At 65.6% G+C, this 56,313-nt stretch carries 56 protein-coding genes and 1 pseudogene (1 of these 57 only partly in view); 29 read left to right on the plus strand and 28 right to left on the minus strand.

Going from position 1 to position 56,313, the window contains the following annotated elements:
- The first annotated feature begins 68 nt into the window (after positions 1-68).
- The 4 genes from ACWDTF_RS21305 (at position 69) to ACWDTF_RS21320 (ending at position 3,222) form a co-directional block, all read left to right on the plus strand.
- The gene (locus ACWDTF_RS21305) at positions 69-215 is read left to right on the plus strand and encodes an MspA family porin (RefSeq protein WP_449755031.1); all 147 of its coding nucleotides are present in this window, start codon (positions 69-71) and stop codon (positions 213-215) included.
- On the plus strand, positions 212-1,807 hold the full coding sequence (locus ACWDTF_RS21310) for a hypothetical protein (protein ID WP_433256103.1): 1,596 nt from the start codon (positions 212-214) through the stop codon (positions 1,805-1,807). The genes ACWDTF_RS21305 and ACWDTF_RS21310 overlap by 4 nt, the downstream gene beginning before the upstream one ends.
- 4 nt (positions 1,808-1,811) lie before the next feature.
- Entirely contained in the window at positions 1,812-2,408 is a 597-nt protein-coding gene (locus ACWDTF_RS21315) for an SMI1/KNR4 family protein (RefSeq protein ID WP_355277793.1), read from the plus strand.
- Positions 2,409-2,562: 154 nt separating this feature from the next.
- Complete coding sequence (locus tag ACWDTF_RS21320; protein ID WP_449755032.1) at positions 2,563-3,222, plus strand: hypothetical protein; 660 nt, start codon at positions 2,563-2,565, stop codon at positions 3,220-3,222.
- Positions 3,223-3,940: 718 nt separating this feature from the next.
- Here ACWDTF_RS21320 and ACWDTF_RS21325 read toward each other — a convergent pair.
- The 8 genes from ACWDTF_RS21325 to ACWDTF_RS21360 all read right to left on the minus strand — a co-directional run bounded on the left by ACWDTF_RS21325 (position 3,941) and on the right by ACWDTF_RS21360 (position 14,520).
- Positions 3,941-6,439 carry an Ig-like domain-containing protein gene (locus ACWDTF_RS21325; RefSeq protein WP_449755033.1) on the minus strand — a complete coding sequence of 833 codons (2,499 nt, stop codon included), beginning with the start codon at positions 6,437-6,439 and terminating at the stop codon, positions 3,941-3,943.
- Between the two features lie 218 nt (positions 6,440-6,657).
- On the minus strand, positions 6,658-7,233 hold the full coding sequence (locus ACWDTF_RS21330) for a DUF4262 domain-containing protein (protein WP_240860238.1): 576 nt from the start codon (positions 7,231-7,233) through the stop codon (positions 6,658-6,660).
- Between the two features lie 57 nt (positions 7,234-7,290).
- Positions 7,291-8,349 (minus strand): PQQ-dependent sugar dehydrogenase, encoded by a 1,059-nt coding sequence (locus tag ACWDTF_RS21335; protein ID WP_449755034.1) that lies wholly within the window; start codon positions 8,347-8,349, stop codon positions 7,291-7,293.
- 28 nt (positions 8,350-8,377) lie between these two features.
- Complete coding sequence (locus ACWDTF_RS21340) at positions 8,378-11,512, minus strand: helicase HerA domain-containing protein (RefSeq protein ID WP_449755035.1); 3,135 nt, start codon at positions 11,510-11,512, stop codon at positions 8,378-8,380.
- A complete protein-coding gene (locus ACWDTF_RS21345) occupies positions 11,512-12,150 on the minus strand; it encodes a MarR family transcriptional regulator (protein ID WP_355277779.1) in 639 nt (212 codons plus the stop codon). Before ACWDTF_RS21345 ends, ACWDTF_RS21340 begins: the two co-directional genes overlap by 1 nt.
- Entirely contained in the window at positions 12,132-13,205 is a 1,074-nt protein-coding gene (locus ACWDTF_RS21350) for an endonuclease domain-containing protein (protein WP_240860230.1), read from the minus strand. Before ACWDTF_RS21350 ends, ACWDTF_RS21345 begins: the two co-directional genes overlap by 19 nt.
- 177 nt (positions 13,206-13,382) lie before the next feature.
- Positions 13,383-13,715: a cupin domain-containing protein gene (locus ACWDTF_RS21355; RefSeq protein WP_240860227.1), complete on the minus strand. Its 333-nt coding sequence runs from the start codon at positions 13,713-13,715 to the stop codon at positions 13,383-13,385.
- A gap of 43 nt (positions 13,716-13,758) precedes the next feature.
- A complete protein-coding gene (locus ACWDTF_RS21360) occupies positions 13,759-14,520 on the minus strand; it encodes a DUF2127 domain-containing protein (RefSeq protein ID WP_240860226.1) in 762 nt (253 codons plus the stop codon).
- Between the two features lie 127 nt (positions 14,521-14,647).
- On the opposite strand from ACWDTF_RS21360, the gene ACWDTF_RS21365 reads away from it, so the two are divergent.
- From ACWDTF_RS21365 to ACWDTF_RS21415, 11 genes and pseudogenes are all read left to right on the plus strand, one after another.
- Positions 14,648-15,289 (plus strand): hypothetical protein, encoded by a 642-nt coding sequence (locus ACWDTF_RS21365; RefSeq protein ID WP_449755054.1) that lies wholly within the window; start codon positions 14,648-14,650, stop codon positions 15,287-15,289.
- Positions 15,290-15,881: 592 nt separating this feature from the next.
- Positions 15,882-16,280 carry a 30S ribosomal protein S8 gene (gene rpsH, locus ACWDTF_RS21370; RefSeq protein ID WP_010842213.1) on the plus strand — a complete coding sequence of 133 codons (399 nt, stop codon included), beginning with the start codon at positions 15,882-15,884 and terminating at the stop codon, positions 16,278-16,280.
- A 17-nt stretch (positions 16,281-16,297) separates the two neighbouring features.
- Positions 16,298-16,834, plus strand: a complete 537-nt coding sequence (gene rplF / locus ACWDTF_RS21375; RefSeq protein WP_240860223.1) for a 50S ribosomal protein L6 — start codon at positions 16,298-16,300, stop codon at positions 16,832-16,834.
- Between the two features lie 3 nt (positions 16,835-16,837).
- A complete protein-coding gene (gene rplR, locus ACWDTF_RS21380; RefSeq protein WP_240860221.1) occupies positions 16,838-17,242 on the plus strand; it encodes a 50S ribosomal protein L18 in 405 nt (134 codons plus the stop codon).
- Between the two features lie 46 nt (positions 17,243-17,288).
- Positions 17,289-17,936, plus strand: a complete 648-nt coding sequence (gene rpsE / locus ACWDTF_RS21385; protein ID WP_240860218.1) for a 30S ribosomal protein S5 — start codon at positions 17,289-17,291, stop codon at positions 17,934-17,936.
- Between the two features lie 5 nt (positions 17,937-17,941).
- On the plus strand, positions 17,942-18,124 hold the full coding sequence (gene rpmD, locus ACWDTF_RS21390) for a 50S ribosomal protein L30 (protein ID WP_012835380.1): 183 nt from the start codon (positions 17,942-17,944) through the stop codon (positions 18,122-18,124).
- 2 nt (positions 18,125-18,126) lie between these two features.
- Positions 18,127-18,567 carry a 50S ribosomal protein L15 gene (rplO, locus tag ACWDTF_RS21395; RefSeq protein ID WP_240860216.1) on the plus strand — a complete coding sequence of 147 codons (441 nt, stop codon included), beginning with the start codon at positions 18,127-18,129 and terminating at the stop codon, positions 18,565-18,567.
- Between the two features lie 183 nt (positions 18,568-18,750).
- Positions 18,751-20,076, plus strand: coding sequence for a preprotein translocase subunit SecY (gene secY / locus ACWDTF_RS21400; protein WP_240860214.1), 1,326 nt, complete (start codon positions 18,751-18,753; stop codon positions 20,074-20,076).
- Positions 20,073-20,627 carry an adenylate kinase gene (locus tag ACWDTF_RS21405; protein WP_240860212.1) on the plus strand — a complete coding sequence of 185 codons (555 nt, stop codon included), beginning with the start codon at positions 20,073-20,075 and terminating at the stop codon, positions 20,625-20,627. The genes secY and ACWDTF_RS21405 overlap by 4 nt, the downstream gene beginning before the upstream one ends.
- A 22-nt stretch (positions 20,628-20,649) precedes the next feature.
- Positions 20,650-21,444, plus strand: coding sequence for a type I methionyl aminopeptidase (map, locus tag ACWDTF_RS21410; RefSeq protein ID WP_355277766.1), 795 nt, complete (start codon positions 20,650-20,652; stop codon positions 21,442-21,444).
- Positions 21,445-21,542: 98 nt separating this feature from the next.
- Positions 21,543-23,659: pseudogene (locus ACWDTF_RS21415) on the plus strand (bifunctional lysylphosphatidylglycerol flippase/synthetase MprF).
- Here the strand turns inward: ACWDTF_RS21415 and fdhD are convergent.
- Both fdhD and dtd read right to left on the minus strand, forming a co-directional pair.
- Positions 23,610-24,497: a formate dehydrogenase accessory sulfurtransferase FdhD gene (gene fdhD, locus ACWDTF_RS21420; RefSeq protein ID WP_449755036.1), complete on the minus strand. Its 888-nt coding sequence runs from the start codon at positions 24,495-24,497 to the stop codon at positions 23,610-23,612. The pseudogene ACWDTF_RS21415 and the gene fdhD overlap by 50 nt on opposite strands.
- Before the next feature lie 57 nt (positions 24,498-24,554).
- Positions 24,555-25,007, minus strand: a complete 453-nt coding sequence (gene dtd, locus ACWDTF_RS21425) for a D-aminoacyl-tRNA deacylase (protein ID WP_240860207.1) — start codon at positions 25,005-25,007, stop codon at positions 24,555-24,557.
- A 44-nt stretch (positions 25,008-25,051) separates the two neighbouring features.
- Here dtd and ACWDTF_RS21430 point away from each other — a divergent pair, with 44 nt between their 5' ends.
- The 3 genes from ACWDTF_RS21430 (at position 25,052) to ACWDTF_RS21440 (ending at position 27,732) form a co-directional block, all read left to right on the plus strand.
- The gene (locus tag ACWDTF_RS21430; protein WP_449755037.1) at positions 25,052-26,209 is read left to right on the plus strand and encodes a hypothetical protein; all 1,158 of its coding nucleotides are present in this window, start codon (positions 25,052-25,054) and stop codon (positions 26,207-26,209) included.
- 151 nt (positions 26,210-26,360) lie between these two features.
- A complete protein-coding gene (locus tag ACWDTF_RS21435) occupies positions 26,361-26,849 on the plus strand; it encodes a DUF6398 domain-containing protein (protein ID WP_449755038.1) in 489 nt (162 codons plus the stop codon).
- 28 nt (positions 26,850-26,877) lie between these two features.
- Complete coding sequence (locus ACWDTF_RS21440) at positions 26,878-27,732, plus strand: LLM class F420-dependent oxidoreductase (protein ID WP_449755039.1); 855 nt, start codon at positions 26,878-26,880, stop codon at positions 27,730-27,732.
- Here ACWDTF_RS21440 and ACWDTF_RS21445 read toward each other — a convergent pair.
- The 5 genes from ACWDTF_RS21445 to ACWDTF_RS21465 all read right to left on the minus strand — a co-directional run bounded on the left by ACWDTF_RS21445 (position 27,717) and on the right by ACWDTF_RS21465 (position 31,185).
- Complete coding sequence (locus ACWDTF_RS21445) at positions 27,717-28,427, minus strand: SIMPL domain-containing protein (RefSeq protein ID WP_355277752.1); 711 nt, start codon at positions 28,425-28,427, stop codon at positions 27,717-27,719. The genes ACWDTF_RS21440 and ACWDTF_RS21445 overlap by 16 nt on opposite strands.
- Positions 28,424-28,813, minus strand: a complete 390-nt coding sequence (locus tag ACWDTF_RS21450; RefSeq protein ID WP_355277749.1) for a phage holin family protein — start codon at positions 28,811-28,813, stop codon at positions 28,424-28,426. Before ACWDTF_RS21450 ends, ACWDTF_RS21445 begins: the two co-directional genes overlap by 4 nt.
- A gap of 42 nt (positions 28,814-28,855) precedes the next feature.
- A complete protein-coding gene (locus tag ACWDTF_RS21455) occupies positions 28,856-29,545 on the minus strand; it encodes a variant leucine-rich repeat-containing protein (RefSeq protein WP_449755040.1) in 690 nt (229 codons plus the stop codon).
- 817 nt (positions 29,546-30,362) lie between these two features.
- A complete protein-coding gene (locus ACWDTF_RS21460; protein ID WP_449755041.1) occupies positions 30,363-30,710 on the minus strand; it encodes an iron chaperone in 348 nt (115 codons plus the stop codon).
- A 4-nt stretch (positions 30,711-30,714) separates the two neighbouring features.
- On the minus strand, positions 30,715-31,185 hold the full coding sequence (locus ACWDTF_RS21465) for a variant leucine-rich repeat-containing protein (RefSeq protein WP_449755042.1): 471 nt from the start codon (positions 31,183-31,185) through the stop codon (positions 30,715-30,717).
- 282 nt (positions 31,186-31,467) lie between these two features.
- On the opposite strand from ACWDTF_RS21465, the gene infA reads away from it, so the two are divergent.
- The 8 genes from infA to truA all read left to right on the plus strand — a co-directional run bounded on the left by infA (position 31,468) and on the right by truA (position 36,276).
- Positions 31,468-31,689: a translation initiation factor IF-1 gene (gene infA, locus ACWDTF_RS21470; protein ID WP_005170487.1), complete on the plus strand. Its 222-nt coding sequence runs from the start codon at positions 31,468-31,470 to the stop codon at positions 31,687-31,689.
- 78 nt (positions 31,690-31,767) lie between these two features.
- Complete coding sequence (rpmJ, locus tag ACWDTF_RS21475; protein ID WP_005207978.1) at positions 31,768-31,881, plus strand: 50S ribosomal protein L36; 114 nt, start codon at positions 31,768-31,770, stop codon at positions 31,879-31,881.
- Positions 31,882-32,078: 197 nt separating this feature from the next.
- Positions 32,079-32,447, plus strand: coding sequence for a 30S ribosomal protein S13 (rpsM, locus tag ACWDTF_RS21480; protein WP_006338093.1), 369 nt, complete (start codon positions 32,079-32,081; stop codon positions 32,445-32,447).
- The gene (gene rpsK / locus ACWDTF_RS21485) at positions 32,447-32,854 is read left to right on the plus strand and encodes a 30S ribosomal protein S11 (protein ID WP_124710627.1); all 408 of its coding nucleotides are present in this window, start codon (positions 32,447-32,449) and stop codon (positions 32,852-32,854) included. Before rpsM ends, rpsK begins: the two co-directional genes overlap by 1 nt.
- 22 nt (positions 32,855-32,876) lie before the next feature.
- Positions 32,877-33,482 carry a 30S ribosomal protein S4 gene (gene rpsD / locus ACWDTF_RS21490; protein WP_240860201.1) on the plus strand — a complete coding sequence of 202 codons (606 nt, stop codon included), beginning with the start codon at positions 32,877-32,879 and terminating at the stop codon, positions 33,480-33,482.
- A gap of 93 nt (positions 33,483-33,575) precedes the next feature.
- Positions 33,576-34,628: a DNA-directed RNA polymerase subunit alpha gene (locus ACWDTF_RS21495; protein WP_240860199.1), complete on the plus strand. Its 1,053-nt coding sequence runs from the start codon at positions 33,576-33,578 to the stop codon at positions 34,626-34,628.
- Positions 34,629-34,688: 60 nt separating this feature from the next.
- Positions 34,689-35,345, plus strand: a complete 657-nt coding sequence (rplQ, locus tag ACWDTF_RS21500) for a 50S ribosomal protein L17 (protein WP_355278708.1) — start codon at positions 34,689-34,691, stop codon at positions 35,343-35,345.
- 22 nt (positions 35,346-35,367) lie between these two features.
- The gene (gene truA, locus ACWDTF_RS21505) at positions 35,368-36,276 is read left to right on the plus strand and encodes a tRNA pseudouridine(38-40) synthase TruA (RefSeq protein ID WP_374247444.1); all 909 of its coding nucleotides are present in this window, start codon (positions 35,368-35,370) and stop codon (positions 36,274-36,276) included.
- 182 nt (positions 36,277-36,458) lie between these two features.
- Here truA and ACWDTF_RS21510 read toward each other — a convergent pair whose 3' ends face one another.
- Positions 36,459-37,511: an alpha/beta fold hydrolase gene (locus ACWDTF_RS21510; protein ID WP_240860195.1), complete on the minus strand. Its 1,053-nt coding sequence runs from the start codon at positions 37,509-37,511 to the stop codon at positions 36,459-36,461.
- Between the two features lie 233 nt (positions 37,512-37,744).
- On the opposite strand from ACWDTF_RS21510, the gene ACWDTF_RS21515 reads away from it, so the two are divergent.
- The gene (locus tag ACWDTF_RS21515) at positions 37,745-38,383 is read left to right on the plus strand and encodes a DedA family protein (RefSeq protein WP_355278712.1); all 639 of its coding nucleotides are present in this window, start codon (positions 37,745-37,747) and stop codon (positions 38,381-38,383) included.
- Between the two features lie 31 nt (positions 38,384-38,414).
- Here ACWDTF_RS21515 and ACWDTF_RS21520 read toward each other — a convergent pair whose 3' ends face one another.
- The 11 genes from ACWDTF_RS21520 to ACWDTF_RS21570 all read right to left on the minus strand — a co-directional run bounded on the left by ACWDTF_RS21520 (position 38,415) and on the right by ACWDTF_RS21570 (position 52,264).
- Positions 38,415-39,410: an ABC transporter substrate-binding protein gene (locus tag ACWDTF_RS21520; protein WP_355278714.1), complete on the minus strand. Its 996-nt coding sequence runs from the start codon at positions 39,408-39,410 to the stop codon at positions 38,415-38,417.
- Positions 39,407-40,288 (minus strand): ATP-binding cassette domain-containing protein, encoded by an 882-nt coding sequence (locus ACWDTF_RS21525; RefSeq protein WP_433256066.1) that lies wholly within the window; start codon positions 40,286-40,288, stop codon positions 39,407-39,409. Before ACWDTF_RS21525 ends, ACWDTF_RS21520 begins: the two co-directional genes overlap by 4 nt.
- Positions 40,285-41,382, minus strand: coding sequence for an iron chelate uptake ABC transporter family permease subunit (locus ACWDTF_RS21530; RefSeq protein WP_433256064.1), 1,098 nt, complete (start codon positions 41,380-41,382; stop codon positions 40,285-40,287). The genes ACWDTF_RS21525 and ACWDTF_RS21530 overlap by 4 nt, the downstream gene beginning before the upstream one ends.
- The gene (locus ACWDTF_RS21535; RefSeq protein ID WP_449755043.1) at positions 41,379-42,365 is read right to left on the minus strand and encodes a FecCD family ABC transporter permease; all 987 of its coding nucleotides are present in this window, start codon (positions 42,363-42,365) and stop codon (positions 41,379-41,381) included. Before ACWDTF_RS21535 ends, ACWDTF_RS21530 begins: the two co-directional genes overlap by 4 nt.
- 200 nt (positions 42,366-42,565) lie before the next feature.
- Positions 42,566-43,939, minus strand: a complete 1,374-nt coding sequence (locus ACWDTF_RS21540) for an LLM class flavin-dependent oxidoreductase (protein ID WP_449755044.1) — start codon at positions 43,937-43,939, stop codon at positions 42,566-42,568.
- A 20-nt stretch (positions 43,940-43,959) separates the two neighbouring features.
- Positions 43,960-44,982, minus strand: a complete 1,023-nt coding sequence (locus ACWDTF_RS21545) for an ABC transporter permease (RefSeq protein WP_355278725.1) — start codon at positions 44,980-44,982, stop codon at positions 43,960-43,962.
- Positions 44,983-44,985: 3 nt separating this feature from the next.
- Entirely contained in the window at positions 44,986-46,581 is a 1,596-nt protein-coding gene (locus ACWDTF_RS21550) for a sugar ABC transporter ATP-binding protein (RefSeq protein ID WP_449755045.1), read from the minus strand.
- Entirely contained in the window at positions 46,578-47,939 is a 1,362-nt protein-coding gene (locus ACWDTF_RS21555) for a sugar ABC transporter substrate-binding protein (RefSeq protein ID WP_449755046.1), read from the minus strand. Before ACWDTF_RS21555 ends, ACWDTF_RS21550 begins: the two co-directional genes overlap by 4 nt.
- A 262-nt stretch (positions 47,940-48,201) precedes the next feature.
- Entirely contained in the window at positions 48,202-49,404 is a 1,203-nt protein-coding gene (locus tag ACWDTF_RS21560; protein ID WP_355278733.1) for an acyl-CoA dehydrogenase family protein, read from the minus strand.
- Between the two features lie 211 nt (positions 49,405-49,615).
- Positions 49,616-50,806: a MinD/ParA family ATP-binding protein gene (locus ACWDTF_RS21565; protein ID WP_449755047.1), complete on the minus strand. Its 1,191-nt coding sequence runs from the start codon at positions 50,804-50,806 to the stop codon at positions 49,616-49,618.
- Positions 50,807-50,818: 12 nt separating this feature from the next.
- Positions 50,819-52,264, minus strand: coding sequence for an AAA family ATPase (locus tag ACWDTF_RS21570; RefSeq protein WP_449755048.1), 1,446 nt, complete (start codon positions 52,262-52,264; stop codon positions 50,819-50,821).
- Between the two features lie 75 nt (positions 52,265-52,339).
- Between ACWDTF_RS21570 and ACWDTF_RS21575 the strand changes: the two genes are divergently transcribed.
- The gene (locus ACWDTF_RS21575) at positions 52,340-52,561 is read left to right on the plus strand and encodes a hypothetical protein (RefSeq protein WP_355278741.1); all 222 of its coding nucleotides are present in this window, start codon (positions 52,340-52,342) and stop codon (positions 52,559-52,561) included.
- A 242-nt stretch (positions 52,562-52,803) separates the two neighbouring features.
- Here ACWDTF_RS21575 and ACWDTF_RS21580 read toward each other — a convergent pair whose 3' ends face one another.
- A complete protein-coding gene (locus tag ACWDTF_RS21580; RefSeq protein ID WP_449755049.1) occupies positions 52,804-54,120 on the minus strand; it encodes an EsaB/YukD family protein in 1,317 nt (438 codons plus the stop codon).
- An 86-nt stretch (positions 54,121-54,206) separates the two neighbouring features.
- Between ACWDTF_RS21580 and eccCa the strand changes: the two genes are divergently transcribed.
- On the plus strand, positions 54,207-56,313 hold the 5' portion of the coding sequence (eccCa, locus tag ACWDTF_RS21585) for a type VII secretion protein EccCa (RefSeq protein ID WP_449755050.1). It continues 1,985 nt past the right edge of the window; the window shows 2,107 of its 4,092 coding nt (coding positions 1-2,107); its start codon is at positions 54,207-54,209; its stop codon lies off the right edge, out of view.

Genomic DNA, 56,313 nt, shown 5'->3' on the forward strand with positions numbered 1-56,313 from the left:
ACGGGCACTTTCGTGACCGCACATGGGCAGTCCTTATTGGCCGTCAGCGGGCACTTTCGTGACCGCCCATGGGCAGTTTTTCATGTCCGCTGACACACATTTCTGTCGATGGTTGCGCCGGGCCGACCACGGTGCGCACGGTGGTGCGGTTCTCCGCATCGAGCCCTACCGCCGATGACACCCTGAACGTCTACTCCGCGAGGATGTGGCTGTGATGCACAAGAACTCGCCGAACAAACAGAGCGCGACGGCGAATCGGGACACGCAGCCACGACTGTGGGTTGCGGTCGTGGTTGCCATTCTCGCCGTCAGCGTGGCAGTCGTCACGGTGGTGGCATTGAGCAACTCGACAACAGCCGCCGCTGAGACTCCTGCCGAACGGTGTGCCCGCGAAACCGCTGCCTACAACGCGGCGTGGAAACAAGCGTGGGCCGCAGCGCATCCCGGCAAGACCGTCAACGACGCGCCGACACCGAATCCGCCGTATGTGTGCCACGACCCGCAGTCCACGACGCCGACCACCACCACGACCACACCGCCGATCGCCACCCCTGGCACCACGACCTCAACCCCGGCGCCGGGTCCGAACATCACCGGCCACGCTCCTACAGATATCCCGACTGCAGGCCCGACACCGATCGTCCCGGTTCCCAGCGAAACACCGTCACCCCGCCCGCGGCCTGTGAACTATATTCCGTTGACGTCGATTCTGGTGCGCATACCCACGACGCTGCCCGGCCAAGACATCGTGTTGCGCTACCACGACCGCATCCCGGACGTCGGTATGCGCGCAGGACGGTTGGGCGGCACGATCGACATCGAGATCACCCGCTACAGCCCCAGCGCCCGAACACGTTTCGAGTTCACCACAACCATCCCGGCAGGTACACGATGGCAGCGTATCGGGTCAGCCATGCAGTTGGTGACTGCCACAGGACAACGCGCAGCACTGCTCACCAAGACCGGCGCCTTCGACCTCAGCAGTGCTGGAACGAACCTCGTCGCAACATTCCGCACCGCTGGCGGCGAACTGCCATCGGTCGCCGACATCATCGCCCCCGCTCGCCACGACGCGGGCTGCCCGGTAAGTTGCAACGGGCCCACGGTCGACAACCGGACTCTAGAGACAGAGCTCGTCGATCAAGCCCTCGCGCGGTGCCGGGTCGCTCCTCTTGGCCTGACCCCGGACGAGATCCGTGGACTGCGTGCCCAGACGCTCTCCGGTGACGACGGCATGAGACATCAGAATGACCTCGGCAGCTCCCGCGAGCAACTCGTCTCACAAGGATGCACGCGGATCCGTGGCAGCGTGCGTGACTACATGATTCAGAACTTTCCGAAGCGCTTCCGAGACACAACAACCCGATGTGACCCTGCCGAGAGTGGGCCTCGCTGCGAAGGGGTCGTGGCGGTCTGCCCACCGCAGGGTGACTTGTCTTCTGCGTCGCAGAACCAGGTCAGAGACTACGTAAACGGCGTCAACAGGGTAATTCCCCCTGGTGGATATCTTGTACGGACCGGCGATCCACGTCCGGCAAATGATGGGCAGCTCCGCCGCGCCGAGCGGCGCGCCAACCCAGACAAGTATCCGCCGGGATATGAAGCCGGGCACGTTCCAGACCTTACTTGGCAGGGAGCGACGGCGTATACATTCATGGCAATGACATCATCGGTCAATCAATCGATCGGTGGGCAGGCAGGCAAGTACCCAGTTGGATATCGTGCGCGCCTGTTTGTCGTCGGAGAATGGGTCAACGGGCCAAACCAGGTTTGCATGCCCGCACCAATTCCACGTCCCGGAAGGTAGCGCCATGCCAGACTGGCACGACCTGATCAGCGCCCAACTTGAGGTGCACCAGAAGCTCATCGACGCGGGCTACCCATACGATCCAGCTGTACTCAATGAGCCCGCAACCGAGGAACAGATTCGAGTGGCTGAGGAACGCCTGGGTACACGACTGGCCGACCAACATCGAGAACTCCTGAAGATCACCAACGGATGGACCGAACAACACGGATTCAACTCGATCTTTCCCGTCGAGGATCTCGGCGACGGCGCAATCCAGCTCGGTGCCGTCGCGCCCGTAATATACGAGACGCCGTTACATGGCTCGTGGCTAGAGCGTATGCGCAACCGCGACGCCGCATGGGAACTATGCACGCCAATAGGAGATATGCCAGTGCCGGAAGGCCTTCACGACTGGCGCTGGCTCTACCCGATCGCCGAAGGGATCGACAGTGGTGGGCAAGTCCTTGCCTGCGGAATCCCCCCCGGATACCAAGCCTCTCAACGGATATACACCACCAGTACCGACCCCAAACTGGGTTTCCCTGATCTGAAGGCCTACTTTGCGTGGTGCATCGACGATGACCAACAGCAACTCGCTCGCATGACGGCAACAGACTGAGGAGTCGTCCCGTCCGTTGTGCCGACGATGAAGTCCTGCTGCTTCCTAATTTCGCAGCGAGCGTACGGGCGCGGGACTCGCTTGGAGCCAACAGTGGCCCACCAGAGGGGCAGTCGGCAGCGGCCTCTAGAGTGCGGGGGTGAGGCGTGCGTATGTGCAGAAACAAGAGCCTCTGCTCGATGCGGTCGGCATGGCAGTCGATTGGGCGGAAACTGACACCGTTGTAGTGCAGGTACCCAACAGTCGCTGCGTCGTCGATCACCCGTGGCTTGAAATGACTTCCCAGATCGAGATCGTGTGCGCGTCGGCGAAGTCGAAGTATCCTAGCCGCCCGTCTGGCGGTGTCGTGATCGCATTTGACTTGCCAGTAGCCGGGATTCTGGACATCGAGAGCGTCGCCGGGGTCGACGCGATTGTTGCTGTCCGCGCCCATGGGCCAACCGACTGGGGCACAGACGCCGACCACTCACCATGGATCACAGCGTTCGACGTCCAACACCTCGGCGGCGATGTAATCACTCCCGTACCGGACGCTAGTGCGCCGATTCAATCTACCGTGCGCGGACTCACCAGACCCCTGCACAGTCTCAACACTCGTGAGAGGCACGAGGCGGTCCAGGCGCTGACATACCTGCGGAGCAATGGCGTTGCGCTCGAAACGAATTCAGTGATGGCTGAAGCGCTCCGGAACGGATGGCTCGGCAGTTCTCTAGAACTGCGGCAGATCGCAATTGCCCTGAACGGCGGAACGAATCTTCGGTACGAGTCACGATTGCGTCCGGAAATGCTGCGCGAGTGGTTGTCTGCCGTCTGACTGGCGGCGTCCGTGTTTCTCGTCAGGCCGGAGGTTAGATCTCGCGCGGTGTTCGCCAGGAACGCCACGGTCGGCGTGGTGCTTCACCGCGAGCCGGTGACTATGGTGTCTGACTGCCGCTCAGCGCAGTCGGCGAACTGTACCGAGCGGGCTGACACCCAATGTTCTGTATTGTGCCGCAACGCCCCACAAGCAGGCGACGTAGCCTGATGGAGTGATCGCTAACGCCTCCTGCACTGGGCCGCGTGTGTCAGTGATTGTCAAGTCTTCCGAAGTTGAGTTGACAGAAGTCCCGGTTGTCGTGCCTGCTGGCCCGGTCGTCATCACCGTGACCGGTCACGTCGATCGAAGCATTCTGGTCGACGGTGTGCCCAAGAGACTCACAGCGGGCACTCAGGGGATGGTCGCGCTCGATTACACACGGTCCACGGGTTATCACCGGGTGCACGTCGACGGCTGCGTCTTCTGGTTCGCGACGGAGGACCGCAAGCTGCGCTTGGAAGGCATCACCAGGATGCTCGACGAGCTTCGGGGTCTCGGCACAGCGTGGTCTGGGCAGGCATTGTTCTCGGATGGCTCGGGCTACCTCGATCCGCACGTTGTCTACGGGTGGCTCGATGCGAACGCCGAGAGGGCTCTCGACGCAATCGAGACCGTACTCGCCGCTCCGCGAAGTGAAAATGTATCGGCTCGCATACTGAGTCGCCGGGGCGGGAATTCAGTCCTCGCCGTCCCCACTATGCGTTTCATCCGTCGGATACGTGACAGTTGTTGCATACGAGCCATTACCGTCGACCGATACTGCTGATGCACCGGAGTTTCCGGGTAGCAGGACATCGCTGTCCGTTCCGTCCGGTGCGACGCGGATCAGATAGTACTCGGCTTCTTCTCCGGAGCCCTCGCCTGCGACCAGCGATGCCGTACCGTCCGGCCCGACGACCACGTCTCCGAGGAGGAATCCGGGCAGGTCGACGGTGTGCGCTGCTCCGCCGGTGTCGACCGTCGTGATCGAGAATGCCCCGTTCTCATCGGTAGAGACGACGTACGCCGTGCCGTCGTCTGCGAACTTCGGATCGCCGTACGTTGTGCCAGGTAGGTCAATCTGGTCAGACGTGCCATCGGGATGGGCGACGATCACCGCGGCCGTGGTAACACCGGATTCGTCGTCGAAGATCGAAACAACCTGTCGCGCATCACCGTCGGGGGTGACGGTCAGCGGGCCGACGGGTTGGCCGGGGAGTTCGACGGTGTGCACGACGCCGTCGCCGTCGACCACGTCGATGCTGTACGTCTGGTCACCGGCGTCGGCTGCAAAGAGCGCGAATCCGCGAGCCATCACGGCAAACGGCTCAGGTTCGGATTCGGTGGCCGAACGAGTCATCTGATAGATCACCGTCTTGCCCTCGTGCACAACGATGGTCGGTGCGCCCACCGGTTGCCCCGACAGTTCCACCGTGACCGGCTGCTGACCGGGTTCTGCGACGGTGAGGAAGTAGGTGCCGGTGCTTTCGTCGTGGCTTGCCTGGGTGATACCACCGGTCGCGGTGGCGTTCGGATTTCCGAAGGGACTGGCGGGCAACGATATCGAGGACACCGTGCCGTTGGGTTCTACGACGTTGACCCAGTACTGGTCAGTCTCGGTGTCGTGGCTGTGCTGATAGATGACGCCGTCGGACCCCTGAACGGGGATTCCGACCGCGTCACCGGGGAGGTCGGGCCGCACCGGCTTTGCTATCGGTTTCACGGGGAGGTTCAGCGTGACGGATGTCGAATGTCCATGGCCGTCATCGGCGGTCACCAGGAAGGAATCGGTGGTGTTCTCGTCGGCAGCAGCGCGTGCTTCCGGCGTTGGCGTGTAAACGTATTCGCCGTTGGCGGGGTTGAAGACGAGTGTTCCCTTGGGGCTGGTGTAGGTGTCTCCGTCTTGGGTGACGTCGTCGCCGGTGACGGTGTAGGTCGGTTGGTCATCGTCGCGATCGATGAAGGTGAGTTGTCCGCTCACGGCGCCGGTGAAGCTCGCAGGTGCGCTGGGCGGTGACGCGGTGAGGGTCGGCGGCTGGTTGGCAGCGGGAACGGTGACGGTGATGGTCGTGGTGGTCGAGTGCCGGTCCTCGCCGAAAAGTCCTGCCAATCCATGGATGTGGAATGAGGACTCGTCAGACGCGGTGACGGTGAAGGTGTCGGTACCACCGGATTCGCGAAGAGCGTCACTCGGCTTGTAGGTGTAGTTGCCGGTTGCCTGATCGATGACGACCGTGCCGCCTTGCGTGGTGGTCGTCGGCGTCGAATAGACGAGGCGGTCCCCGTCGGCGTCGGTGACACCGATCTGGCCGGTCGCGGTCCCCGACTCCTCGTCGTAGTGGCTGGTCCAGTCGCCGGCGGTCGGGGTCTTGTTGTCCAGCAGGCTTTGTGTGCGCCGCACCCACCAGAGCAACGTCCACGACGCCGGGCGCGACGCCGGGGCGCTGCCGTTGCCGCCGAGGAGGGGAAGTCCGAAGAGAGCGAGGAATCCGAGTGCGGTGGTCCGAGGTTCGAGCGGCGTCGCGGCAGCGAGGGTGGTCGGTGGTGGGGCGGTGATCGTCGGCGTGGTCTCCGACGCCGCAAGGGTGGCGGTGGCAGCCAACGGCGTGCCGGTCGCGACGGGCGGGGTGCCTGCGCGATCGGCCGGTGTGCCCGGTACGGCTCGAGCCGTTGTTCGTTCGTTCTGGGTGTCGTGATCGGGGCTTGGTGGACGCTGGGTGTTGTCGGGGGTCGGCGGTCCCGCGACATCGATGTCGGGAGTGCCAACGGGGGCCGGGACGCCGTTGGGTGTGCCGTTGCCCGCAGGGGTGGAGGTGGTGTCGGGCGCGACGGTGTTGGTCGGCGCGGGGTCGGGTGCCGGTTCGGGTTGTGGTGGGGGATCGGTGTTGTCTGTGTTCTCGCTGGTGTCCGGGGTGACGCCGGGGCCGCCGGTTGTGTCGGTGTCGGAAGCGTCGGGCTCCGTGTTCACGTCGGCGTTCTCGTCCGTGCTTTCCGAGCCGGCGCCGGCATCATCCGCGTCGCCGTCCGAGTCGTCGTCGGAGTCGGAATCGTTGTCGTTGTCGGTCGACTCGGACGAATTCGCCGACCCGCCGTCCGAGTCGGAGGGCTCCGCGTACGCAGGACTGCCGCCATAGAGCAGGATGCTCATGCCGGCGGCGATGGCGAGGATTCTGGCCCGGTTCTTGCGACTCGTCATCGTCGGTTCCTCCTGCGGACGCGGGTCTCGGCGTGGGTACTCCTCTCACGCTGCCGTCGATGACGTCAGGGCGGTATAGCACTCGACTACCTGAACCTGAGGTGGGACTACCTAGTCGTCCCCCTTCCTCGCGCCTCAGGGAGCGGTTGGGGCTCCTCGCACCCCAGGGAGCCGATGGACACTCCGGACCTGGGGCTGTGGGTAACGAGCGCGAGACCTCAGTGCCCGTTCATCCGCCGCGCTTTTCGGGGAAGAGTGCGGTCGAGTCCGCTCGACGGGGTGATGACACGTGGGGGACGTAGGTAGGGGTCACCCGCGTCGTCGATTCCCTTGACCGGTTGATGCAGGGGCAGGAGCGTGTACTCGTCGTGCCAGGGATAGTGGCCGTTCTCGTCGGGCCAGACGACCTGCAGGGCCGGGGTGTCGGGGAAGAGCAGGTTCGCCATCAGCAGATCGTCCTTGTCGATGATCTCGATCAGCCGGACCGGGTCGTAGAAGGCGCCTGTGCTGATCTCGGCACGAGCGCACACAAGGGTGCGCCAATCGTGTTGGTGGAGCAGATCGGCCAACTCGTTCAGCAGTGCGGGTCCGGTCTGCGGATCGAGCCCGTACACGGCGAGGTCGGGTATGTCGTGCAGGACCATGCCCGCGGTGTAGGCGAACGGGCACTCGCGACCGGCGTCGACGGCGGTGACCTGCCAGCCGTCCCTGCGAATGGTCTCGATCGCCGACCGGATGTGCGGGTTGGGATGCCAGCGGGGTAGTCCGCGGATGGCCGACGCGTGATCCGACATGGTCGCTCCTTTGTTCGAAGGTGATCCCATGACAACACGGGGGTCCGACAGAAACGCTCAGCCGATCGGAACCCGCAGGATGCGGTCGTCGTTGGCGGCCGGTGCACCCCGACCGTCCGTATTGCTGGTCGAGATCCACAGACTGCCGTCGGGCGCCGCCTCGACCGCGCGCAGACGTCCGAGCTCACCGTCGAAGCGCGACGACGTTGATCCCGCCCGACCGTCGCGCAGGGGGACCGTCCACAGCCGTCGTCCGCGCAGCGCAGCAACATAGGCCGTGTCGCCGACAATCGCCAGACCTGCCGGCGACGCCTCGTCGGTCGACCAGGTCACCTGAGGTGCGACGTAGGCGGGGTCGTCGGATTCGCCCTCGTGGATCGGCCAACCGTAGTTGCGGCCCCGCACGATCAGATTGAGCTCGTCGCGCTCGTTCTGTCCGAACTCGGTCGCCCACAGTCGGCCCGCACTGTCGAAGGCCAAGCCCTCGACGTTGCGGTGTCCGTACGAGTAGACGGCATTACCGAACGGGTTGCCGGGCCATGGACGGCCGGCGCGGTCGATCCGCAGGATCTTCCCGTTGAGCAGCCGCACGTCCTGGGCGACGTCCGGTTGCGCGGCATCCCCGACCGCGACGAACAGGCTCCCGGCCGTGTCGAACAGCAGCGCACCACCGTGGTGATTGGGAGCCGTGTCCAAACCGGTCAGCAGCGGTTGTGGCGGCCCGAGCCGTCGGCCGTCGAAATCCATTCGTGCGACGCGGTTGTCGGAGGCGGTCGTGTAGTAGACGTACACCCCGGACTCGTCACCGGGGGCCAGTGCGATGCCCTGCAACCCGCCCTCACCGCGCGGCGCCACCCCGGCGACATCGCCGATCGTGGTGACCTGACCGGTCGGGGAGACGCGGACGATCGCGGCGTCGTCACGCTGGGTCACCAAGGCGTCACCGCCCGCGAGGAACGCCATGGCCCACGGGACGTTGAGGCCGTCGGCGATCGTCGTGATGCCCGACGGCGGAGTCGTGGGTGGTGCCTGCTGATCCGACTGCGCGCACCCGGCGACCAACCCGACACCGCCCAGAGCCGTCGCGGTCAGGAACGTGCGCCGATCGATGGCCATGGCTCCAGCATGCCGTAATCGGCGGTGTTCACCGCGCCGATCGTCTGGCGATCTCGATGACCTCGTCTTCGGTCGGCGGACTCTGCGGGTGGTAGGAAAGGCAGAGTGGAGTCTCGACCTTCACGAACGGACCGCCGTCGATCGCGCTGTAGAAGGTGCCGGTTGGCAGACGTCCGACGTCGGAGACATTGCTGCCCTTGCGTGACGCGAGCTCCTTGGCCGCGGCAACCTGGGTCGGATGATTGAGCAGCCCGAAGAACTGGGTTGACGCATTGCCGCTGATCCGGTTGTGGATTCCGGTCGGGGACTGCGTCGCGAAGATCAAGCCGAGCCCGTACTTGCGCGCTTGTGAGGCGAGTGCGAGTGTGCTCTGCGTGGCCGCCGTTGTGCCCGGCGCAGGTGCAAAGTTCTGTGCTTCGTCCATGACCAGGAGGCCGCCCAGTGGTCGGTCGGTAGCCGGGTTCTTGCGGATCCAGGCGAACAGGGCCATCTGCAGCTGGTTGACGAAACTTGCTGCGCGATCGCCGGTTCCGAGCCCGGCGAGGTTGATGACAGAGATACGGGCCCGAAATCCGGGTGTTGGCGTCAGTAGGTAACCGGGATCCGCCGGTGCGGCATCGCCGCCGAAGACGGGGTCGTTTGCCATGGATGCCTTCAGGTTCTCGGCCAGATCGACGGCGAGCTTGGGCGCCTCGGCCAGCGTGCTCACATTCTCCGGCAGTTCCGACAGCATGGCGATGAACGACTCGAGACTGCCACCACCTCGTCGTCCGAATGCGTTCATCGCTTGTCGCAGTACGGCTTCCGATCGAGTTGCCTTCGCAGTTCGGCCCGCTATTCGCGCTCTTGGTGCGATGGCGGCGACCGCCGCGTCAACAGCAGCATCGAACTCGTCGCTGTCGCCCGCGATGGCCGAGAAGTCGGGCAGTGGGCGGAAACTCAACGGGCGACCGTTGTTTCGACCAGGTGTGAATACCGCCACCTCGGTGTCGGCAAAGTACCGGTGCGCGAGTTCACGGTCGCCGGGCGCCCACTGTCGCGCAGCGCCGTCAGACCACGGCACACCCAAGCGGGCCAGGTCGTTGTTGATGTCGAGTACTATCGACGAGACGCCATGAAGCGCCGCCTCTTCCACGATTCGACGAATGAGGACGGTCTTGCCCGACCCGGAGCCGGCGAAGATTGCGGTGTGTTTGCGCATGGCGGCCAGGGGCAGCACGACACTGTCCCCAGCAGTCCCGCGGCCCAGGACGATCGAATCGCTCGTCGCCTCTCCCGACGACGTTTTCTCGCTCTCTGCCTCGGATGTGCCGACGTCCTGTTCGGTGTCGGTGGTCCGCGTCGACGTCGATTCGCTTGCCGCCGTGAGTACAGTTGCAAGACTCTTGATGTCGTCGACCGGACGTCGAGCGACAATCCATTCGTGAAGATGTGGCGACCGCTCCGACCGCAGCTGAGCCAATGCCATCAGGGCACGGATGTCGTCCTGCGACCATGCGACCACGAGCCCACCGCGCGAATCGAGTTCGTTGACCATCGACGCGGTCTTGGGTCCGCTCGGCCACGCCTCTCTCCGAAGGATGACGAGGGTCCGCGCGATTCCTCCCAGACTCAAACCGGCTTGATTGGTGGCGTTCTGCAGTCGCGTCTGTACGGCGCGGGCATTCGTGGCCGCGATTGCCCGGAAGCTCCAGGACTGTTCGATGTCGCGATGGGGGTCGATGACTTGCTTGATGCGTGCGTGCAACACTGCTTTCGGGCTCGGCTTCGCGTCCAGATGCCAGCCGCCGGTATCGTCCGGCAGGGCTTCGATCCATGCGGCGAGACCCGCCTGCAGAATCGGCGGTACCACATGATCCTCGGATTCACCGGCAAGTGCTGGTGCCGGGTCGACGGTCTTGATCAGCTCGGCATAGCGCCGATCGAGCTGTCCGAGAACATCATCCGTAGGAGGCTTGGTGACGAGGGGCTCTTCGATCTGATCGGTCGACGTCGTGACGGCGCCTGCGAGCGAGGTGATCTCGCTGAAATTGTCCGCGCGAAGTTGGCCGGCGATCTGTCGATCCACCGACATCATCAGCTCGCGTGGCGTGTACTTGTCGGTCTCGGTCAAGGCGGTGTCTGTCACCGGCCAGGTCGGAAACGGCGGAGTGAAACCGATGGCGTCGAAACACGGGGTGAATCGCTTCGTGAGGAGCAGTCGCCCGAATTCGGTATCGGTGGGACGCTGCAGGGTCGGCGGCAAGCGGAAGCGATCGATGGCCGATCGCATCACGTGACTTTCGAGGTACTCCCATGCGGCGGTGATCGACGAGACGACCGAGACGGTGCGACTCATGGTGTCGCGCAATTGCATCAGCCCGTGCGCGACCTTCTCGACGATGCTCTCTTCTCCGGGCAGTGCGGACTTGCCCGCTTCGATCAAGGTGTCGATCTGGTCGATGGCGAGGACTGCGGCGTCGTCGAAAGCGACGATCCGCGAGATGTTCTCGGCGATCTCCTGATAGCCGAGACGTGCGTTGCGAATTCCCCATTCAGCCAATTCGTCGACGTCGTCGACGTCGAGGTGCAGGAAGGCCTCACCCAGGTCCTTGGTGGCAAAGTCGTCGGATTCCAGCAGCACCAGCGCACGCAGAATGTGTTGCGAGCGCCGCCGATGCCGGGAGTGCCGGGTGTAGACGCCGTGGACGAAGTCGTCGAGGGTGTCGGGAGTCAACTGCGCACTGCCTGTCACGGCACGACGGGTGGCCTCGCCGACCTCGGCATCGCGTGCCAGCCTATCGAGTAACTGGTTGAGCTGAGATCGATGCGTCGGCGTCGGACGGCTCAGGTCTTCGAGGATGGCGATGACCACGGATTTCCAGAAGTCGCTTCCGTCAAGGAGTTTCACCAGGAAGAAGTAGCCGCCATCGGTATGCACACGCTCGCGCACCTGGCCGAGCAGGTGCGTCTTTCCCGAACCTGCCGGACCACGAACGGCAACCCCGATCGGGCTGCCCGCGACCGATCTCCGCGCGTCTTCGAACGCACGCAGGATCTCTTCCAGGGTGGCCTCATGGAGACCGCCGACGTGATATGGCGCAGCGGCGCCCCAGACGTCGTCGGGAGTGTCGGCCCAATCGAGTCGGATGGCTTCAAGCGCGCGGCGAATTCCGTTGTCCATCAGACCTCCTCGATGGCGAACAGATGGCATCGTTGGGTGCCGACCAGGACCGCGGTGGCACGGTCGATGTCGGTCAGCAATGCCTGATCCTCTTGCGGGATGAGGCTCACGCCCGCACGACGCTGTAGTTGGATCGCGGCGTCGTCGAAGGCCTCCGGTTCGATTCCGGCGGCGGTGCGAAGCTTGGCGATCTCGACGAACTCCCCGGGATGGGTTGCCAGCGAATGGTAGGCCGCAACGAAACGCTGAGATGGGTCGGCGGTTGAGCACTTGGCTGATTCATCTGGCCGGGGGCGACCGAACAGCTCATGCAGTCGGAGATCCTCGTCTGCGAGGTACCGTCCGATGCCGGCGAGTACCGAGTACAACGCCCGGTACGGCGGCAGCGACCTGTTGGGTGGGCTCGCCATGAGTTCAGTTGCACACCAGGCCCATCCGCGGTCGGTCAGGGCGTGATACCACGCGTTGCGCGCACCTTTCCTCGATTCGATCAGGCCGTGGCGCAGCAGGGTGTCACGTCCGCGTTTGTCGAGCGACGGTCCGATCTTCGAGAGATCCGGGTTGGCGATCTCACGCGACTCGGCCATGAGCACGAAAAGGATCGCGCTCAGTGTCGGCGTCAGTTGCGGGTGTTCCACGTCGGATGCTCCTCGGTTGATGGTGAGGTCATAGGGTCGGTCCGTTGGCCGAGGACGAGACGTATCTCGTCGACGACCTGATCGATGGATTCGAGGACCTGCTCGTTGGTGTAGCGCAGCACAAGGTGACCGCTTCGTTGGAGCATGTTGTCGCGGATGCGGTCTCGGGTGTATTTGTCCGGGCGGCGGTGATCGGGCCCATCGACCTCGACCACCAGGCGCTGTGCCATCCACAGGAGATCCACGATCACCGTGGGCGCCAACGGATCATCGAGCGCCGGACTTCTGTTCCATCGCCGTTGGTGAGCCCACGGCTGTCGCGAGAGCGCACGTTCCAACGACTGTTCGGCGATACTGTGCGGAGCGGGCGAGCCCGGGCGACGGGACACCGTGAGCACGGGAGCGGCGGGCTCAGGCTTCATCGCACCCGAGTCGCCGACCGGCAGGTGGCCGCCACCGAGCCGGATCAACGGAATTCGGGTGACCGTGGGCAGGGCGTCCGCGGTGAGCCACACGGTCAGACCTCCGTGCTCGGCCAGCCATTCGCAGGCGGTGGCTGCCGCGGACTGTGCGAGGGCGGTGAGATCAGAGTCCGCGCGGACGGCGAGAACGACGTCGGGTCGGCCGTAGGTGTGCCGGAGCAGCCGCATCAGACCATCGGCTCGCACCTCGAGTGCCGCGCGTTGCGGCGGCCGACGACCCGCGGCGGCGGCCCGCGCCAACTCGACGATGATCGAGGTCGGCAGGCCGGTCGTCGAGCACAGGTGACGCGCGCGTTCGTCGGCGTCGGCAACATCCATCAGCGTCGCGGTGTCGCTGTCGGGCAGCCAACCGGGGAACAGGCCGACAAGGATGTCCTCGAGTGCGCAGAGTACTTCCGACACCACTTGACGAGCGCTGCGGTGGTCGGGCCCTCGATAGTCGAGGATCACCGGTAGGTCCTCGGAGACAGCGTCGACGAGAAGATCGAGCCCGTCTGCATCGATGTCAGCGATGCGCAGGACATGTCCCGGGCGTAGAGCTGGGGCGACCTGCGCCGACGAGACCACGTTCATCGGTGACTGAATATAGCCGCAGACTCGGACATCGGCTCGGGTGGAGCAACCGGCTCAGAGTCCAACGAAGCTTCCCGCGATCCGTGGCGGACCGACCGGACCGAGTTCGACCGAACCGGCCGGGTCAGACACGATATCGTTGGCGCCTCCCGAGGTACCAGCGTGGCGGCGGGCCGGTCAGCCAGTCAGCACAGTCAGCAGAACAGCCGAATCATCCTGTGCGACAAGGCCTTGACGCGAGTTCGGGACGATCACGAGGTCGCCGGCGACTCCGATCCAGTCGAGGTCGGCGGTGGTGGTGAGGGTGACGCGGCCACGCAGGACCTGAAGCGACGCCTCGTGGGTGCTCTCATGGTCGGAGAGGGAGTTGCCGGCGGTCAGGGCGATGACCGTCTGCCGGAGGTGATGGGCCGAATTGCCGTGCAGGGTGTGCGCGGCGCGCCCGCTGTGCGCTTCGCGCGCGGTCGCGATCAGTTGATCGACCAGGTCGGGTAGTCGCGTCGTCTGCATGCGTCCAGCCTTCCACCAGACGCGCCGACGGATACGGGAATCGTCAACCTTCCTCGACCACCGCCGCCCGCTCGACCGTCAGCAGGCTCTCGGCGTGGTGTTCAGCGTGGTACGCGTCTCCGCCGCCGCGCACGCCGAAGAGGCGTTTGCTCCAGATCAACCACACGACGGCGGCGATGTTGACTGCCAGCAGCAGGATGCGGACGATGGTCACGCGTTCGGTGAGTTCGTAGATCTCGATCGGCAGGAACAGGCTGGTGACGACCACGGCGAAGTACTCACCCCACCGTCGCATGAACCACAGCCCGCCTGCCTCGATGAATTGAGTTGCGGCATAGGCGATGAGTGCGATGCCGATCCACACGATCGTCGTCGACGACAGGGTGAACGATCGCTCGATCCATTCGACGACTTTGGAATCGTCGATGTTCCAACCGATCTGGTCGGCGATGGGACGAAGCAGCGGCATCTCGGCCTCGAATTTCGACCGGATGGAATCCTGGCTGTGTCGTAGCGAGATGACCACGATGCCGGCGGCGAGGAGGAACAGTCCGCGGATGGCGCGCTCGGCGGCGAGCAGTCGCATGATGATGAGGTCACGGAGCAGTCGGCCGCGCGGTACCTCGGGCGCGTGGTCGGCGGGGCCGCTACGACGAGGATCGCCGGGGACAAACGCGCCGCATCGCAGGCAGCGCCATGAATCGCCGGCGGGGGTCTCGACGTGGAGCCGTGCGCTCAGCGCTGCCTCGTCGGGCGCGTAGGTCTCGTGTCCGCGTAGCCCGCAGGAGAACAGTTCCCAGTTCACGTCATGCAGCGTAGGTGCCTTCCGGGCTTCTCGGCACGGGGTCGTCGTCCAACTGACTGCACGGTCAACGGTGATTCGGGTGTGCCGGCCGTCGGCGCCGGTTAGCGTCGCGACCGTGACGCACAAGATGATGGCGGCAATATGGGGTCCGCGAGTGGATCTGGTAGCCGCGGTGCCCGACGCTGTCCGCAACGCGCATCGAGTTCAGGTCAACATCTCCGACGACGCGGTCGACGGCGCGATGCGGATCAGTGAACTCGACCCGCCGATCGACGCGGTGGTGAGTATCTGGACCGACGACCTCGATGCTGCGATCGCCGACCTCGCACCGATGGGCGACCGCGTCGCCGCCTGGGAGGTCACCGAACGTGCCCCGCTCGATCCGTTGTTGCCGGCCGACGGTTCGCGCATCGACGCGCTGAGCAACATCGCGTTCCTCCGGCGGCCCGACGAACTGACCCGCGACGAGTGGCTGCACATCTGGCTCGACGATCACACACAGGTCGCGATCGACACCCAGGCGACGTTCGGGTACTACCAGAATGTCGTCGACCGTCCGCTCACACCCGATGCGCCGACCGTCGACGCAATCGTCGAAGAACTGTTCCCGATGGCGGCGGTGTCCGACGTCCACGCGTTCTACGGCAGCGGGGGAGACCAAGCCGAACTCGAGCGTCGTATGACGGCGATGCTGGAGAGTGTCGTCCGGTTCGGCGCGGAGCGAAACCTCGACGTCGTGCCGACGTCGCGTTTCGACGTCGCACTCTGATCCGCAGAAGTTCGGTGACCAGCGCTCTGGCCTGCACATAAGCGTCCACCACCCCACCGCTCGCTGAGGTGCCCGAGGCGCCGGCCGAGGGATGCCTCGAAGGGCAGGCGAACAGGCCACGTCAGCGAGGCGCCGGGCCACTGAAAGTAGGGGAAGGTTCTTCCCCTACTTTCTGCCCCTGCTTGTTGAGTCGTCCGCGAGAAAATTCGCGGGGAGGACTCGAGGGATAGGGGACGAGTTTCTTCCCCTATTTTTCGTGGATCATCGTCGCCGCGCCACGCTCCGCGGCCCGGGTGCGCACCGCGACAACAGAAGTTGCAGTTTGACGCGCCAGGCGCGGCAAGATGCAACCTCTGCGGCAGCGATTTGGGTCTGGCCAGCAAATTCCCTACACTAGAGCGGTTGCCTGTGCACTTCAGGTGCTGGCACACAACTGAATAGTCTCCGGTGCCGGCGAAAAGCCAAGGGCATCGGCGGCGAGAACCTTCAGAAACAACTATCCACTTCGTGGAAGGCCCACCGCAGGTCAGGGATCATTTTCCCGCGACAGGCGCTGTATGGGAACCGCTACGAGAAAGGTTGACGGTCAACCATGACCATGACTGACCCGATCGCAGACTTCTTGACACGTCTGCGCAACGCCAACTCGGCGTACCACGACGAGGTGACACTCCCGTCGTCGAAGATCAAGGTGAACATCGCCGAGATCCTCAAGCGCGAGGGCTACATCACCGACTACCGCACCGAAGACGCGGAGGTCGGCAAGAGCCTCGTCGTTTCCCTCAAGTACGGCCCCAGCCGTGAGCGCTCCATCGCCGGACTGCGCCGCGTCTCCAAGCCGGGCCTGCGGGTGTATGCAAAGTCCACCAATCTGCCCAAGGTGCTCGGCGGCCTCGGCGTGGCGATCATCTCCACGTCCTCGGGTCTGCTCACCGATCGTCAGGCAGCCAACCAGGGCGTGGGCGGCGAAGTCCTCGCCTACGTCTGGTGAGGGAGGGGTAAAAGACAATGTCGCGTATCGGTAAGAACCCCATTCAGATCCCTTCCGGCGTCGACGTCACCGTCGACGGCCAGAACGTGAAGGTCAAGGGCCCCAAGGGTGAGCTCGCGCTCACCGTGTCCGAGCCCATCGCCGTCGCCACCGAGGACAACTCGATCGTGGTGACCCGGCCCGACGACGAGCGTCGCAGCCGCGCACTGCACGGCCTGTCCCGCTCGCTGATCAACAACCTGGTCGTGGGCGTCACGCAGGGCTACACCACGAAGATGGAGATCTTCGGCGTGGGCTACCGCGTGCAGGCCAAGGGTCGCGACCTCGAGTTCGCGCTCGGTTACAGCCATCCCGTGCCGATCGAGGCTCCCGAAGGCATCACCTTCGCCGTGGAGTCCCCGACCAAGTTCTCGGTCTCGGGTATCGACAAGCAGCAAGTCGGCCAGATCTCGGCGAACATCCGCCGCCTGCGTCGTCCGGACCCCTACAAGGGCAAGGGCATTCGCTACGAGGGTGAGCAGATCCGTCGCAAGGTCGGAAAGACGGGTAAGTAAGCCATGAGTGATACAGCAACCAAAAAGGTCCGTAAGCCGCTCGGCAAGGACGTGTCGACTCGTCGTCGTACGGCGACCGTCAACCGTCACTTCCGCCTGCGCAAGAAGGTCAGCGGCACCGCCGAGCGTCCGCGCCTGGCCGTGAAGCGCAGCAGCCGTCACATCCACGTCCAGCTCATCGACGACCTCGCCGGCAAGACGCTGGCCGCGGCCAGCTCGATCGAGGCCGACGTGCGTGCCGCGGGTGGCGACAAGTCCGCCCAGGCCGCCAAGGTCGGCGAGTTGATCGCCAGCCGTGCCAAGGCCGCCGGCGTCGACGCCGTCGTGTTCGACCGTGGTGGCAAGGACTACCACGGCCGGATCGCCGCGCTCGCCGACGCCGCCCGCGAGGGAGGCCTGCAGTTCTGATGACCAATTTCTACAGCTACACCAACATGACCGGAGGGAACCTCTGATGCCCGGACGTCAGCGTGACGGCGGAAACGGACCCGCCGGTAACGACAACAACAACCCGAACGCAGGCGGCAACGACCGTCGCGGTGGTCGCGGACGTCGCGACGACCGTGGTGGCCGCGACCGCGACCAGGACCGCAACCAGCTCGAGCGCGTTGTCACCATCAACCGCGTCTCGAAGGTGGTCAAGGGTGGTCGTCGCTTCTCCTTCACCGCTCTCGTGGTGGTCGGCGACGGTCAGGGCATGGTCGGCGTCGGCTACGGCAAGGCCAAGGAAGTTCCTGCGGCCATCCAGAAGGGCGTCGAAGAGGCTCGCAAGAACTTCTTCCGCGTGCCGCTCATCGGCGGCACCGTGACCCACCCGGTTCAGGGTGAGGCCGCGGCCGGTGTCGTGATGCTTCGCCCCGCCAGCCCCGGTACCGGTGTCATCGCCGGTGGCGCGGTTCGCGCGGTGCTCGAGTGCGCGGGCGTCCACGACGTCCTCGCCAAGAGCCTCGGCAGCGACAACGCGATCAACGTCGTCCACGCCACCGTTGCGGCGCTCAAGATGCTGCAGCGTCCCGAAGAGGTCGCGGCCCGCCGCGGTCTCCCGATCGAAGACGTCGCGCCCGCCGGTATGCTCCGCGCACGGGCCGGCCAGGGAGTCTGATAGCCATGGCTGAACTCAAGATCACCCAGGTCAAGGGCACCATCGGTACCAAGAAGAACCAGCGTGACAGCCTGCGGACGCTCGGCCTCAAGGGCATCCGCAAGTCGGTCACCCGCGAGGACACCCCGATCAACCGCGGCCTCATCAACGTGGTTCGTCACCTCGTGACAGTCGAAGAGGTTAAGTAACAATGACCATCAAGCTCCATCACCTTCGTCCCGCTGAGGGCGCGAAGACCGAGAAGACCCGCGTGGGTCGCGGTGAGGGCTCCAAGGGTAAGACCGCGGGTCGCGGCACCAAGGGCACCAAGGCACGCAAGAACGTGCCCGCCGCCTTCGAGGGTGGCCAGATGCCGATCCACATGCGGCTGCCGAAGCTCAAGGGCTTCACCAACCGCAACCGGGTCGAGTACCAGGTCGTCAACGTCGGCGACATCGCGCGCCTGTTCCCGCAGGGCGGCACCATCGGCGTCGACGAGCTCGTCGCGGCCGGTGCGGTGCGCAAGAACCAGCTGGTCAAGGTGCTCGGCGACGGTGACCTCACCGTCAAGGTCGACGTCACCGCCAACAAGTTCACGGCTGCGGCCAAGGAGAAGATCGCCGCTGCCGGTGGCAGCGTCACCGAGCTCTGACAACGTCTGACCGCCGGTCGGGTACAGCCCTCACGCTGTGCCCGACCCGGCGGTTTTCGACGCTACGGTAGAGTTCAACCGTTGTCTGGGCGCACCCATAGATCACTGTCGATTGCCGAGCACACGGGGGCCGGGTCACTCGATCCGGAAGGCACCTCGCGTGGTCGTTCCTAGGAGGAGTTAGTGCTTTCCCCCCTCTTCGCGGCCTTCCGGACGCCCGATCTGAGGAAGAAGATCTTCTTCGTCATCGGCATTGTCGTCCTTTACCGGCTCGGCGCGACGATCCCATCACCGGGTGTGAACTACCAGGCCGTGCGGACGTGTCTGGACGAGGTCTCTCGCGGTGACTCCAGCTCCGTCTACTCGCTGATCAACCTGTTCTCCGGCGGCGCATTGCTGCAGCTGTCGGTGTTCGCGATCGGCATCATGCCCTACATCACGGCGAGCATCATCGTGCAGCTGCTGACCGTGGTGATCCCGCGCTTCGAGCAGTTGCGCAAGGAAGGCCAGTCCGGCCAGGCCAAGATGACGCAGTACACGCGCTACCTGACGGTCGCGCTCGCGTTGCTGCAGTCGACCGGCATCGTCGCCCTCGCCGACCGCGGACAGCTGCTGCCCAGCACCTGTTCGACGAGCAGCGAGGTCATCTCCAACCAGAACATCTTCGGTCTGTCGATCATCGTGCTCGTGATGACCGCCGGCGCCTGCCTCGTCATGTGGTTCGGTGAGCTCATCACCGAGCGCGGCATCGGCAACGGCATGTCGCTGCTGATCTTCGCCGGTATCGCGGCTCGTATCCCTGCCGAAGGCCGCACCATCCTCAACAGCCGCGGCGGACTGGTGTTCGCACTGGTCTGTGTGGCGGCGCTGCTGATCGTCGCCGGCGTGGTGTTCGTCGAGCAGGGCCAGAGACGCATCCCGGTGCAATATGCCAAGCGGATGGTCGGGCGCAAGATGTACGGCGGGTCGTCGACCTATCTGCCACTGAAGGTCAACCAGGCCGGCGTCATCCCGGTCATCTTCGCGTCGTCGCTGTTGTATCTGCCGCAGCTGATCGTCGAACTCACCCGCGATCCCGAGAAGGTCTCCGGCTGGCAGACGTGGGTCACCGACCATCTCGCCAACCCGAGCGACTGGGTGTACATCGCCGTCTACTTCGCGATGATCATCTTCTTCACCTACTTCTATGTGGCGGTCACGTTCAACCCGGAGGAGCGGGCCGACGACATGAAGAAGTACGGCGGCTTCATCCCTGGCATCCGCCCGGGGCAGCCGACCGCCGACTACCTCGGCTATGTACTGAGTCGCATCACACTGCCGGGTTCGATCTACCTGGGTATCATCGCGGTACTGCCAAACCTGTTCCTCGAGATCGGTAACAGCGGTGGTGTACAGAACCTGCCATTTGGGGGCACGGCCGTCCTGATCATGGTCGGTGTGGGACTGGACACGATGAAGCAAGTCAACAGTCAATTGATGCAACGAAAGTACGAAGGATTCCTCAAGTGAGACTCGTGATTCTCGGCCCCCCCGGAGCAGGCAAAGGTACCCAGGCAGAACTGCTGAGCGAAGCACTCGGCATTCCGCACATCTCCACCGGTGACCTGTTCCGCGCGAACATTTCTCAGGGAACAGCGGTAGGTGTCGAAGCCAAGAAGTACCTCGACGCGGGCAATCTCGTTCCGTCCGAGATCACGGTCGACATGGTGCGCGCACGCGTCGGTGAGCCCGACGCCGCCAAGGGATTCATCCTCGACGGATTCCCCCGCTCGACCGAGCAGGCCGACGCGCTCAAGGACATCCTCGCGGCCCTCGACACCTCGCTCGACGCGGTGCTGTCCTTCGAGGTCGACACCGATGTCGTCGTGGACCGCATGCTTGCACGTGGTCGGGCCGACGACACCGAAGAGGTCATCCGTAACCGGATGGCGGTGTACACCAAGGAAACCGCACCGCTGCTCGCCTACTACGGCGACCAGGTGAAGAACATCGACGCGGTCGGCGACATCCAGGACGTGCATCAGCGCGTGCTGAGCGCTCTCGGCGCCGGAGTCTCCTGAGGCGGATATCGCGTTGTCTCGCATGGGCTTCCGCAAGCGTAAGCGGGTCCCCTTCCGGACCGCCGGAGAGCTCGACGCCATGGCGGCGGCGGGCGCGATCGTCGGTGCGGCGCTGGTCGCGACGCGATCGGCCGCCGCTGCGGGCGTGAGCACTCTCGAGCTCGACGAGGTGGCCGAGACGGTCATCCGCGAGGCGGGTGCGGTGCCGTCGTTCAAGGGCTATCACGGGTTCACCGGCTCCATCTGCAGCTCGGTGAACGAGGTCGTCGTGCATGGCATCCCCAGCGCGGATGTGGTTCTGGCGCAAGGTGATCTCGTGTCCATCGACTGTGGGGCGATCCTCGACGGCTGGCACGGTGACTCCGCGTGGACATTCGGCGTCGGCGACCTGAGTTCGGCCGATTCCGATCTGACCGACGCCACCCGGCTGTCCCTGGAAGCCGGCATCGAGGCCATGGTCGACGGCGCACGCCTGACCGACATCTCACACGCCATCGAGATGGGAACGGTTGCGGCGGAACGGAAGTTCGGTCGTCGCTTCGGCATCGTCGACGGCTACGGCGGACACGGCATCGGCCGCGAGATGCACATGGAGCCGTTCCTGGCCAACGAAGGTGAGCCCGGCCGCGGACCATGGCTGACGATCGGCTCGACGCTGGCCATCGAGCCGATGCTCACGCTCGGCACCACCGAGACCACCGAACTCGACGACGGCTGGACCGTCGTCACCGACGACGGGTCGCGCTCGGCCCATTGGGAGCACACCGTCGCGGTCACAGCCGACGGGCCCCGGATTCTCACCACCCGCCCCGCGTAGCGACGAACGCCGGGCGGGCGTCGCTGCAGATTGTTACGCTGACCTCCGATAATCCCGGGGCGTGGGGCGCGGGAGCCCCTTCGACGCGGCGGTGAGCGATGACCACTACTGAGGAACAGTCCACGTCGAGCGCCGGCCGGGTTCTCCCGATCATCGCGTCCGGTGCGCGACGAGTACCTTTCACGATCGTCCTGTTCCTGCTGGTGCTCGTCGCGGGCATCGCGACGGGCGCGCTGTGGGGACGCGCCCCCGAGAAGGGCTGGTACGCCGACGTCGCTTTCGGGCTGCCGGCGCTCGGTGACGGGCGGATCTGGACGGTGTTCACCGCCGGCATCTTCGAACCGAGCCCGGGGACCTACGTCGTTGCCCTCCTGCTGATCGCCGTCGGATTGGGTTGGGCCGAATGGCGTTTGGGCACCGGGCGAGCCGTTCTCGTCTCTGTCGGCGGTCTCGTCGGGGTGGAACTGATCAGCGCCGGGGTGTTCTGGATTCTGACGCGCGGATCTCTCTCGTGGGAGTGGGCGCGGGAGATGGGGCGGGCGCTGTCGGTGGATTCCATCACCATGGTGGTCTGTGCTGTCGCGGTCGCGTCGGCGACCTTGCGCTCGCCATGGCGGCTGCGTCTTCGGGCGCTGCTCGTGGCCGCGGTGTCGACGGTGTTCCTGTTCGAAGGGACGCTCGCGAGTTCGCAATACGTGTTGGCGACGGTCGTGATGCTGTGGATCGGCGAGCGTTGGTTCAGCGTCGGGGAGAAGGGATTCCTGCCCCGCACGCGTCGCGAGGTCCGACTCCTCGCCTGTATCGGCCTCGTGTTCATCGCCGTCGCATCGCTGGTGGTGTGGTTCTTCCCGACGAGCGGGCCGCTGGGCCCGACGGACGCGGCCGACGACGACTCGCTCGTCTCGATGCTCATCGGTGTGGTGATCAACGTGCTGATCGCCGACCAACTACGACGCGGAAAGCGCTGGGCGTGGTGGGTGGCCGTAGTCGTCGGTGGCATCAACGTGGCGGTGACCGTGGTGGTGCTGGTGCTGATCGTGTTCATCCGCGACGTCGGCGCACACGCGAGCGTCACCGTGGGTACCACTCTGCTGTGGGCGGGCGTGCTGGCGATCCTGATACCGGGCCGGTTCGCCTTCGGCGTCCCGTGGCGCGTCAAGCAGATCGGCGCCGCGCCCGGGGAGGAGCCCGTCGACCAGGTGAAGGACCTGTTGCGCGAACACGGCGGCGGCACGATGTCGTGGATGATCACCTGGCCCGGAAACGATTATCTGTTCTCGGCCAACGGAACTGCCGTGACCACCTATCAGAATCACGTCGGGACGCTCCTTGCCCTGGCGGACCCGGTGTGCGCCGACGACGAGATCGAGACCGCGGTGCGCGGGTTCGTCGACCTCGCCGAACACAGCGGTAAGATCCCCTGCTGGTTCTCCGTCGGTGCTCGGACCGCGGAGGTTGCGGCGGAAACGGGTTGGCGCAGTGTGCAAATCGCGGAGGACACCATGTCGACCTACCGGGTCTGGAGTTCACCGGAAAGAAGTGGCAGCACGTGCGGTCGGCGCTGAACAAGGCGCGTAAGCAGGACATCTCGTTCCGGTTGACGACGCTGCCCGACGAGTCGTTTGCGGTGAAGACGCAGGTGCGCGCGATCTCCGAGGAGTGGGTGGGCGACAAGGGCTTACCCGAGATGGGTTTCACGCTCGGCAGCGTCGAGGAGGCACTCGACCCCGAGGTTCGCGTCGCGCTTGCCGTCGATGGCGACGGCAGTATCCACGGCGTCTTGTCGTGGTTGCCGGTCTTCGGACCCGGTGGTGTGGTCCGCGGCTGGACCCTCGACATCATGCGTCGACGTACCGACGGATTCGGCCCGGTCATCGAATACCTCATAGCCTCGTCAGCGCTGGAGTTCAAAGAGCAAGGGGCCGAGTTCATCTCGCTGTCCGGAGCGCCGCTCGCGCACAGCGACGACGCGCCCGATGCCGAGCGGATGGACCGCGTGCTCGACACCCTCGGCGCCACGCTCGAACCGTATTACGGTTTCCGGTCGCTGCACGTGTTCAAGAAGAAATTCAACCCCCGCTATGAACCGGTATTTCTCGTATACCGAGACGAGGCAGACCTGCCCCGCATCGGCCTGGCCATCAGCCGTGCTTACTTGCCGGACGCTACGCCCGCCCAGATGCTGCGGCTGGCGCGGTCTCATCAGGACCAGTGACCGTACCGGCGGTCGAGATCCGTTCTGCGCCTGTGTAGATCACCATCGAATCGCCCCGGGAGAACCCGACGAGGGTGATACCGCGATCGTCGGCGAGGTCGACGGCCAGCGACGACGGCGCCGACACCGCACACAGCATCGGAACGCCGGCCATCGCGGCCTTCTGTACCAACTCGAAACTCGCCCGACCGGAGACCTGGAGCACGCTGCCGTGCAACGGGATTCGACCCTCCTGCAGTGCCCAGCCGACGACTTTGTCCACGGCGTTGTGCCGACCCACGTCCTCGCGCAGCACGAGCATCTCGCCGGTGGTCGCGTCGAACAGGCCCGCGGCGTGCAGACCGCCGGTCTTGTCAAAAACGTTCTGCCCGGCGCGGAGACGGTCGGGCAGGGACAAGAGAAGGTCGGCGTCGACGCGCAATGACGTGGGGCCCACATCGAAAGCCGAGTGGGTGGTGACGGACTCGATGCTGTCCTTACCGCAGACCCCGCAGGCACTGGTCACGGGAGTGGCCCGGATGCTCGACGAATCAGGGGCGGCAACGCCGGGGCCCAGCGTCACGTCGAGAACGTTGTAGGTGTTGGCGCCCGAACTGTCGGTGCCTGCGCAGTAGCGGGCCCCGACCACGTCGTCGATTCCGGTGACGATCCCCTCGGACACCAGGTATCCCAGCGCGAGTTCGACGTCGTCGCCGGGGGTACGCATGGTCACCACGAAACGCTCTCCGCCCAGACGGATCTCGAGTGGCTCCTCGACTGCGAGCGTGTCGGCGCGCGTCGAGGGTGCCATGCCGCGTCGGAGTCGCGTCACGCGTCGTCGGGAGGTGATGCGTCCCATGGGTCCGAGACTACTCGTGGAGACCTCAGAGCAGTCGTTGGTCGGTTGCGACTCCATTCAGGTGTCGAGGACGATCGTCACCGGACCGTCGTTGACCAGCGAGACCTCCATGTGGGCGCCGAAGCTGCCGGTGGCCACCGTGGCGCCCAGTCCGCGCAGCGCGTCGACGACCGCGTCGACCAGCGGTTCGGCGATCGGTCGTGGTGCGGCGGCATTCCACGACGGCCGACGGCCCTTCGTGGTGTTGGCGTACAGAGTGAACTGGCTGATCACCAGGATCGGCGCGCCGACGTCGGCGGCGGCGCGCTCCGAGCCGTTGTCGTCGGGGTCGAGGATGCGAAGGCGCCAGATCTTGTCGGCGAGCTTGGCTGCGTCGTCGGGAGTGTCGTCGTGGGTGACGCCGACCAACGCGACCAGGCCCTGACCGCCAGGCTCGATGTCGAGGCTGCCGAAGGTGCGGCCGTCGACGGTGACCGATGCCGATTTCACCCGTTGGAGGACCGCTCTCATGCCGAGAAGATTATCGGGACGCGACGAGTCGATAGGGTGGCGCAATGGCCAAGAAGTCTCGCCGCAAAAAGCAGACCTCGCGTGAAAGGGAAGCGCGTCGGCGTCACCTGCATTCGGTGCCTCCTCCGCCGGCACACGACGACTTCACCGACGAGCCGCTGTTTCAGCAGATCCGAGCGTCTCTGCGCACCGATGAACCGATCGACCTGCTGATGACCGTCGCGGCATTGATCGAGGCCACTGACCCGCGCAATGCGAATCCGCTGTTCCCGGATGAAGCGGCGCTCGCGCTGGACCCGCTGGTCGAATCGTTCATCGGACTGCCGTACGCCGAGACGACTGCCGCGCTGATGGTCATGAAATCGCTGATCCCCGACGACGCTCTCCGTACCCGGATCGCGAGCGAACTCGCGACGCGTCGCCACCCCATGCCGAACTGGTTGAACAGCCTTGCCGACGCCCGGGCGAGTTCCGGCGTCTCCCTCGCCACGCACGAACTCGGTGACGGGGACGACTACGTCATCACGGTCGACATCGGCCGTGATCCGGTCACATTCCTCGTGTTCGTCGACCACAATCTCGGGTCGGTGGTCAAGGATGCGTTTCCGAGCCCCGAGTCCCACGCAGAACTGCTCGCACGTATGCGAGAAACGATCGACGCGACCGACGGAGCGGCGATCAGCACCGTCGACCCGGCAGCCGCGCGCGCGACGCTGGAGGACGCGATCAAGTTCGGTGCCATGATCGTGCCGCGCCTCGAGACCGACACCTGGCCGATGTGCCGGCCGATCCTCGAGTGGGCTCTCCGGCTCCTCCCGGCGGGCGGAGTGTCATCCGGGTCCCGACCGTTGTCCGACGAAGAGCAGGCCGAGCTGTCCGACGCGTTCTTCGCGTCGTCCTACGGACGTGACCTCGACAACGCCGACGCCCGGTCCGCCCTCGAGAACCTGATGTGGCTCAACGATCCCGACCCCTTGCGGTGGAGCCCGGTGGTGGTGGAGCGGATGCTGGTCGACCTAATACCGGGCAAGGTCGTCGACACGCGCGAATCCCTTGCCCGGTACCCGGACCTGATGCGCGCGTTCATCGAGTACTGCCTCGACCAGCGTGGCGCCACGCCAATCTCCCGGTTCGAGACGACGGCTGCCGTGATGCGCTACGAAGCAGTTTCACCGGGCGATCAACAACAGCAACCGCAATAGTCGCGCCGAGGAGATCGCCGACATTGCCCGGTTGTCGTTCCTCGGGCCCGATGCCCAACCCAGGGCCGTCGCGCCCGCCGAACCGGAGGTACCCGACACGATCGGTCCCGCGATACTGCTCAGACTGCTCGATGACAGAGTCGGGGGTCGAGTGGCACTCTTCGAACTCGATGACACGCCACTACCCGACGAAGACTTTGTGCGCGAAGGCATTCCGGACGACATCGTTGCAGTGGTCGAGGAGGTCCTCGACAAGTGCGACGCGTGCGCCGACGCATTCTTCGATGTCGAACATCGCACGGCGATGCGTCGCATGCTCTCGCGTGCCGCGCGCAACGATCCGACGATCTTCCGGCGCAAGGCGGCGCCGGAACGACTCGCGGCAGCCATCGGCTGGGCGATCGGCCGCGCCAACGACTCCCTCAACGGTCAGTTCGCCACGACCACCGTCACCGACTTCCTCGCCTGGTTCGGGGTCAAGGGCAGCGTGGCGAAACGCGCGGAACCCATCCTCGCGGCCAACGGGGCGCCCACACATCAGCGCTACGGGATGATGATGCTGGGCGCGCCCGATTTGCTGACGTCGGAGATGCGGCAATCCCTGATGCGTTCGCGAGACATGGTCCTGCAAGCGGAATAGGCCGCGGATGCGCTCGGTTGCCCACAGCATGACGACATCGGACAGGGCAGCACACATCGAACGCTTCGGTACGCACGGCACATGGGGTTGGTTCGGCCGGTTCTCCCCGGAGGAGTCGCAGCAGATCGAAGACCTCGGTTACGGCACCATATGGCTCGGTGGTTCGCCGAAGCACCTCCGACCGATCCGCAAAGTCCTTGCCGCCACCCAGAACATCACCGTCGCCACCGGCATCGTGAACATCTGGAACACCGACGCCGCAGCGATCGCCGACGAGTTCGCCGACCTCGAGAACGATTTCGGCGGCCGCTTCTACCTCGGCATCGGTGCCGGTCACCCCGAGGCCACCGCCGAATACGAGAAGCCCTACGACGCGGTGAGTCGCTATCTCGACACGCTCGACGCGAAGGGCGTGCCGGTCGAACGTCGTGTGTTGGCCGCATTGGGACCGCGCATGCTGCGCCTGGCCGCCGACCGCGCACTCGGTGCGCACCCGTACCTGACGCCGCCGTCGCACACCAAGATTGCGCGCGAGACGCTCGGCGCAGATTCGCTGCTCGCACCGGAACACAAGGTGGTTCTGGGCATCGATCCCGAGGCGGCTCGGGCGGTCGGCCGTCCGCCGGTTGATCAGCCCTACCTGCATCTGCGCAACTACACGTCGAACCTGAAGCGACTGGGCTGGACCGACGCAGACATCGAGAACGGCGGCAGCGATGCTCTGATCGATGCGCTCGTCGCCCACGGCACCGCGGCGCAGGTGCGAGCACAGGTGGACGAGCATCTCGCGGCGGGTGCGAACCACGTCGCCGTTCAGGTGCTCGGGTCGGAGACGCCGGTTGAGGAGTTGGCGGCGATCATCGGGGCTCAGGTCAGCGCGTAGGTGACGGTCACGGTGAAGGTGAGCCGCTGCTGCCCGGGCTCCAGCGGCACCGGAGCCGCGGCGACATCGCGCTGGTAGGTCGGCGCGGGTTGCTGGCCACCGCTGGTGGTCTCGTTGATCGTGATGACGTCCCCGAGGGAGTCGTCGGCCAGTGATGCGTACTGCTCCGCGCGACTGCGAGCGTCCTTGAACGCCGTCTCGCGGGCCTGCTTCATCAGCGCCGAATCGTCGTCGATCGCGAACGTCACGTTGCTGATCCGCGTCTCGTTGCCGCCGGCATTCACCGCCGCGCTCAGCACCCCCGACGCCTTCGGGATGTCCCGGATGATCACCCGAATCGTGTTGGTCGCCTGATATCCGGTGATCTGGCTGGTGCCACCGGGCGCGGGTGACGAGTACTGAGGGGTGAGCGTCACCTGCTGTGTCTGCACATCCTTGCGTGCGACGCCCGCCGCCACCACGGCGTCGGTCACCGCAGCCACCTTGGTGCTCGCCTGGTTGAGCGCCGCGGACACATCGCTGCCGGTGGCCTCGATGCCGATGTCGGCGCGGACGGTGTCGGGGGTTCCGGTCACGGTGCCGGTACCCACGACGGTGACGGTTCGTTGTGGCGATGAGCTGTCGTCGCCGCAACCGGCGACCAGCGCCACGATGGCCGCGAGCACGCCCGCGGCGACGGCTGCCCGGCGCCTCATTCGTACGGCTCCTTCATGAGCATGGCGAATCCCCATCCGACGAGCGAGATGACGATGGCGCCGAAGATGGCCGACCAGAAGAAGTCGTCGACCTCGATTCCCCAATGCGTGGTGTTACGCGTGATCCACGCCGTGATCTCCAGCATGAATGCGTTGATCACGACGTGGATGAGGCCGAGGGTCAGGATGTAGAAGGGGATCGCGATGATCTGCACGATCGGCTTGATGACCGCGTTGACCAGCCCGAAGATGACTGCGACCACCAGGACGATGCCCAGCTTCTCCCAGTTGTTGGAACCGCCCACGAAGTCGATGCCCGGAACGATGAGCGACGCGATCCACAACGCGAAACCGGTGAAGACCGTACGAACAAGAAACGCTGCCATGTCGCACAGTTTGCCAGGACATGCGACTCCCGAGTCGGGTGGTCAGGGCCGAGGCGGTCCGGGATTCCACTGGGGGTGACCGGTCGGCGGTCCGGCGGGGCCGCGATATCCGGGCTGGTGCGGACGCGGGGGCGCGTTGCCCGGCATCGGGCCGGTCGGTGGTCGGACGTGCACGGGTGCGCTCGGGTAGACCTGGCCCGGTGCGCCAACCGGTTGACGCGGGAGCGGTGTCGGACCGCTGGCCGGTGGCGGCTTGACCATCGATGGACCGGACACGGGTGCATTCATGCCGGGGTGGGCGGTCGGGTGGCCGACGCCTCGTGCGTTGAGTGCCTGATTGATCGCGGGATCGCCGAGGGTGCCGAGGTAGCGCAAGAGGTCCGGCTCGGCCGCGGGATTGGAAGCCACGTACGGCCGCAGCGGCGGTGCGTTGTTCACCATGTGCGCCAATGTCTGCGGCGGCGTCGTCGGATCCATCGCGGCTCGGACGTCGGCGGGACTTGGGGGAGTGCTGCGGCTTCCGGGGGTACCCGAGTTCAGGGAGTTCAGAAAGCCTGCGATCTGCTCCCGACGAGCCCACGCGAACCGCACGATGACCCCGATGACGGCGGCGATGACGATGAGGATGAGAGGCGCGGAGACCTTGAAACCCTTGCCGCCGCCCTTTCGCGCCAGAACATCGCCGACGTCGGTGCCGCTGGGATCGACCGCGGCCAGGACCTCCAGGATCATGGCGCCAACGTAGCAACCGTGGTGAGGCCGAAAATAGAGTCCGACCAGAGGAAATGTCCGTTCAGAGAGCTCCGCGGGGCAAGTGCTCTCGACTCCGAGTCCCGGTCGACCCGAGATCTCGTCGAATCAGCGACCCACGCGCCGCCTGCGGCGGCGATCGTGGAGGCGGGAAGAGGGCCGTGGAGCGCGGCGCGGCGACGATGATCCACGAAAAATAGGGGAAGAAACTCGTCCCCTATCCCTGGAGTCCTCCCCGCGAATTTTCTCGCGGACGACTCAACAAGCAGGGGCAGAAAGTAGGGGAAGAACCTTCCCCTACTTTCAGTGGTCCGGCGCCTCGCTGACGTGGCCCGTTCGCCTGCCCTTCGAGGCATCCCTCGGCTGGCGCCTCGGGCACCTCACGGAGCGGCGGGGTGGTGGACGCTTATGCGCAGGTCAGAGCGCGAATCACCGAACTCTTCGAATCAGCGACCCACGCGCCGACGGCGACGGCGATCGTGGCGGCAGGGTGGAGGTCGGGGCCGGTGGCCAGGATCGGGCCCCTGACGGTGGTCGTCCGGGTATGTCCCGGAAGCGGACGCTGATGGACCCGATCTCAGTCATCGATTGTCGGTAGTCGCGTTCCACCGAACGCGATGCCAGGCACTCGCGCCCAAAAACAGGGGAAGAAACTTCTTCCCCTGGCCTTGGTGTCTTCCCCCAGAAATTTCTCGCGGACGACTACGAACCCCGGGGAAGAAGTTCTTCCCCTAGATTTTGCGGGCCCGGCACTATCGCATTTGCCCAGGTCAGCGCGGTGCTCACCGTACTCGTCGGATCAGCTCCCGTCGATCTGGTCGCGCCGCGCGGTGACCAGCGCGCGAACTGCGTCGTCGGGGAGTGGATGGTCGGCGGTGAAGCGGACGGTGCCCTTCGCGTGGTCGAAGCCGTCGAGCGCCGGTGCCGCCGCGGCCACGGCGTCCTGGCTGAATGGGTACACACCGAAGTGCTTCTTCGCGCGTATCACCGACAGCAGCGGTTTGCCGCGATAGATGAGCGCGGGCATCCCATACCCCTTGCCCTGCTCGGCCTCGGGGACGAGTTCGCGGGCGATGGCGTAGAGACGGTCGATCGCGGCGGCGTCGTCGTCGGTGAGATCGGACAGGTAGTCGTCGATGGTGGCCATTGGTTCAGAACACCACGACGACCAACGCAATGAGGAGCGACACCAGGATCGCGATGGCGGCCGCACCTACACCGATGAGTACGAACTGCCATCTCGCATCCGGTTCGCGTGCGGACGGCCCCAGCCCTCGCGTCGCCAGAGCCCGGTCGACCTCCGGATCGCCGAGCGAGCCGAGATAGTGGAGCAACGCAGGGTCGGTAGCCGGATTCGCGGCGACAAATGGCCTGAGCGCGGGGGCGTAGGTGACCATCTGGGCGAGTGTTTGCGGAAGTGTCCGCGGGTCCGAGGCCACCTGCACATCGATCGGGTGTGCCGGCGGCATCGCACCTGACGGGATGTATGGCTGGTTGGTTTTCAGTGCTGCGAAGCCACGGCGGCTTCGGCCTGCTCTGCTCACGATGCGTAAGACGCCGACGAGGACAAACGCGGCCACACCAAGATATGGCAGCACCGGGGCGACCACGTCGTTGATCATGGCGCAACACTAGGCCAGTCGACGCAGCGGACGCTTGCCCGTCGCATTCGATGAAATGATCCCGATCCGACGGCAGCACGAACGTGCGCATTTGGCCTGTTCTCGCAGTTCGCGTAACATGGATCGTCGGTGCGCTTCCCGTGCCGGATACCTTCGTGTGTTCACGTGGGTTCCGGTGTGGACCAGCGCCGATGGTGCGGTCAGCAACCGTGCCAACACCCTAACGGATAAACACGGTTTCAACCCGGCCAAGAGGTAACTCAGGCCAGGATCGCGGAGGACATGGCGAAGAAAGACGGGGCCATCGAGGTCGAGGGTCGAGTGATCGAACCCCTGCCCAATGCAATGTTTCGCATTGAGCTGGAGAACGGACACAAGGTTCTCGCCCACATCAGTGGCAAGATGCGGCAGCACTACATCCGCATCCTGCCCGAGGACCGGGTCGTCGTGGAACTCTCGCCCTACGACCTGGGTCGTGGGCGCATCGTTTATCGGTACAAGTAAGACTTCCTTTCCCGAACACGGGTGAGGGCAGCACGGGCCCGGCTTTTGTCGTGCCCGGACATTCAAGGAGAAGCGGACGTGAAGGTTCAGCCGAGCGTCAAGCCGATCTGCGAGAAGTGCAAGGTGATCCGCCGTAACGGTCGGGTCATGGTGATCTGCGAGAACCTGCGTCACAAGCAGCGTCAGGGCTGATCACTCGCAACCCTCCGGGTCGCTTGAGAACACATAACTGAATACGAGAAACCAGAGCTGAACAAAGACTTGTGAAGCCCTCCTGGCACCAGCACCGACAAACGGGTCGGCGCCCACCTCCGGTTCAGAGGCCGGAGCTTTCCGCAGAGTGAGAGACGGACCAGGAGCAGACCTCTGAGAAGAACAGGAAACGCCACATGGCACGTGTTGCTGGTGTGGATCTCCCCCGCGAAAAGCGGCTGGAGATCGCACTGACCTACATCTATGGAGTTGGTCGTACCACCTCCAAGGAGATCCTCGAGGGGACCGGGCTCAGCCCCGATCTGCGCGCCAAGGATCTCACCGACGCAGACGTCGCAAAGCTGCGTGAGTACATCGAAGCCTCGGTGAAGGTCGAGGGTGACCTGCGCCGCGAGGTTCAGGCCGACATTCGACGCAAGATCGAGATCGGCTGCTACCAGGGCCTGCGCCACCGTCGTGGTCTGCCGGTCCGCGGACAGCGCACAAAGACCAATGCCCGCACTCGTAAGGGCCCGAAGAAGACCATCGCCGGGAAGAAGAAGTAATGCCTCCTAAGTCACGTAGCGCAGGCCCCAAGAAGGGCGCACGCCGTCGCGATAAAAAGAACGTCCCGCACGGCAACGCACACATCAAGTCGACGTTCAACAACACCATCGTGTCGATCAGCGACCCCAACGGAAACGTCATCAGCTGGGCGTCGTCGGGTCACGTCGGTTTCAAGGGCTCGCGCAAGAGCACCCCGTTCGCGGCTCAGCTCGCGGCCGAGAACGCTGCGCGCAAGGCCCAGGAGCACGGCGTCAAGAAGGTCGACGTGTTCGTCAAGGGACCGGGTTCGGGTCGTGAGACCGCCATCCGCTCCCTGCAGGCTGCCGGCCTCGAGGTCGGCACCATTTCCGATGTCACCCCGCAGCCGCACAACGGTTGCCGTCCGCCCAAGCGGCGTCGGGTCTAGCGGGAAAGGAAGAAGATAAACAATGGCTCGTTATACCGGCCCCGCAACAAAGAAGTCCCGTCGTCTTCGCGTCGACCTCATCGGAGGCGACCAGGCGTTCGAGCGTCGTCCCTACCCGCCCGGCCAGCACGGCCGTTCGCGGATCAAGGAGAGCGAATACCTGCAGCAGCTGCAGGAGAAGCAGAAGGCCCGCTTCACCTACGGAGTGATGGAAAAGCAGTTCCGTCGCTACTACGAAGAGGCCAATCGTCGTAACGGCAAGACCGGCGACGAGCTGCTGAAGATCCTCGAGACCCGTCTCGACAACGTAGTGTACCGCGCCGGCCTGGCCCGGACCCGTCGTCAGGCCCGCCAGATGGTCACCCACGGCCACTTCACCGTCAACGGTGTTCGTGTCGACGTGCCCAGCTACCGCGTGAGCCAGTACGACATCATCGACGTTCGTCCGAAGTCGCTGCAGACCGTCCCGTTCCAGATCGCCAAGGAAATCCAGGGCGATCGTGTGGTTCCGGGCTGGCTGCAGGTGGTTCCGTCGACGCTGCGCATCCTCGTGCACCAGGTGCCCGAGCGCGCTCAGATCGACGTGCCGCTCACCGAACAGCTCATCGTCGAGTTCTACTCCAAGTAGTTCTTCGAATCAGTAATCGCCGAGCAGCATCAGCTGTTTCGGTCCACCTTCTAGGCCGTCAAATAGCGGTCGGCCACAAGGAGAGAACACGAAATGCTCATCTCACAGCGACCCACTCTGACCGAGGAGATCATCGCCGAGGACCGGTCCAAGTTCGTCATCGAACCGCTCGAACCCGGCTTCGGTTACACCCTCGGCAACTCGCTGCGTCGTACCCTGCTCAGCTCGATCCCGGGTGCTGCCATCACCAGCATCCGCATCGACGGTGTGCTCCACGAGTTCACCACCGTCCCCGGGGTCAAGGAAGACGTCACCGACATCATCCTGAACCTCAAGGGCCTCGTGGTGAGCTCCGAAGAGGACGAGCCGGTCACCATGTACGTGCGTAAGCAGGGTCCGGGCACCGTCACCGGCGCCGACATCGTGCCCCCGGCCGGTGTCACCGTGCACAACCCCGATCTGCACATCGCCACCCTGAACGACAAGGGCAAGCTCGAGATCGAGCTCGTCGTCGAGCGGGGCCGCGGCTATGTGCCGGCCGTGCAGAACAAGGCGTCGGGTGCCGAGATCGGCCGGATTCCGGTCGACTCGATCTACTCGCCGGTGCTCAAGGTGACCTACAAGGTCGAGGCCACCCGCGTGGAGCAGCGCACCGACTTCGATCGGCTCGTGCTCGACGTGGAGACCAAGAACTCGATCAGCGCACGTGATGCGCTGGCGTCCGCGGGCAAGACCCTCGTCGAACTCTTCGGGCTCGCCCGGGAGCTCAACGTGGAGGCCGAGGGCATCGAGATCGGACCGTCGCCTGCCGAGGCCGACCACATCGCGTCGTTCAGCCTCCCGATCGAGGATCTCGAGCTGACCGTTCGTTCCTACAACTGCCTCAAGCGCGAGGGTGTTCACACCGTCGGCGAGCTGGTTGCCCGGACCGAGTCGGACCTGCTCGACATCCGTAACTTCGGCCAGAAGTCGATCGACGAGGTCAAGGTCAAGCTGCACGCGCTCGGACTGTCGCTCAAGGACAGCCCGGCCAGCTTCGACCCGTCGCAGGTCGCCGGTTACGACCCCGCCACCGGCACGTGGTCGGACGACGCGTCGTTTGACGCCGACTCCGGTGAGGATTTTGCAGAGACCGAGCAGCTGTAAGGCTCTCCCAAACCCTGACTTCCGGTCGAGAGACCGAGAGTTTCTTCTAGGAGAAGAGAAATGCCCAAGCCCACCAAGGGTGCCCGTCTCGGCGGGTCGGCCAGCCACCAGAAGGCGATGCTGGCGAATCTCGCCACCTCGCTCTTCGAGCATGGTCGTATCACCACCACCGAGGCCAAGGCCAAGCGCCTGCGCCCGTACGCAGAGAAGCTGATCACCCACGCCAAGGCCGGCAAGCTGGCCAACCGTCGTGAGGTGCTCAAGGTGATCCGCGACAAGGACGTCGTGCACACGCTGTTCGACGAGATCGGCCCGCACTTCGCCGATCGCAACGGCGGATACACCCGCATCATCAAGACACTGAACCGCAAGGGCGACAACGCCCCCATGGCCGTGATCGAGCTGGTGCGTGAGTCCACCGCGTCGAGCGAGGCAAGCCGCGCCACTCGCGTCGCTGCTTCGAAGAAGGCCGCCGCCGGGAGCGAAGCGAGCGGGGCGAATGTCACCGCTGAGGAGAAGCTCGACGCGACCGAAGAGGCCGTTGCCGAGTCTGACGAGGCGCCGGAGAACGTCGTGGAGGCCGTTGAGGCCGACGCCGACGACGCCGCTGTCGAGAACGCCGAAGCTGTTGCCGAGGCCGTCGACGACGAGTCGAGTGCTGCCACCGCTCCCGAGGCCGAGGCCGAGGGTGTCGACGTGGACGGCGACAAGAAGTAGTCCGTAGGGCTACTCTGCATTCATGACAGAACCCGCTGTCACCGATGTCGGTGGCAGCGGGTTCTGTCGTCCCGAGCGGAGCGAGATGATCCGTTTACGCCTCGACGTCGGTTACGACGGAACGGATTTCGCCGGCTGGGCGCGGCAGACCGATCAGCGGACGGTGTGCGCGATGCTCGAGGACACGTTGTCGACGGTGCTGCGCGTCCCGGTGCGTCTCACGGTCGCCGGTCGCACCGACGCGGGTGTCCACGCGACCGGACAGGTCTGCCACACCGACATTCCCGTCTCCGCGTTGCAGACCCGAAGCATCGCCGGCGACCCGTCACTGCTCGTCGGACGGCTCGCCAAGATGCTGCCAAACGACGTCCGCGTCAAGGAGATCGCCACCGTCAGTGCCGATTTCGACGCCCGATTCTCCGCGTTGCGTCGGCACTACGAGTACCGGCTGACCGACGCACGATGGGGTGCCGAGCCGGTCGTCTCGCGTATCACCGCGGCCTGGCGTCGGCCGCTCGACGTCGACGCGATGAACGCCGCGTCGGCATCATTGTTGGGGCTCAACGACTTTGCCGCGTTCTGTCGTCGCCGGGAAGGTGCGACGACGATCCGCGACCTCCAGCGATTCTCGTGGACACGGCAGGCCGACGGGGTGCTCGTCGGCCAGGTGAGCGCCGACGCGTTCTGCTGGTCGATGGTGCGGTCGCTCGTGGGTGCGGTCGCCAGTGTCGGGGATGGTCGGCGTGACGTCGACTGGTGCCGCGGACTGCTCGCGGAAACCGAACGCAGCAGCAAGGTTCCGGTCGCCGAGGCGCGGGGTCTGTGCCTCGTGGGCGTCGATTACCCGGATGATTCCGAACTCGCCGCCCGCAATGCGATCACCCGAGATGTGCGTACCGACACCGGCGCCGGCGGCTGCTGCGGCGCGTGACCTCTATGCGGCGCTGTGGCCACCGCATCTGAAATCTGCCCCAGATTTCCGCCCGAGACAAAGCCGCCGTCGACACTATGGCAACGTCGGCACACCCCCGCGCGGAAATCAGGGGCGGTTTTCGGATCTGGGCACACCATGGCCCGCCTGCTCGCCGTCGGGCCGTTGCCTCACGCGTCGAATCAGGTGGCGTTGCGTTCGTCCTCGATGGCCTCGAGTACTTCTTCGACCGTCTCGTCGTCCCCGACGAACTCGTCGAGCCGCTGCCCCTCGGTCATGAGGTGCCGCCAGTTGAGCGGGTCGAACACCACGGGTTCGTTGCGCTGCATGAAGTCGATGACGATGCGGCAGAAGCGTTCCGGGTCGTCGTGGAACGGGAAATGTCCTGAACCGACGAAGGTTTCGAAGTCCGAGTGGGGAATCGCGGCGTGCGCGAGTTCGCCGTGGTGGTAGGGGATCACCGAATCCTCGTCGCCCCAGACGATCAGCACCGGCAGCCGTTCGGTGAGATAGCAGCGGTCCAGCATGGTGACCGACTGCCCACGCCAGTCGACGACCGCGCGCAACGTTCGCAGGAACGCCGCATACGACTTGGGATCGGCCAGGTCGCCGAGCACCCGCATCATGTCCTCGTGGTCGATGAGGAGGTGTTTGGGGGAAGCCGCATTCGGGACGAACGACGGCAGCGGCGCCTCGACCACCCCCTTGGCCGCCAGCTTGAGCCCGGGGATCACGCCGGGTACCCGCAGCACCGACAGCAGCTGATGTACCACCGGCAGTGAGATGAAGCGCAGTGCGGGATTGACCTCGCGTGTGACCCCTCCGGCGGCGACGAGCACCAGCCGCTCGACGAACCGCGGGAACTGGTAGCAGAACTGCATGGCAACGCCGCCGCCGAGCGAATGCCCGACCACGGTGACCTTCGAGTGGCCCAGCACGACGAGGAGGTCGCGCATACCGTTCGCGAAGGCGGGGACCGAGTAGTCGGCGCGCGGCTTGTCGGACTTCCCGTGGCCGAGCAGATCCGGCGCGATCACCGTGTAGTGCTGGGCGAGGATGGGGATTACCTCGTTCCAGGTCGACGAGTTGTCCCCGATCCCGTGGATCAGCAGCAGCGCCGGTCCGCTGCCCGCAATGCGGTAGGCGCGGCGGTATCCGTGGATGGTGTGGTACTCGATGCGCACGTCCGTGTCACTGACGGGACGCAACACCGGACCCGAGGGCTTGGTCGGCACGGTTGATCTCCTCGGTCTTCACGACGTCGTGAACAGGGCTGTACGGGCGCGCACCGCGTCGCCCTTACCCCCGAGTAAACCCCACCATGGGACGATTCGCCCAACATGTTGCATCGAGTTAACGCGACACCGAGTTCGACGCTGCCGTGTACTCGAGATGAATTTCTCGCTGTCGACCGCGTCGGCCCAGGTGAGAGCCGAGACCAGCCCAGTTCGACGCTAGGCTGGGGTCGATGAATCCGTTCGATATCGACACCTTCCTGGCGACCGCCGGGCTCATCGGATTGTGCGTCCTCGTCTTCGTCGAAACCGGTCTGCTGATCGGTTTCATCTTTCCCGGCGACTCGGTCCTGTTCACCGCCGGCGTGTTCGCCGCCCAGCCCGACCCGTTCGCTCCGCTGTGGCTGCTCTGCGTCGCCGTTCCGATCGCCGCGATCATCGGCGACCAATGCGGCTACTTCATCGGCCGCTACTTCGGCAAGAGGGTTCTCGAGGGGCGGATGATGCGCACGATCGGCCCGGAGTACGTCGCACGCACCCACGCCTACTTCGACCGTTTCGGTCCGCTGACGGTGTTCTTCGGACGGTTCATCGGCATCGTCCGTACGTTGACGCCGCTCGTGGCCGGCTTCAGCGGGATGTCGTACCGCTTGTTCACCCTGTTCAGCGTGCTGGGCAGCTTCGCCTGGGCGGCTGGGATCATCCTCCTCGGCTACTTCCTCGGGAACGTTCCGTTGATCCGCGACAACATCGAGGTGTTCATCATCGCCTCGGTGGTGACGATCGTCGTCCCGACGTTCATTCACCTGGCCCGACGCTGGCATCAGTCGCGACGCACGGTCGACGCGGAAAGGTCGCATACCGCTGGTTGACGTGCGCCCGACCGACGTGGGGCCGTCGCGGTCAGGTCACCTTCGCTGTCGCCGCCGCGAGCTTCGGCGTGATCTGCTGCAGCGCGAAATACAGCGACCCGGGGGTGCCGGCTCCCATCGCCTGGACGATGGGATCGTCTTCGGGGAGTTCGATGGCGCGGCCGTCGCGGGTCACCGGTAGCGAGTTGATCAGCGGATCGTTCTGCAGTGCGGAGAACGGCAGGCTGATGGTGGTGAACACCGCCACCTGGGAGTCGAGCGCCGACACCTTCTCTACCGGGACGGCCGCGAAGAAGCCTTGCGCCTGAAGGTCTTTGACCGGTGGATACTGGACGTAGCCGAGTTCGGCGAAGGTGTCGAAGCGGGCGTCGCCCGGCAGGTAGGCGCCGTAGGCGCTGCCGAACTTGGCTCCCCAGTTGAATGTCTTGCCGGCGAAGGCGGGGTTGGCCGTCTTGATCTGGTTCTGCAGGTCGGTGGTCTTGGTGATCTGCGCCTGACCTTCGTCGCGCTTGCCGAGGGCGTTGGCGATCAGCGTCGTCTGCACCTTCCAGTTCACTGCGTAGTCGGGTGCGCCCTCGGGTGCGGTGACCACCGGAGCGATTTCTTTGAGGCTGTCGGTGACCTTGGAGTCGGCCTTGGCGCGGACGTTGAGGATCAGGTCGGGATTCAGCTCCTTGATCTGCTGATAGTTGAAGTCGCCGGCGCTGGCTGCGGGAATGAGAGTCGGAGTGTCCGTACCGAATTGGGCCGATGCCCACGATCCGACGCCCTTGGTGTCCGCGCCGAAGGACATCCAGTCGTAGATGGCGATCGGCTTGACGCCCAGCCCCAGCGCGATCTCGCCGTCCGACCATCCCAGTGCGACCACTCGTGGCGAGTCCGGTAGTCCGAGGTCGGGAGTCGACGACGGGTCGGAGTACACCTGATTCTCGGTGGTGTCGGTCTGAATGCACCCGCCCAGCGCGATCACCAGGCCGAGCATCATCCCGATGCCGAGCAGTCGGGTGATCAACGTCGATCTTCTCATCGTGACTCCTTTGTCGATGGCGTGGGTTTCGGAGTGCGCTCGCGAAGCGATGCGGTGTCGCCGGGCACCGCGTCGAAGGACACCGCCCCGGTGCCCAGCGGAATCACCAGCGGCGTATCGGTTTCCGGGTCGTTGATGATCCGCGACCGCACGCCGAAGGTTTCATGCACCATGTCCGCAGTGAGGACGTCCGCGGGTGGTCCCTGGGCGACGATCTCGCCGCTGCGCATGGCGATGATGTGGCTGGCGTACCGTGCGGCCTGGTTGAGATCGTGGAGAACAGCGACAAGCGTTGTGCCACTGCGGTTCATCGTCGTGCAGAGTTCCAGGACCTCGATCTGATGGGCGAGGTCGAGGTAGGTGGTGGGTTCGTCGAGCAGCAGGATAGGGGTTTGCTGGGCGAGCGCCATCGCGATCCACACGCGCTGACGCTGACCGCCCGACAGTGCCTGCACGGTTCGCTGCGATAGATCGGTGAGCCGCGTGACCTGCAACGCGAAATCGACTGCCGCCTGGTCGTCGTCGGTCCACTGCCGGAACATCTTCTGGTAGGGGAAGCGTCCGCGGGAAACCAGGTCGATGATCGAGATGCCGTCGGGCGCAATCGATTGCTGGGGGAGCAGTCCGACCTCGCGGGCGAATTCCTTTCCCTTGTAGGCGACGACGTTGCGTCCGTCGAGCACCACCTCGCCCGCGTTCGGTGCCAGCAGTCGCGACAACGTGCGCAGCAGCGTCGACTTCCCGCACGCATTGGGCCCGACGATGACGGTGAACGAACCGTCGGGCATCACGACGTCCAGATCCGACAAGATGGTGTGCTCGTCGTAGCCGACCTCGAGTCCGGACCCGGTCAGTCTGCCGGTGAGGGCATCGGTCATGGCGTCGCCTTCCGTGACTGGACGAAGAGCAGTCCGAGCAGATAGATCCCGCCGACCGACGTGGTGACGACGCCCACGGGCAGTTGCACATCCGGCGCCAGGATGGTGCGGGCGATGGCATCGCAGCTGACCAGCAGGGCGGCACCGACCGCAGCCGAGGCCACCAGTGGGATACCGGGACTGGGGGAGAGTCGGGCGGCGAGTTGCGGTGCGACCAGCGCGACGAAGGCGATCGGACCGGCGACCGCGGTGATGACCGCGGCGAATCCGACGCCGAGAAGCAGCAGGTAGATCTGCGTGCGGTCGATGTCGACACCTTTGCTGCGTGCCGAGTCTGAGCCGAGTTCGAACATCCGCATCCGCGGTGCGACCACCGTCAGCAGCGGCACCAGGATGATCAGCGAAACGATCAGCGGGATGGTGTCTTTCATCGTCAGGTCGCGCAGATTGCCCATGCCCCACGCTGCCGCCGAGGCGGCGTTCTGCACGTTCGCCACCGAGATCAGGTAGCCGTTGAACGCGACGAGCATGGCGTTGATGCCGATGCCGACCACCACGAACCGGTATCCGCTTGTCCCGCCGCGCATGCCGAGGAACCACACGGCGAACGCGGTTGCCAGCGCGCCGATCATCGCGCCGATGGTGGCGGCGCTGACACCGAGATGCAGTTGCAGCATGGCAATCAATGCGCCGGTGTTGGCGCCGGTGGTGAAGCCGATGATGTCGGGGCTGCCCAGCGGATTTCGGGTGATGGTCTGAAAGATGGCGCCCGACAACGCGAGTGCCGCACCACCGAGCAGCGCCACGACGACGGCGGGTAGCGCCGCCGCCACGAGATCCGCCGAGCGTCCCGACACCTGACCGGCGAGGACCTGCAGTGTTTCGACGAACCCGACGCGTGGGCTCGACGTCGTGCTCACACCCAGCGACCACACGCCGACCGCGAGCGCCAGCACGACGACGACCACCGAGATCGCCAGCGCGGCCAGATCCACCTTGAGGCTGATGCCGCCGAACCGTACGAACCTGATCCGGCGTGGCCAGCGTGCGGTGTCCGACGCGGCGCTGTGTTCGGGTTCGCGGGTGAGGGTCATAGTTCCGACACCCGCTTGCGCCGGACCAGTGCGATGAGTACGGGCGCACCGATGAATGCGGTCACCATCCCGACAGGCAGTTCGCTCGGAGTGAGCACGCGCGCCAGCAGATCCGAGCCGACCATCACGATGGGTCCGACGACCACACTCACCGGCAGCAGCCACTTGTTGTCCGGGCCAAACAGGATGCGCACGGCCTGCGGCACCATCAGCCCGACGAAGGTGATCGGCCCGACCGCGGCGGTGGCCGCGCCGCACGGGACAGTGACGATGACGAATCCGGCCAGCCGGACCCGTCCGACCGGGATGCCGAGCGCGAGCGCCCGGTCGTCGCCGAGGGCCAGCCCGTTCAGGTAGGGGATCAGGAACATGGCGGCCAGCACGCCGACGCAGATCGGGATCCATACGATGTCGACCTGAGACCAGTTGCGTCCGTCGAGTGTGCCGACCTGCCAGGAGCGGACCGCGTCGAAGGACTTCGGGTTGATCATGGTGAGTCCGAAGCCGATGCCGCTGAAGATCGACCCAGCCGCGACACCGGTGAGCACCAGTTTCTCCGGGCTCGCGCCGCTGACGCCGCGCGACCCGACGAAGTAGACGAGCGTTGCGGCCAGAAAGGCGCCGATCATCGCGCATACGACGTATCCGCTGGTGGAGTAGATGCCGAAGGCGACCGTGCCGACGATCATGGCGAAGTACGCGCCGGAGTTGACGCCCAGGATGCCTGGATCGGCGAGCGGATTGCGGGTCAGGCCCTGCATGATCGCGCCGGCCGGACCGAGCGCTGCGCCGACGAGTGCCGCGAGGATGGTCCGAGGTACCCGGTTGTTGCGAATGACCTCGAGGGTCGTCGGGTCGCCGGTGTTCCACAGCGCGTTCCAGGCGTCGGCGATGGTGTAATCGCCCGACCCCACGAAGAACCCGACGAGCACCAGAACCGCCAGCAGTGCGACGAGAATCAGCAGAATGCCGAAGCGCGACATGGTCTTCCACCACGGCGGCGTGGGATCCGCGGACTCAGAGGGTGTGGCGGACTCCGCCGTGCCGACGGTCAAAGGCGCCTCCGCACTGCTCGCTCGCATGGTCAGGTGCCCTCGCCAGTGTAGGTTAGGCACACCTGTCAGTGCGTCACTTTCGTCACATCAGTACGCGGCACCAACGGGATCAGAGCACGCTGCGACGCCTACACGGTGCTCGGGACCTGCGTGAACGCTCCTCGGTACTGGGCTGCGGGATGCCGGTCGTTGAGTCGGTCGCCACCGAACAGTTTCGCGCGTGTTGTCCCCGGCGCGTATTCGGTCTGCGCCAGACCACGCTGCTGCAGCACGGGAGTCACATGGTCGATGAAGTCGGTGTAGCTGCCGGGAATGGTCGCGTTGACGACGTTGATGCCGTCGACTCCGGCATCGCGCCACCGTTGCAGTTCGTCGGCGATCTGTTCGGGTGTGCCGACGACGCGTGAATTGCGGCCCTGCAGCCTGCCGAGATCTTCGATCGTCGCCTCACGTCCGTCGACGGATTCCCGCACCCAGTCGATGACGCTGCGGATGCCCTCGGTCTCGATGGCGCCGAGCGGGGTGTCGAGGGGGTGGCTGCCGAAGTCGATGCCGATGGCGCCGGACAGGTGGGCGATCATCGCGTCGAGGTCGATGTTGTCCTCGAGCTCGGCCTCCTTGCGGCGCGCCTCCTCCTCGGTGCTGCCGATGACGAAATGCAGGCCCTGGAAGAGCGTGAGGTCGTGCGGATCACGACCATAGGATGGTAACCGGCCGCGCGTGTCGTCGACCAGGATCTTGGCGGCCCCCGGACTCGGGGAGATGATGAACTGTGCTTCGGCATTGCGTGCCGCGAATTCGCGACCGGCGGTGGACGATCCGGCCTGGAAGAGGACCGGCGTCCGTTGCGGGGACGGCGCGACGAGGTGTGGTCCCTCCACGCGGTAGCGCTTGCCCTCGTGAAAGATCTTGTGCACCTTGTCCGGATCGCCGTGACGGCCCTGCTGCTTGTCCTGCAGAAGGGCGTCGTCGTCCCACGACCCCTCCCACAGTTTGTAGACCACATCCGCGTACTCGTTGGCCCACACGTAGCGTTCGTCGTGCTCTTCGAGGTCGTCGTACCCGAAGTTGCGCGACGCGTTCGACAGTCCGTTCGTGACGATGTTCCAGGCGATCCGGCCGTTCGACGCGTGATCGAGCGTGGAGATCTTGCGCGCGAAGTTGAACGGATGTTCTTGTAGGACAGAACTCGTGATGGCGATGCCGAGATCGGTGGTGTTGTAGGCGATGGCCGACGCGATCACCGACGGGTCGTTGCTGGGGATCTGCAGGCCGGCCTCGACGTACTTGCGATAGCCGCCGTCGTAGTCGCCGTACAGTCCGACGACGTCGGCGAAGAAGATGAAGTCGAACTTGCCGCGCTCGAGTTCCTTGGCCAGCCCGACCCAGTGCTCGAGTGAGTTGAAGTCGGTTTGCCGGGCGTCCGGGGTGCGCCAAAGGCCCTGCAGAATATGGGAAGTCGTGTTCATCACGAACGCGGAGAAGCGCAGTGGCTTGGTCATGGTTGTCTCCTGACGTGGTGTTACTTGACGATGAGTTTGCGCTGCGAGGCCATGGTGAACACGGCCGCGACAACGATGACGAGACCCTTGATGATGGTCTGGGTGTAGTCGGCGGCGCCGATCTGGTTGAGGCCGTTGGACAGTACGGTCAGGATGAGTACGCCGAGGACGGTGCGTCCGACGCTCCCGACACCGCCCGACAGCGCGGTGCCGCCGATGACGATGGCGGCCACCGAGTCCAGGAGGATCGTCGAACCGAGAGTCGGACCCGCCGCACCGAGCTGCGCGGTCAACAGGAGCCCGGCGAGTCCGGCGGTGATCCCGGAGATCACCAGCACGAACACCTTGACCCGTCGGGTGGACACGCCGGCGAGTTCGACGACGCGTTCGTTGCCGCCGACGGCGTAGGTGTAGAGACCGACCCGGGTGCGGCGCGAGATGAACCACACGATGCCCAGCACCACGAGTGCGATCAGGGCGGCGTTCTGCAGATTCGGGATCAATTGTCCGACAGCGAGATTGCGGATAGCGGTGTCGGTGAAGTTGATCGTGGAGCCTTCGAGGATGGTCAGTGCGATGCCGGCGAACAGCGAGAGGGTGCCCAGCGTCGCGATGAACGACGGCACCCGGCCGAACGCGAACACCACTCCGTTCAGCAGACCGATCACGGCGCCGACACCGACCGAGATGGCAATGGCGAGAGCGGGATTGCTGACACCCTCCCGGATCAGGTAGGCGATGACGGTGCCGGTGAGCAACGCGATGGAACCCACCGAGAGATCGATGCTGCCGGCGATCACCACCAGGGTGGCGCCGAGTGATGCGAGGAGCAGGATGCCGGCCTGACCGCTGATCAGCGCGAAGTTGGCCGGGCTCCAGAAGGCCTCCTCCCGCAGCGAGAAGTAGGCGATCAACGCGATGAGGGCGACCAACGGCAACACGTCACGGGCGACATTCGGCCTACGTAGGAGTGCGACGAGGTCGTCGCGAGATGGGACGGTCAGTTGGGGCAGCGACGAGGTGCGCTGGGCTTCGGTGGTCACGTGTCATCCGTTCGCGGTCGTGAGGTTGTGGGTGGTGAGTTCGGGGGAGGTCGGCGTGCCGGGGATCATCAGGGCGACAAGGTCATGCTCGGCCGGTTTGGCGTCGGCGGGTGCGTCGACGACGGTGACGAGCCGGCCGTTGGTGACGACGCCGATCCGATGCGACAGGCCGATCAGTTCGGGGAGGTCGTCGGAGACGAGGACGATCGCGGTGCCGTCGGACGCGGCCGCGCGGAGGAGGTCGTAGATGCCTTCGCGGGCGCCGGTGTCGACGCCCTGGGTGGGGGCGTCGAGCACGAGAATGTCGGGGCGTCGCAGTAACCATTTGGCCAGCAACACTTTCTGGGCGTTGCCGCCGGACAGCGACGACACCGATGCGTCGATGCTCTCGGTGACGATGCCGAGGCTGTCGACGTACTCGTGGGCGACCTTGCGTGCCCGGCCGACGGCCCACAGCCCGACCCGCCGGGTCGCGAAAGTATCGTGCAGAGAAGCGAGTTGGAGGTTGTCGACGATGGATGCGCCGGTGATGAGTCCCTTGTCGGCGCGATCCGGCGGCACGTAGGCGATGCCGGCTGCGACGTGCTGTGCGACGCCGCCGTCGATCGTCACGCCATCGACGGTCACGGTGCCCGACGCCCGGGGAACGGCGCCCGCGATGATTTCGCCGAGCACCCGCTTCCCCGATCCCTCGGTGCCTGCCAGACCGAAGATCTCGCCCGGCCGAACCTCGAAGGTGGCCTCGCGCAGGACGTCCGCACCTGCCACACCGTCGACCACGAGCCGCGGTGGCTTGCCGACGTCGATGACCTTTTGTGCGCCCTCGCGATAGTAGTTCTCCGTCCGCACCCGGCCCACCATGAGTCGGTGTAGTTCGGTTTCGTCGGCGCCCGCGGTGGGACGGTCGGCAATCGACTGTCCGTCCTTGAACACGGTGATGCGATCGGTGGTGTCGAGGATCTCGGGGAGCCGATGCGAGACGAATACCACGGCGGCCTCGCCGCGCAGTTGCTCGAGCAGACGGAGGAAATTGTCCTCGTGCTCGTGGTCGAGCGCGGTCGTCGGCTCGTCGAAAAGGACCACCGGACGCTCGATCTCGAGCTTGCGTGCCAGCGCGATCACGCGCGCGATGTCGAGGCTCTGCTTCTGGCCGGGTGACAGTTGCCCGGTGGGTGTGCGTGCGTCGAGCCCGTCGATGTCGGCGGCGGTGAGAGCGTCGTCGGTCGCCCGGATCAGTGCCTTGCGATTCAGGAGTCCACGGCTACGGAAGAGCTTCTCCCAGCCGAAGAAGGTGTTCTCGTAGACGGTGAGCTTGTCGATCAGGTTGGCGTCCTGGAAGACTCGGAAGATGCCGAGCCGGTTGGCTTCCTGGTAGGTCTTGGGAGCGATCTCCTCACCGTCGAGACGGATGCTGCCCGAGTCATAGGGCAGGACACCGGACACGATGTTGAGGATGGTGCTCTTCCCGGCGCCGTTCTCGCCGATCAGTCCGACGACCTCACCGTCGCCGACGGCCAGGTTGACACCCTTGAGCGCGCGGTTGGCGCCGAAGGACTTGACGATGCCACGCACCTCGAGTCGTGGTGTGGTGGTGCTCATGCCGTCCTTCCGTACGGTGACGGTCCGAGGACCGGATAGCGGTAGTGGTCGCGGTACAGCGCACGGATGCGGTCGTAGTCGCCGTTGCGCTGGGCCTGCAGGTAGGGCTCGGGATAGGTGAAGCCCTCGGGTTTGTCGATGCCGGGCCACACCTTGTCGAGGTTCTCGATCGGGTAGGCGTCGAACTGCAGGTCGAAGTCGTTCGGATGTTCGGTGCGCGACAACAGTTTCACGTCGAAGGACTGGCCGATCGGCTGGTCGACGTAGCGTGCCTTGAACTTCTCCACGTTGTCGCGGGTGATGATCTCGGCGTGCCATCCGTACATGCGCTCTGCCGGTTCGGGCCGCCAGCCGCGCAGCCGATCGTGGAACTGCGCGATCGTCACGAACGACGGATACGCGGGCACATTGCCGGTGGTGACGAGCTGACGGCCGTTGAGGACGCGTTCGATACCTGCGGTGGACCCGTTGGCGCCCACCACGAACACATCCTTGCCGGGTACCTTGCCGGCTGCTTCGATTCCCGCGACCACACCGGTCGCTGCATCGTCGTTGACTGCCACGATGCCGACGGTGTCGGGGTAGCGGGTCAGCAGCGAGGTGGTGGCCCGCTGGGACAGGTCCGCGTCGTACTTGGCGTGCAGCTCACCGGCGAACCGGATCTTCGGGTACTTCGCGAGGGTGTGGTGCACGGCGAGGCGACGCTGTGCCTCGAGTCCGTCGATGGACGGGTAGAAGCCGCCGACCCGCACCACGGTGCCCTCTTCGCCGATCCGCTTGGCGAGCACGTCGACCGCCTTGCCGACCGAGTCGTACTCGTCGGGGATCAGAAACGAGTTGTAGTTGGGGCCGTATTGGTCACTCTCCCAAGGCGTGTACCACGACGGTGCGTTCCAGGCAGCCTGGAACAGCACCCCGCTGCGGTTGGCGTCCTGCGCCAGCGTCGGCAACGCCCCGGCGTCGTTGAGCCCGACGAAGATCGCCGTGGTCTTCTGGGTGAGCAGCTGATTGAACTGATTGGACTGCACGGCCGCGTCGCTCTTGCCGTCGAGCACCACCGGCTTGTACCCGAGCTGCTTGGCCGCTGCCTTGTAGGCGTTGGCCCACTGCACCTGGTAGTCGCCGGTCGACGACCAGTTCAACAGTGCGAACTGGCCGTCGGTGTACGCGACTGCACCTGAATGGCTTTCGCTGCGCCCGACCGCCGCGAGCGCCCCACCCGCCGCGAGTGCCGCGGTGCTGCCCGCCAGAAGTTTGATGAACTGCCGTCGCCCAAGGCCATAGGTGTCGAGTCGCTCGAGCACCGAGTCGATGGCACGCCGGTTGTCAGGATCGCGTTCGTCGATATCATTGGACATATCGTGTTGTCTGCCTTGTCATGTGAAGTGACTTGAATCCGCTGCCTGAGGTGCGAGGAGCGCTGGCGGCGAGCCTCGAATGCTTGGTGACGTCACGTCACCAAGCCCCCATCCGCTGCCTGAGGTGTGAGGAGCGCAAGCGACGAGCCTCGAAGGCCTGGCGACGTCACTCACCGTGCCCTTCGAGGCTCTCGGCTAGCGCCTCGAGCACCTCAGGGAGCGGGTGTAGGCGGCGAGCCCGCGTCCACCACTGGAATCGAACTCAGAAGTACCCGTTCGCCGGCAGATCCTGCCCGAGGAGCACATGCGCGCCCACGGCCTGCGCCTTCAGTCGAGCGGGGTTGTGCAGCGTGATGGTCCGGATGTTCCGCCAATGCCGGTCGAGGTCCTTGCTGCGGCTCGACGCCGACGCCCCGCCCGCTTCGAACAGCAGAGTCGCTGCGCGCGTGCCGATCTCGTCGAGCACCACCTTCGCCTTCGACGCCGCCAGCGCCGCAGCTTGTGCCAACTTCGGATCCTGAACGCCATCGACGGCGGAATCAGCTGCCGCATCGAGGGATTCGGCCGCGATCAGTACGGTGCTCTCGGTGACGAAGGCCAGCGCGGCGAGTTCTCCGACCACCTGTTGCAGCGACGGGTCTTCCACCGGGATCGGCGAGGTGGCGTGTGCAAAGTTGCGTGTGCGTCCTTCGACGAGTGCTTTGGCGTCAGCGACGACGGTCCGCAGGATGCCCGCGATCACCGCATGCAGGTACAACTGGACGAATGCTCCCTGGGTGGACGGCGCTTGGGTCTCGTCGAGCGGCACTTCGCGGAGGATGTCCTCGGGGTACACGGCGACGTTCGTGAATCGTGTTGTACCCGAGCCGGTTCGACGCTGTCCGAAGCCGTCCCAATCGTCGAGGATCTCGACACCGTCGCGATCGGTAGGGATGACGACGGAGGTGAGAGTGGTGCCCTTGACCGTCCACACGCTCACGTAGTCGGAGAATAGCGTCCCGGTGGTGTAGAACTTCTCGCCGTTGAGGACAAAGCGTTCGGTGCCGTCGACCGGAGCCAGCGTGGTGGTGAACTGGAAGTCGCCGGCCGCCTTGCTGCCACGCTCGCTGGTGGCATTGCCGAACACCTTGCCGTCGGCGATCAGGTCGAGGAAGCGTCCTGCGTTCTCCGACTGCGAGGCCAGGAACTCCTCGGTGAGCCAGAAGTGGGTGCGGTAGATGTGGGCGACGGTCGGGTCGGCGGCCGCGAGATCGATGATGGCGGAGAACAGTTCACGGAGGGAGTAGCCTGCACCGCCGCGCTCGACGGGCAGCCGGAGCTTGCCATAGCCGGCCGCAGCGATGTCGCGGACTTGATCGAAAGGGTTGACATTGTCGAGTTCACGAGCGATTGCGCCCTCGGCAACGCGGTCGAGTACTTCTGGGAACGCGGCGATGTCGAGTTGCGACGCCTGAACCTGGGTCATCTGTGGTCTCCTCTGTAGCTGTTCGGTGCGCGCGAACAATTCAGCGGCACTGGTCTGCGAGGAAACTACGGTCCCAGTATCGGGTGCGGAAGGAATCGGTGCACGCCGCGCAAAAGGACTCTCCGCCGACACTCTGTGTGCAGTCGGAGAACCTGTGTGCTGCAGCACCGGGTTCTCCGATTCGACACAGAGTGCCCGAACGGCGGCCAGGTTAGGGAGTGAACCCGCCGGAGAATTCGTCGGCCATCGTGGCCGCGAGCTCGACGAACGCGCGTCGGGATTGCTTGCCCATCAGTTCCAGGTCGACGTCGGCTCCTTCGGCAAGGTGGTCATCGAACGGAATCTGATGTACTGCACGGCATCTGGTCAGAAAGTGCTGGGCGAGCTGGTCGGTGTCGATGGTCGACGCGCCTGGCCGTGAGGAGCTGAGCACAACAACAGCACGTGAGACGAGGTGCCCGTGGCCATGGGCCTCGAGCCAGTCGAGCGTCGCACCCGCGCTGCGCGCGCCGTCGAGAGCGGGGGAGCTGACGAGGATGAGGGCATTGGCCAGTTCGAGAACCCCGCTCATGGCCGAATGGCTCAGACCGGTGCCGCAATCGGTGAGGATGATGTTGTAGAAGCGCTGCAGAATGGTGATGACCCCGCGGTACTCGTCCTGGTTGAATGCCTCGGCCATGGCCGGATCACGCTCGGAGGCAAGAACTTCCAGTCGGCTCGGCGCCTGCGAGGTGTGCGCGCGGACGTCGGAGTAGCGGTAGACGTTGTCGTCGGCGAGGAGATCTCGCACCGTCGACGAGGTCTGTTGTGGGACGCGCTGTGCGAGGGTGCCCAGGTCGGGGTTGGCGTCGACGGCGATGACCCGGTCACCGCGCAGTGACGCGAACGTCGATCCGAGTCCGACGGTGGTGGTGGTCTTGCCGACCCCGCCCTTGAGCGACAACACGGCGATGCGATAGTCGCCGCGGATGGGACGGCGCACGCGCGCGAGGAGCTGCTGGTACTCGATATCACCCTGGGACTGACCGGGATTGATGGCACCCGCCGACAGAGTGTGGACGGCGCGGCGCCAACCCCGACTCGGCGGTCGCTGCGCACGACGCAGGATCCGCACGTCGTCCAGCGAGGCGGGGGCCTGCTGGGCGTGTGGCGGACCCGCGGCCTGCGGAGGTGGTCCGTATCCCGAGGGAGGCCCGTAGCCTGGCGGCGGGTACCCCTGGGGAGGCCCATACCCGTGAGGGATTGCCGGAGGTCCCGGGTGCACCACAGCGTTCGGCGGCGGTACGGCCTGTGGTTGCGGACCGGGCCGGACGTCGACATGCGACGGGTGGTCAGCGGTGTCGTCGGCCTCGGGAATCCAACTCGGCCATGGCTGATCGGGTTGATCGTCGTGCATTGTCATCCTGTGTGGTTGTCAGCCGACCCACGGCTGTTGCGCCGTCGGCGGTGGAGCCATGTTGACCGAGAAGGAATCGGCCACCGTCGCAGCGAGTTCGAGGAATGCGGTACGGGTGCGTCGATGCAACTGGTCGAGCTCGACGTAGGAGCCGGTGGCCAGATGATCGTCGTAGGGAATGATCTGCACCGCCCGGGTGCGGCCGCGGAAATGGTCGGCCAGCAGATCGAGATCGATCGGCGCCCCGCCGGGCTTGGACGCCGAGATCACCACGATCGCCTGACTCACCAGTCGCTGGTAACCGTGAGCGTTGAGCCAATCCAGTGTCGCCGAGGCGCTTTGGGCGCCATCGACCGCGGGCGAGGTCACCAGGACGATGGCATTGGCGGTGCTGAGCACACCTTGCATGGCCGAGTGCATGAGGCCGGTGCCGCAGTCGGTCATGATGATGTTGTAGAAGTTCTCCAGCACCCCGAGCACCTTGCGGTACTCCTCGGCGCTAAACGCCTCCGACACCGCCGGATCACGCTCGGAGGCAAGGACTTCGAGCCGACTCGACGCTTGGCTGGTATGCCGTCGGATGTCGGTGTAGCGGTGGATGTTGGGGTCGTGCAGTACCGAGCGCACCGTCGACGCGGTTTGCTGCGGAACACGGCTGGCCAATGTTCCGAGGTCGGGATTGGCGTCCACCGCGATCACCCGGTCGCCGCGCAACGACGCGAAGGCTGAACCGAGCCCGATGGTGGTCGTGGTCTTGCCCACGCCGCCCTTGAGAGACAGGACCGCCAGGCGGAAATCACCCTGAATCGGTTGTCGCACACGGGCAACCATCTCGTTCAGTTGCTGCTGCGACTTCGAGTCGCCGAGATTGATGAGTCCACCCGACGCGGCGTGCAGCGCTTGGCGCCACCCCCGACTCGGGGCCGGCGCGGAGTGTCGCACCAGACGGTGGGGGTCGAGCCCGGGAGGTGGGGCGAGGTTCTGCGGTCCGGCCGGATGCGGGTAGCCGGGCGGAACCTGATGCGCGGGTGCACCTTGCCATGGTGGAGGTGCCGGCATCGGCGGAGCAGGTGGATAACTCGGAACCTGCTGGGGTGGGGCGGTCGGATGACTCGGCGGTGCCGGCACGAATGCGGCGAATCGATCGGTGTCCGGCGCCTTAGCCTCGGTGGGCTCGGGCGCGGGAGTTTCGGGGCTGGGGGAGACCTCGCGGGCCGGGGATTCGGGTGAATCCGCTGCCGGGGCATCGTCCACCGGCTCGGCGGGCATCCAGCCGCGGCTCGGTGTTGCCGACGGGAGCACCGCGGCTGAGATCGGGGTCAACGGAACCGACGCTGCAGCGTCGGCAGCCCGGTAGTGCTCGGCCGGCGCCTCGGCGGCAGTGGCCTTCGGCTCGTCGTCATCGGCATCCACACGCAGCCACGGTGGGGGCTGCGAGCCCGGCGAACCCTCGGTGTGCGTCATGTGCTGATCACTCTCCCCTACACGGTGCGAACGTAGGCGACCGTATCCTCAGCCCCTGATAGTAGGGTGCCCCTCGTGACCGATCGTAACGACGCCCGGACTGTGCTGCAGGCGCACAAGCTCCGCTCGGAGCTCGCCTCGACGGCCCTGATCCATGGAACGGGGCAACCCCGCGGCCGCTCGATCCCGATCAAACTGCTGGTCATCTCGCTGATCCTGGCGGCCGTCATCGTTGTCGGGATCGTGGTCACCGGCTACATGATCGACCTCATTCAAGCGCGTACGCGGTCCCGCTGACACGAACCTTTCCCGCTCCCTGAGATGTGAGCGAAGCGAGCCTTACCGCTCCCCGAGGTGCGAGCGAAGCGAGCCTCGAAGGGCGTGGCGAGATGACATTGTTGTCTCACCAGGGGCTTCGAGGCTCGTCGCTTGCGCTCCTCTCACCTCAGCCATCGGAGGGGTGGGGCTCCTCAGCCCGGCGGCTTGCGCTCTCTTCGAGGCTCGCAGGCTCGCACCTCAGCCATCGGGAGGGAGGTGAGTCACGGCCAGACGAGGTTGTAGACGCCCTGCGCGAAGAACACGACCGGGATGAAGGCGATCGCCAGCGGGAGGTCCAGCGCGTCGAGGATGCGACGCACTCGTGCGCCGCTGACCTCGGGCAACGCCGGCAGGGCGCCGGCGCCGAAGCACAGCGCCACCAGAGCCGCAGCGCCCGCTCCGAGGGCTGCGGCGGGCCCGACGGCCAGCCCCGACCACCCCGCAACACCGACGGCGAGGAACGCGGTCGCCGCCGCGGCCGCGAGGATCATGGGCCCGACGTGGCGGGTGTGGGTGAAGTTGCGGCTCCGCAGCAGCCAGATGACCACCAGGAACGCGGCCGCCAAACCCTGCTGCCAGACGCCGGTCAGCGCGATGGTCGCGACGATCGGGACCACCAGCGCCGATGCCGTCCACACCATCACGTCGGCGGCCGCCCGACCCCGCGACATGGCGTCGGTGATGGCGCTGCGGGCGGCGAGTTCCATCTGTTCGCTCAGGCGGATCTGGGCCAGCAGACCCGACGACGACAGCGCAACCGCCGGCGCGAACAGGATGATCACCACCGGCACCGCCGACCCCCACACAGTGACCGCGGTCGGGTTCGCGCCGAGGTAGAACAGCACGCCGGCGACACCGAAGACGATGGCGCACACGGCATTCGCCACCGCAATGGACACCGACCGCACGACGACGGCGGCAGCCACCGCCGCCAGGGCCGTCCCGGCGGCGCCTGCGAAGGCCACCGACTCGGCGAGACCCCACGAATCTGCGGCACGCCAGGCCGCGGCGGCGGCGAGCGGCACCGCCGCCCACAGCACGTGGCCCAGCGCGGACCGGCGAGCAAGCGCACCCACGATCGCGGCGAACACGGCCAGACCCGACAGCGCGCCCACCGCGGCGGCCGTGTCGTCGACCGCCACCACCGATCCGCCACCGACGATCAGGATCACCGCGACCGCCGACGCGATCCACGAGCGGGCGGTCTCCGGTGCCCACCGCTGGTATCCGGCGGCCACCTGACGTCGGAGTTCGTCGATCACGTCGTCGACGAACGGGGGTGCCATCGCCTCGGCCGACCGCGTCAGATGCAGCTGCGCGCCGTCGGTCAGTGAGTGGTCGGACAGGGTGTCCTCGAGATCGAGCACGCCGTGGCGCACCGACGACAGCGTCCAGCTCGCGGCCGGTGCAGCACTGGCGGGACCCAACAGCTCCACGACGTCATCGATATACTCGGCGATCGGGCGATGGGCCGGCAGGCTCACGTCGAGCTGGTTGTCGTCGGCGACGACGGTCAGCCGAACAAAGTTCGAAGCCATGGCGTCCATGATGGCAGACGGGATCGAGCGGCCTGACTCACGTGGTCGGCGGTGGACGCGGGACGGATCTGAGGGGGAAGTAGCCGGTGGGGACGAAGTTGGTGCATCGGCCTGCGCGGCTGCGCGCCGATCCGCTGCCCGCCGACCCCCTGAAACTCCCGCGCGTACCCGTCATCGACGCCGCCTCCGGGCAGGGCGCGATGGCGATGCGCGCGATCCTGCCGCTGATGGCGGGTGTGGGCATGCTGGCGATGATGATGTCGTCGGGCAACCCGATCCGCATGATCGCCGGCGGGGTGATCGTGGTCGGCGCGATCATCGGCGGCATCGTGATGTTCATCCACGCCAAGACCGGCGGCCGGAAGAAGGCCGAGCAGCAGCGCGGCGTCTTTGTCTCCTTTGTGAACGACACCCGACGCCGCCTCGACGACGAGATCGCCGAGCAACGACGCGTCGCGCATCGCCGGCATCCGGCGCCCGCGGATCTGCTCGCGGTGATCCGCGACCCCTCCCGGCTGTGGGAACGCCGACCCTCCGACCCCGACTTCCTGACGGTGCGCGTCGGCAACGGGGTCGGACCATTGGCGCGAGAGGTGGAGGTGGACAAGGACTCCGACCCGCTCAAGGCGCCCGAACCGATCGCCCAGGCACATCTGGACCGGCTGCTGGCGGCGACCGAACGCATCGACGACCTGCCGATCGGCGTCCCGCTGGCCGGCATCGTGTCGATCGTCGGACCGCGGGACCGCACGAGCGAAGCAGTCCGGGCGCTGCTGACGCAGGTAGCGGTGTTCCACGCGCCCGACGATGTCCGCGTGCACGTCGCGCTGCCCGCCGGTGGCCGGGTCAACGCCTACGGGTGGGCGCTGTGGCTGCCGCACGTCCTGGACCCGGAGCGTTTCGATGGCCCGATCGGTCGTCGGATGACCTCGACCGACGCCGAGGACGCCGCCCCGCTACTCGATGAAGTCGCCCGTCGCAGAGACGAACTCGGCGATCGAAGCAAGCGTTTCTCCGGTCAGGAACTCGACACCCACCACCTGATCGTCGTCATCGACGCGACCGACGCCCACGGCCGCGACCTGCTCGCGAGGCTGATCGGCGACGATCTGCGCGAACTCAAGGTGGTGCTCGTCGTCCTCAACGAGGACCGCACGCTGGAACCCGGGCACGTCGATGCCCGCGTCACCATCGCCGACGACCGGGCGGTCGACGTCGAGGTCATCGTGGAGGCGCAGCGGCGTCCCGGCGAGGAACGCGCCCCCGACTTCGAACGCACCCGCAGACTCGTCCGCGGTGCCTCACGCGGCAGCGCCGACGCCGTCTCACCCACGGTCGCCGCGACCATCGCACGCCGCCTCGCACCCATCCGCCTCGTCGATGACGCCGCGCCCGACGCCCCGCTCGAAACCACCATCACCCTCGACCGGCTGCTCGGGATCGCCGACTTCGGCACCTACGACATCGACCAGTTGTGGGCGCCGAAGTCGTTGGACGCCTTCCTGAATGTGCCGTTCGGGGTGAGCGGCAGTGGCAGCCCGGTGCATCTGAATCTGAAGGAATCCGCCCAGGAGGGCATGGGTCCGCACGGTCTGTGCATCGGCGCGACCGGATCGGGCAAGTCGGAGGTGCTGCGCACCATGGTGCTCGCGCAGGCGGTCTGCCATTCCCCCGACCGTCTGGCCCTGGTGCTGGTCGACTACAAGGGCGGTGCCGCGTTCGCCGGCCTCGATCGGCTCCCGCACACCACGGCGATGGTCGACAACCTCTCCGACGACTCCGGTCTCGTCGACCGACTGCACGACGCGTTGCTCGGCGAGATGCAACGACGCCAGCAGGTGCTCCAGGCAGCGGGTTCACTGCCCAACGTCACCGAGTACAACCGCAGGCGCGAGGCCGGGCAGGATCTGGAGCCGCTGCCCAATCTGCTGGTCGTCATCGACGAGTTCGGTGAGATCCTCACGGCCAAACCCGATTTCATCGACCTGTTCGTGCAGATCGGGCGGATCGGCCGGTCGATCGGTGTGCATCTGCTCCTCGCGACGCAGCGGCTCGAGGAGAGCAAACTGCGCGGCCTCGAGTCGCATCTGTCGTATCGGATTGGGCTGCGGACGTTTTCGGCTCAGGAGTCGCGCACCGTGATCGGCACCGCCGACGCCCACGAGCTGCCACCGATCCCGGGCTCGGGGATTC

It is taken from the genome of Gordonia sp. NPDC003422 (assembly GCF_053588675.1).

Excerpts from the sequence above, each read along its gene's own strand:
- ACWDTF_RS21305 (WP_449755031.1), top strand. The coding sequence starts at position 69 with ATGGGCAGTTTTTCATGTCCGCTGACACACATTTCTGTCGATGGTTGC.
- ACWDTF_RS21315 (WP_355277793.1), top strand. The coding sequence starts at position 1,812 with ATGCCAGACTGGCACGACCTGATCAGCGCCCAACTTGAGGTGCACCAG.
- ACWDTF_RS21325 (WP_449755033.1), bottom strand. The coding sequence starts at position 6,439 with ATGACGAGTCGCAAGAACCGGGCCAGAATCCTCGCCATCGCCGCCGGC.
- ACWDTF_RS21330 (WP_240860238.1), bottom strand. The coding sequence starts at position 7,233 with ATGTCGGATCACGCGTCGGCCATCCGCGGACTACCCCGCTGGCATCCC.
- ACWDTF_RS21335 (WP_449755034.1), bottom strand. The coding sequence starts at position 8,349 with ATGGCCATCGATCGGCGCACGTTCCTGACCGCGACGGCTCTGGGCGGT.
- ACWDTF_RS21340 (WP_449755035.1), bottom strand. The coding sequence starts at position 11,512 with ATGGACAACGGAATTCGCCGCGCGCTTGAAGCCATCCGACTCGATTGG.
- ACWDTF_RS21350 (WP_240860230.1), bottom strand. The coding sequence starts at position 13,205 with ATGAACGTGGTCTCGTCGGCGCAGGTCGCCCCAGCTCTACGCCCGGGA.
- ACWDTF_RS21355 (WP_240860227.1), bottom strand. The coding sequence starts at position 13,715 with ATGCAGACGACGCGACTACCCGACCTGGTCGATCAACTGATCGCGACC.
- ACWDTF_RS21365 (WP_449755054.1), top strand. The coding sequence starts at position 14,648 with ATGATGGCGGCAATATGGGGTCCGCGAGTGGATCTGGTAGCCGCGGTG.
- rpsH (WP_010842213.1), top strand. The coding sequence starts at position 15,882 with ATGACCATGACTGACCCGATCGCAGACTTCTTGACACGTCTGCGCAAC.
- rplF (WP_240860223.1), top strand. The coding sequence starts at position 16,298 with ATGTCGCGTATCGGTAAGAACCCCATTCAGATCCCTTCCGGCGTCGAC.
- rplR (WP_240860221.1), top strand. The coding sequence starts at position 16,838 with ATGAGTGATACAGCAACCAAAAAGGTCCGTAAGCCGCTCGGCAAGGAC.
- rpsE (WP_240860218.1), top strand. The coding sequence starts at position 17,289 with ATGCCCGGACGTCAGCGTGACGGCGGAAACGGACCCGCCGGTAACGAC.
- rpmD (WP_012835380.1), top strand. The coding sequence starts at position 17,942 with ATGGCTGAACTCAAGATCACCCAGGTCAAGGGCACCATCGGTACCAAG.
- rplO (WP_240860216.1), top strand. The coding sequence starts at position 18,127 with ATGACCATCAAGCTCCATCACCTTCGTCCCGCTGAGGGCGCGAAGACC.
- map (WP_355277766.1), top strand. The coding sequence starts at position 20,650 with ATGGGCTTCCGCAAGCGTAAGCGGGTCCCCTTCCGGACCGCCGGAGAG.
- fdhD (WP_449755036.1), bottom strand. The coding sequence starts at position 24,497 with ATGGGACGCATCACCTCCCGACGACGCGTGACGCGACTCCGACGCGGC.
- dtd (WP_240860207.1), bottom strand. The coding sequence starts at position 25,007 with ATGAGAGCGGTCCTCCAACGGGTGAAATCGGCATCGGTCACCGTCGAC.
- ACWDTF_RS21430 (WP_449755037.1), top strand. The coding sequence starts at position 25,052 with ATGGCCAAGAAGTCTCGCCGCAAAAAGCAGACCTCGCGTGAAAGGGAA.
- ACWDTF_RS21440 (WP_449755039.1), top strand. The coding sequence starts at position 26,878 with ATGACGACATCGGACAGGGCAGCACACATCGAACGCTTCGGTACGCAC.
- ACWDTF_RS21445 (WP_355277752.1), bottom strand. The coding sequence starts at position 28,427 with ATGAGGCGCCGGGCAGCCGTCGCCGCGGGCGTGCTCGCGGCCATCGTG.
- ACWDTF_RS21450 (WP_355277749.1), bottom strand. The coding sequence starts at position 28,813 with ATGGCAGCGTTTCTTGTTCGTACGGTCTTCACCGGTTTCGCGTTGTGG.
- ACWDTF_RS21455 (WP_449755040.1), bottom strand. The coding sequence starts at position 29,545 with ATGATCCTGGAGGTCCTGGCCGCGGTCGATCCCAGCGGCACCGACGTC.
- ACWDTF_RS21460 (WP_449755041.1), bottom strand. The coding sequence starts at position 30,710 with ATGGCCACCATCGACGACTACCTGTCCGATCTCACCGACGACGACGCC.
- ACWDTF_RS21465 (WP_449755042.1), bottom strand. The coding sequence starts at position 31,185 with ATGATCAACGACGTGGTCGCCCCGGTGCTGCCATATCTTGGTGTGGCC.
- infA (WP_005170487.1), top strand. The coding sequence starts at position 31,468 with ATGGCGAAGAAAGACGGGGCCATCGAGGTCGAGGGTCGAGTGATCGAA.
- rpsM (WP_006338093.1), top strand. The coding sequence starts at position 32,079 with ATGGCACGTGTTGCTGGTGTGGATCTCCCCCGCGAAAAGCGGCTGGAG.
- rpsK (WP_124710627.1), top strand. The coding sequence starts at position 32,447 with ATGCCTCCTAAGTCACGTAGCGCAGGCCCCAAGAAGGGCGCACGCCGT.
- rpsD (WP_240860201.1), top strand. The coding sequence starts at position 32,877 with ATGGCTCGTTATACCGGCCCCGCAACAAAGAAGTCCCGTCGTCTTCGC.
- ACWDTF_RS21495 (WP_240860199.1), top strand. The coding sequence starts at position 33,576 with ATGCTCATCTCACAGCGACCCACTCTGACCGAGGAGATCATCGCCGAG.
- rplQ (WP_355278708.1), top strand. The coding sequence starts at position 34,689 with ATGCCCAAGCCCACCAAGGGTGCCCGTCTCGGCGGGTCGGCCAGCCAC.
- truA (WP_374247444.1), top strand. The coding sequence starts at position 35,368 with ATGACAGAACCCGCTGTCACCGATGTCGGTGGCAGCGGGTTCTGTCGT.
- ACWDTF_RS21515 (WP_355278712.1), top strand. The coding sequence starts at position 37,745 with ATGAATCCGTTCGATATCGACACCTTCCTGGCGACCGCCGGGCTCATC.
- ACWDTF_RS21520 (WP_355278714.1), bottom strand. The coding sequence starts at position 39,410 with ATGAGAAGATCGACGTTGATCACCCGACTGCTCGGCATCGGGATGATG.
- ACWDTF_RS21525 (WP_433256066.1), bottom strand. The coding sequence starts at position 40,288 with ATGACCGATGCCCTCACCGGCAGACTGACCGGGTCCGGACTCGAGGTC.
- ACWDTF_RS21530 (WP_433256064.1), bottom strand. The coding sequence starts at position 41,382 with ATGACCCTCACCCGCGAACCCGAACACAGCGCCGCGTCGGACACCGCA.
- ACWDTF_RS21535 (WP_449755043.1), bottom strand. The coding sequence starts at position 42,365 with ATGTCGCGCTTCGGCATTCTGCTGATTCTCGTCGCACTGCTGGCGGTT.
- ACWDTF_RS21540 (WP_449755044.1), bottom strand. The coding sequence starts at position 43,939 with ATGACCAAGCCACTGCGCTTCTCCGCGTTCGTGATGAACACGACTTCC.
- ACWDTF_RS21550 (WP_449755045.1), bottom strand. The coding sequence starts at position 46,581 with ATGAGCACCACCACACCACGACTCGAGGTGCGTGGCATCGTCAAGTCC.
- ACWDTF_RS21555 (WP_449755046.1), bottom strand. The coding sequence starts at position 47,939 with ATGTCCAATGATATCGACGAACGCGATCCTGACAACCGGCGTGCCATC.
- ACWDTF_RS21560 (WP_355278733.1), bottom strand. The coding sequence starts at position 49,404 with ATGACCCAGGTTCAGGCGTCGCAACTCGACATCGCCGCGTTCCCAGAA.
- ACWDTF_RS21565 (WP_449755047.1), bottom strand. The coding sequence starts at position 50,806 with ATGACAATGCACGACGATCAACCCGATCAGCCATGGCCGAGTTGGATT.
- ACWDTF_RS21570 (WP_449755048.1), bottom strand. The coding sequence starts at position 52,264 with ATGACGCACACCGAGGGTTCGCCGGGCTCGCAGCCCCCACCGTGGCTG.
- ACWDTF_RS21580 (WP_449755049.1), bottom strand. The coding sequence starts at position 54,120 with ATGGCTTCGAACTTTGTTCGGCTGACCGTCGTCGCCGACGACAACCAG.